Genomic DNA, 54,416 nt, shown 5'->3' on the forward strand with positions numbered 1-54,416 from the left:
GGCGCCAGGGCTGGTCTGGTGCACGGGGCGCTGGGGGAGCGTGACGGCGACGCCCGCCGCCCGCCACCGCTCCGCCAGTGCCGCCCCGCGCTCGGCGTACGCGCCGAGGGAGGTTCCGCCGTCGCCGGGGCACAGGGCGAGCGCCTCGGCCGCGTTGGGGGTGACGAGCCGGGCGCCGGGCACGGGCGCGTCGCCCTTGGGATGGGGGTCCCACACCAGCGGGGTCCGGTGGGCCACCGCTTCCAGGTGCGGGCGCAGCGCGTTCGCCGTGTGGCGGCCGTAGTCGGCGACCAGGACGGCGTGCGCGCCGGACAGCGCCTCGCGCACCGCGTCGTCGGGTTCGCCGGGCTCGCCGCCGCCCCGGTCGATGCGCACCACGGGCCGGCCGCCCGCCAGGATGCGGGTCTTGACCGGCAGGGTGCCCCTGAGGGGGATCTCCAGGAGCCGGACCCGGCCGTACAGGTCGTGGCGTACGGCCTCGCTGGCGTCGTCGTCGCCGAGCGCGGTCACCAGGACGACCTCCCGGCCGCCCCGGGCCGCGAGGGCGGCGGCCAGGCCGGCGCCGCCGGGGTGGCAGCGGTCGGCGGTGACGTCGACGACGGGGGCGGGCGCGTCGGGGGCGAGGCGGGTGGCGACGCCCTCGATGTCCTCGTCGAGCAGGACGTCCCCGACGACGGCGAGCGGCTTGGGTGCGGTCATGACGCCCTCCCGTGGGTGGTGACGGTGCGCCGGGCCACCGGTGTGGAGACGACCGCGTCGAACGCCTCGCACAGCAGGTGCACGGCGACAAGGTGGGTCTCCTGGACGGTCGCGGTGCTCCCGGCGTCGACGCACAGCGCCTCGTGGGCGGCCTCGGCCAGGGGATTCGGGCCGCGCCCGGTCAGGGCCCACACGCGCAGACCCGTCTGCCGGGCCGTGACGGCCGCCGCGATGAGGTTGGCGCTGCGGCCCGAGGTGGACAGCAGCACCAGGACGTCCCCGGGGCGGCCGTGGGCGGTGACCTGACGGGCGTAGACGTGGTCGAAGCCGTAGTCGTTGCCGATGGCGGTCACGCTGGAGGTCTCGGCGTGCAGGGAGATCGCCGAGTAGGCGCGCCGCTCCTGGCGGTAGCGGCCGACCAGTTCGGCGGTCAGGTGCTGGGCCTGGGCGGCGCTGCCGCCGTTGCCCGCGGCGAGCAGCCGGCCGCCGTCGGTGAGGACGGCGGCGAGCCGGACGCCCCAGTCCGCGAGCTGTTCCAGGCCCTGGTCGCGGAGCCGGCCGAGGGCCTCTTCCAGCGACCGGCAGTGCAGGCGCGCGGCATCGAGCGCGAGGTGAGCGGGGTGTTCGGTCATGCTGATCGGGTGGACCGCCTCGGCAGGACGGCGGCGGGACCCGCACCTCCCTTCGGACTTCGGCGGATCCTTCGTGTGTGGATGTCGGCGGATCCTTCGTGTGCCGGCTGTCGCGGAGCGTCGGCGAACCCATCGGACTTCCGGTACCGGCGAACCCATCGGACTTCCGGTACCGGCGGGCTCTTCGTGCTGCGGGCGCCGGCGACATCCGCGGCTCACGGAACCGGGGCCTTGGCCGGTCAGCCGGACCCCGTCGCCGCGGTTTCGGCGTCGAGGACCGCGCAGTACGCCGTCTCGGTGGCCGCCGCGACCTGGGTCCAGCCGTAGCGGCTGAGGACCCGGCGGCGGCCGGCCACGCCGCAGGCCTCGCGGGCGGCCGGGTCGGCGAGCAGTCCGGCGACGGCCCGGGCGAGGGCCTCGGGGTTGCCGGGCGGCACGAGCCGTCCGGTGCCCGGGTCGGCGACCGTGTCGAGCTGCCCGCCGACCGCGCTGGCCACCACGGGCACTCCGCAGGCCATGGCCTCCAGCGGCACGATGCCGAACGGCTCGTAGTCGGCGGGGCACACCACCACGTCGGCGGAGCGCAGCAGCGGCGGCACCTGGTCGCTGGGCACACCGCCGGTGAACCGCACCCGGTCGGCGACGCCCGCGTCCCGGGCGATGCCGCGCAGTCGCCGCACCTCCGGGTCGTCGTCGAGCCGCTCCCTCGGGGGGCCGCCGACCACGAGGAGCTCGGTGTCGGGCAGCCGGGCGAGCGCGGCCACGGCCACCGCTGCGCCCTTGCGGGGCACGAGCCGGCCGAGCTGGAGGATCCGGTGGCGGTACGGCCCCCGCGGCGCTGCCTGTCCCTTCGGGGTGAACAGGCCGGTGTCCACCCCGCACGGCACGATGAGGGCCTTGTGGGCGGGAATGCCCATCCGGGCCAGCTCCATGACCTCGTCCCGGCAGGTGGCGATGATGCGGTCGCAGCCGAGGCCGACCTCGATCTCGCACGGGATGCGCTCGGGCGGGCTGGTGTCGGCGAGCCGCTGGTGGCGCCGCTTGACCGTGCCGAGCGCGTGGTACGTGTGCAGCAGCGGCAGGCCGCGTTCCCGGGCGGCGCGCAGCGAGGCCAGGCCCGACATCCAGAAGTGCGAGTGCACCAGGTCCGGTGCGCGCCTGCGCCAGATACCCGCGAGGTAGTGCCCGAACTCGTCCATGTAGGGCAGCAGTTCGTCCTTGGGCAGCGGTTCGGGCGGCCCGGCGGGCACCAGGTGCACCTCGACGCCGTCGCGCAGCGGCACCCGGCCGGGCGGGTCGGGCGAGTCGCGCCGGGTGTAGACGGTGACGCGGTGGCCCCGGTCGGCGAGGGCGCCCGCGAGACAGGCGACGTGCACGTTCTGCCCGCCGGCGTCCACCCCGCCGAGTACGGCGAGGGGGCTGGCGTGCTCCGAGACCAGTGCGATGGACAGCACGCCCGGGTCGAGAGGGTCGCCGCCGCCGAGCGGGCCGGTGGGGAGGGGGCTGAGGGTGGGGGTCATGAGCACACCTCCGTGAACAGGCGCTCCCAGTCGGTCAGGAAGCGCTTGAGCCCGTACCGTTCGAGGGCCGCCTGCCGGGCGCGCCTGCCGGCCTCGGCCGCGGCCTCGGGTTCGTGCAGGTAGCGGCGGGCGGCGCGGGCCAGGACGTCGGGGCGGGTGGAGAGCACACCGGCGCCGGGCGGCACCGCCTCGACCGCCTCGGTGGTGGCGAGGGCCAGCACGGGCAGGCCCAGGTGCATCGCCTCCAGCAGGGACAGGCCGAGGGAGGTCCAGCGCACCGGGTGGAGGTACATGCGGCGCTCGGCCAGGGCCGTGTGCAGCTCCCGCTGCGGCAGGTCGGCGGTGCGGCACCGGTCCTCGGGAAGCCCGAGGTGCCCGGCCAGGCCCTCGGTGCCCATGCCGAACACGTCCAGCGGCACCGCCTCGGCCAGCCCGGGCAGCAGGTCCGTACCGGTGTACCGGCCGCGCCGGACCGGCTCGTTGACGACGACGGCGGCCCGGGCGAGGCGGCCGGTGTAGCGGTGCCCGGGGTCGACGACGCCGTGCTCGATCACCTCGGTGCGGGTGGTGCCGCAGTCCCAGAACAGCCGGTTGAAGTGGGTGACGTGCACGATCGTCACATCGTCGCGGTCGGCCAGCGGGTGGCGGGTGCCGGGGACGTCGCCGTCCGGGGCGTTGTGCTCCAGGTAGACGGCCGGGAGGTCCCTGCCGGGCCGCCGTCCGCCGAGCCATCGCCCGGCCAGCTCCAGCTCGTGCGGGCGCTGCAGCAGGACCAGGTCGAACGGCGTGTCGCGCAGTTCCTCCGGGGTGGCCTCGCGGACGGAGGCGGGCCAGGAGAACGTGCGGGCCCGCCCGAGGCCGTCGGGGTCGCGGCCCGGGGTGACGGGGACGACGTAGGTGTGCGGGCCCTGGACGAACGCCGTCGTCCATGAGCCGTGCACATGCCACAGCAGGATGTTCATACGGCAGCTCCTCGCTCCGTCTGCTCCCCCTGGTCCGCCCGGCTGTCCTCCAGCGCCGCGACGGCGGCGAGCACCTCGGCGTCGCCGATGCCGTCGAGGCAGGGGTGGCCCGGCAGCGGGCAGTGCCGGGCCCGGGTGTCCGCGCAGGCCGCGCGCTGGTCGCCGAGCAGGATGTGCGGCACGCCGTACGGCGCCCACCGCTCGGCGGGGACGACCGGCGCGAACAGGCTGACGACGGGTGTGCCGACCGCGGCGGCCAGGTGGGCGGGGCCGGTGTTGCCGGCCACGACCACGCTCGCCCGGGCCAGGACGCCCGCGAGCTGCGGCAGGTCGGTGGCGCCGCCCAGGTCCAGCGCGTGCCGGCCGGCGACGTCGGCGGTCCGCCGCTCCGCCCGGCCTCCGGTGACCACGACCCGGTAGCCCTCGGCGGACAGCGCGGCCACGGCGCGTGCCGCCCGCCCGGGGCTCCAGGCCCGGGCGGGCACGGCGGCGCCGGGGTGGACGACGACGTACGGTTCCGGTCCGGTCAGGTGGGTGGTGTCCGGCGGGGGCGTGACGCGCAGCCGGCCGTCGTCCCCGGGCGGCAGTGGAAAGCCCGAGGCCGCCGCCAGGTCCAGGGCGGCCTGGACCTCGTGGCGGTGGGGCAGGCGGCGGTGCCGCAGGTCCAGCAGCGCACCCGGGTAGTCCTCGCTGTCGGCGGCGATCCAGCCGACCCCGGCGAGCCTGAGCAGCAGGGCGACGGGCAGCGGGCTCTGGTGGTACGACACCAGCACCAGGGCCCGGTCGAAGCGCCCGGCCGTCAGGGTGTCCATCAGCTGCCGGGTCGCGGCCCGGGTGACCGGCGGGGGCTCGAGACCCACCCAGGGCGCGTCGTAGGTGAGGACCTCGTCCACGCCGGGCAGCAGCCGCCCCGCCGCCGCGCCCTGCGGTCCGCACAGCAGCGCGGTGTACGCCGAACCGGCCGCGACGGCCCGTACGGCGGGCCCGGCCAGCAGCACGTCGCCCGCGCTGTCCAGGCGGACCACGAGGGTGCGGGGCGGGCGGCGGCGGTTCATCGTGCCTCTTCCCGTACCGGGGCGAGGGAGTGCCTGAGGGCCGGGGGCAGCAGGAGGCGGACGGCGCCGAGCAGGTCGTAGGCGGTGGCGTCGGCCGCCGCGATCTCCTCCGGGCTGGTGAGCGAGGTGGGCACCAGGACGCCGCGGGCTCCGGCGGCGCGGGCGGCGTCCATGTCGGCGCCGATGTCGCCGACGACGACGGTGCGTTCGGGCGGCACCCCGAGCCGCCGGCAGGCGGCCAGGACGAGGCCGGGGGCGGGTTTGCGGCAGGCGCAGCCGTCCGCCGGCCCGTGCGGGCACACCGCCCAGACGGCGAACCGCCCGAGCAGGTCCTCGATGCGCCGTCGTACGGCCTCCACCTGACGGGATGTCAGCAGGCCGCGGGCGACGCCGGACTGGTTGGTCACGACCCCGGCGGGGATGCCCGCCGCCCGGACGGCGGCCACGGCCTCCCGGGCCGTCGGCATGAGAGCGACTTTCTCCGGGTCGCCGTTGTAGGGGACGTCGGTGACCAGGGTGCCGTCGCGGTCGAACAGCACGGCGGCCGGGAGCGTGCCCTCCGGGCCGCCGGGCGGCGAGGCGGGGGCGGGTTCGCCGAGCAGCCAGGGGCCGCTCAGCGGGGGTCTCGGGGTGGCGGGCCGGGTCATGACCGCAGCCGTTCCCTGACCACCGGGCGTGGCTCCGGCGGCCACTGCCCCGCCGCGGACGGGCGGTGCGGCGGCGTCGCCCGGTACCGCAGCCGCCCTCGCAGCCAGTGCCAGGTCGCCGCGGGCGGGATGAGGAGGCTGGTGAGGAGCATGGTGGCGATCTCGTCGCGGGTGCGCGGCCCGGGCACGATCCGCGCCAGGGCGAACTCGCTGGTGCCCGCCAGCCAGAGGGCGGCGCAGGCACCCGCCGCGCGGTGCCGGCCGGACAGGGCGCCGCCCAGGGCCGCCACCGCGGCCGCCGTCACCGCCAGGTGCCCGGGCAGGCGTCCTCGGGGGGCGCCCGCCCGCCGCCACCAGGCGCGGCCGTGCAGGCGGGTCATGAGCACGTCGTCGGCGTTGCCCGCCTGGAGCCGGAGGGAGATCCAGCGGTCGGCGGGCCGTACCGGATGCCGGGTGGTGCGGCGGCCCTCGGCCAGACTCCAGCCGGCGTCGAGCAGCCGCAGGGCGAGGTCGGCGTCCTCGCGGAAGGCCCGCCGGAAGCGTTCGTCGAAGCCGCCGACGGCTTCCAGCGCCGTGCGCCGCAAGGCCATGTCGGCGGTGATCCAGCGAGCCGTGGCGAGCCCGGCCGTGGTGCGTTCCCAGTCGGTGGGGCGGCGGTCGGCGGGCAGCGGCACCTCGATACGGGCGCCGACGGCGGCGGTCCAGCCGGTCGCCGCGGCGATGTCCAGGGCGAGGTCGTCGCCCCAGGTGGGGCCGGGGACGACGTCGTCGTCGAGGAAGACGATCCACGGCGCGTCCCCGGCCGCCCGCCATCCGGCGTTCCGCGCGGCCGCGGGCCCGCGTCCCCCGCCGGGGACGACCATGGTGCGGGTGCGCAGGGCGGGCGGGACGTCCGCCGCGAGCGTGCCGGCCGGGTCCGGCCGGTCGTCGACGAGGACGACGCGCTCCGGGCCCGGCCCGCTGGTCTCGGCCAGCGCGCGCAGGCAGGCGCCCAGACTGGGGCGGCCGAGCGTGGGGATCACCACCGCGTAGGTGCTCATACCGTCGCCCGCGCCCATCGCGCCGTGCCCGGTGATCCTGCGGTTCCCGCGGCCTGCGCCGTCGCCGTTCATCGCGTCGTCCTCCCTCATCGCGGGCCCCCCGCGTCGCCGGAGCGGAACAGGTCGCCGCGGCGGATCGCGTACGGGCCGATGGCCAGCAGGTCCACGGGCGAGGAGCCGAAGCACTCCAGGGCGTCGCGCGGGTCGTCCACCATGGGCCGGCCGGCCGTGTTGAGACTGGTGTTGACGACCACGGGCAGTCCGGTGAGCTTCTCGAACTCGCCCAGCATCCGGGCCACCAACGGCTCCTGCGCCGGGTCGACGGTCTGGATGCGGGCGGTGCCGTCCACGTGGACGACGGCGGGGATGCGGTCCTTCCACGCCTCGGCCACGTCGTGCACGAAGAGCATGTACGGACTGGGCAGCGGCCCGTCGAAGATCCCGGCGGCCCGGTCGGCGAGCACCATCGGCGCGACGGGCCGGAACTGTTCGCGGCCCTTGACGTCGTTGAGCCGCTCCAGGTTGCCCGCGTGCCCGGGGTGGGCGAGCAGCGAGCGGTGGCCGAGGGCACGGGGGCCGTACTCGGAGCGGCCCTGGAACCAGGCCACGATCGCGTTGTCCGCCAGGGCGCGGGCCACGGTCGCGGCGATGTCCGGGGGCCGCTCGAAGGGGACGGCGGCCGTCTTCAGCCAGGCGCCCAGCTCCGCGTCGGACCAGTCCCGGCCGAGGTCGGCCCCGGTCATGGGCTCGACCTGGTCGCCGCCGGTCGCGGACAGCAGCAGGGCGCCGCCCAGGGCCGTACCGGCGTCACCTGCCGCGGGCTGCACCCACACCCGTGCGAAGGGCCCCTCGCGGGCTATGCGCGTGTTGGCGACGCAGTTGAGGGCGACGCCTCCGGCCAGGGTGAGCACGCTGTCGTGGGTGCGGCCGTGCAGCCAGCGCGCCAGGTCCAGCAGTGTCTCCTCCAGCACGGCCTGCGCGCTCGCCGCCAGGTCGGCGTGGTCCTGGGTCCACGGCTCGTCCGGGCGGCGCGGCGGGCAGAACTCCCGCCAGGGCACGCCGGTGGCGTGGAAGCCGCCGTCGCCGGTCGGGTACACGTGGCGGCTCAGCCCGGCGCGCATGCGGGGCCGGCCGTGGGAGGCGAGCGCCATCACCTTGAACTCGTCACTGGAGCGCAGGAATCCGAGGTGCTCGGTGAGTTCCTCGTAGACCAGGCCGAGGGAGTGCGGCAGTTCCTGGGCGTGCAGCGCCTCCAGCCGGTCGCCGACGCGGCGGGCGGCCAGGTGGGAGGCGCTCTCGCCCCGGCCGTCCAGGACGAGGACCGAGGAGTTCCCCGCGTCCGGCGCGGCGAAGGCGCCGGAGGCGGCGTGGGCCATGTGGTGCGGCACGAACCGGACGATGCCGGGGTCCAGGCCGGGCAGCGCGGTCTTCAGGAACCCGGGTGCCTCGCGGGCGTAGGTCAGCCGCAGGTGGTCCCAGGGGTCGTCCAGGCCCAGGGCGTCGGCGGGCCGGGCGAGGGCCGGGTCGAAGGAGTAGGTGACCGCGTCGAGGTCCTGCGGGCGCAGTCCGGCCCGCCTCAGGCACCAGGCGGCGGCCTGCTCGGGCAGCTCCCAGGCGGAGAACGGCACGGGCCGCTTGCCGTGCTTGCGCCGGGAGAACCTCTCCTCCTCCGCGGCGGCGACGGTCCGCCCGTCGATCACCAGGGCGGCAGCGGGATCGTGGAAGAGGGCGTTGATTCCGAGGATGCGCATGGGGTGGCGGGCCTTTCGGGAATCGGGGCGCAGGCGCCCGGGCACGGCCGGCGACGCTCCGGCGGTCAGCGGTCGGTTTCCTCGCGGAACTCGCGGAACCAGGCGATCGTGCGGCGCAGGCCCTCCTCGGCGCCCACGCGCGGCTCCCAGCCGAGCTTGTCGCGGGCCAGCGTGATGTCCGGGCAGCGCACGGCCGGATCGTCCACCGGACGGTCGATGAACCGGATCTCCGAGTCGGAGCCGGCCAGGTCGATGACGAGGCGGGCCAGCTCCAGCATGGTGATCTCGGACGGGTTGCCGATGTTCACCGGGCCGCGCATGCCGTGCGCGGCCGCCGCGAGGATGCCGTGCACGGTGTCGTCGACGTAGCACAGGGACCGGGTCTGGTGTCCGTCGCCGGTGACGGTGAGGGGTTCGCCGTCCAGGGCCTGGCGGACGAAGGTGGGTACGGCCCGCCCGTCGTGGCCCCGCATGCGGGGGCCGTAGGTGTTGAACAGCCGCACGATGCAGGTGTCGGTGCCGTGGGTCTCGGCGTAGGCCGTGGTCAGCGCCTCGCCGAACCGCTTGGCCTCGTCGTAGACGCTGCGCGGGCCGACCGGGTTGACGTTGCCCCAGTAGCGCTCGTTCTGCGGGTTCTGCTGGGGGTCGCCGTACACCTCGGAGGTGGAGGCCAGGACGAAACGGGCGCCGCTGGTGCGGGCCAGCTCCAGGGCGTGGCCGGTGCCGACGCTGCCGGTCTGCAGGGTGTGCAGCGGCAGCCGCAGGTAGTCGGCGGGGGACGCCGGGGAGGCGAAGTGCAGGACCAGGTCGGGGGGCCGCTTGACGGATATCCCCTCGGTGACGTCGGCCTGCACCAGGGTGAAGCCGGGCCGGTCGAGCAGGGGCGTGATGTTCTCGGGCCGGCCGGAACTGAAGTCGTCCACGCAGGTGACGGCCGCGCCCGCGTCCAGCAGGGCGGCGCACAGATGGGAGCCGACGAAGCCCGCGCCGCCGGTGACGACGGCGTGTTCCCAGCTCCGGGTGAGGGCGGTGGTCATCTCGGTCTCTCCTCCGTCAGCGGCATGGGTGCCCGGCACGACGGTCGCGCCTCGGGCCGCCGAGGGTGGCCGGAGGCCGTCGAGCCCACGCTCAGCCTCCGCCTCCTGCGCGGCCGGGGCACGGTCGCGTACGGCAAACCGGTGAAACACGCAGCGTGACCGGACGGTTGCGCGGGACTGCCGCGCAGGTCACGGCACGATCGGCCTCCGCCGCGCTGTCCACCTCGAAGGGGCGCGGAGACCTGAGCGGCCGGCCGCGCACGGCCCTCGGCCGCCGGGCAGCCCCGGGTGGCGCCGTGTGTCAGGCGATGAGCGCGCGCCCCGGCTTGAGCAGCTCGACGAGCTGGGTCTGGTGCAGCTCGGCGACGGGCGCGAGCAGGTCGGGATGGCGCAGCAGCGCCGCCGCCCGCCGGTCGCTGTCGTCGGGCGCGAGCAGCCGCCGGAACCCGGCGGACGTGCCGGTGGCGTGACCGCCCTCGGCGACCGCGGCGACCGCGAGCGCGGCCAGGTCCGGGTCGGCGAGCAGGCAGGCCGCCCAGCTCGCGAGGACCTCGTCGACCCAGGTGCGCCAGGCGTGCGCGTCGGCGTCCGCGGTCACGGCCGGGTCGGCGCCGGTCACCCAGTCGAGCCGGGCGGAGCCGCCGGGGCCCGCCATGCCGAGCAGGGCGGCGTCCATCGCCGTCGGGTACCTGAGCCGGGCCGCGACCGTCACGGCCTGCCGCGCCTGCACCTCGCACAGGGCGCAGGCCAGCGCCCCGCCGGAGGCGGGGAAGGCGCGCGTTAGCCACTGGGCGGTCGCCGCGATGACCGGGGAGAGATCTGCTTGCACTGCCGGGCCGTCCGAGCTGCTGGGGAGGAGGTCTGCCCGAAAAAGGTAGCTGCCGCCTCCTGCCCGTAACCATGTGCCGGACCTCCTCGGGGACGTGGCTTCGGCCACACCTCGCGCCCGCCCGGCGGCTCACCGTGGCTTCAGCCCGCCCCGGCGGATCACCAGAAGCGGTGCGTGAGGGCGGGCTGGTGGAGGGCCTCCACGGCGTCGCGCAGCCGCAGGGCGACGCTGATGGTGGCGCGCAGGGCCGAGGGGCGGACGGACTGGGCGGTCTCGGTGGCCAGGACCAGCAGGCAGGCCGCGGCCTGTTCGACGACGGACACGGGCAGGGCGTAGTCGTGGTCGGCGGCCGTGCGGAACGCCTTCAGGGGGATCCCCGCTCCGTCGATGGTCCGCTGGGCGGCCCGTTCGAGGTGCTCCACGGCCTCCTCGCAGAGGGGCGCGGGCAGGGTGATGGTGCGCGGGAACGATGAACTGGTCATGCCCCGACTGGTCCCCCGCGTCCTGCGCGTTCGATCGGCGCGGGGCGGGTTTTCACCCGTACCGCGTTGCCTGCCGCCGGGGCCTGGCCGTGCGGTCCGCGGTCGTAGTGTGGTGGCCGTGCGTTCGATCACCAGACTGGACAGGACCGACACGACCGGAGCGGCCGCATGCGGGCAGGCCCGCCGATGACCGCCGAGCGGCCGGGGGCCGCCGCGGCCCGGCTCACCGGACTTGCCGTCACCGGTGAGCGGCCGCTGTCCGGATCGCTCGCCGAGGTGAGCGTCGACGGCGGCCGGGTGGTGATGGTCAAGCGGGGTGACGCTGCGGGGGCGGTCAGGGCCGAGGCGGCCGGACTGCGCTGGCTCGCCGAGGCGGGTGCCGTCCGCGTCCCGGCCGTGCGCGGCGAGGACGAGACCTGGCTGGTCACCGACCGGGTCGCGCAGGGGCGGGCGAGCCGTGGGGCCGCGCTCCGCTTCGGGCGGGACCTGGCCGCGCTGCACGCGTGCGGCGCGCCCGCGTTCGGGGCTCCGCCGCCGGGCGGCCCGGCCGACGCGTACATCGGGCTCGCGCCGATGCGCAACGTGCCGGGCGACGACTGGCCGCGCTGGTACGCCGAGCACCGCGTCCTGCCGTATCTGCGGCGCGCGGTCGACCAGGGCACCGTGCGGCCCGGCGAGGCGCCCGTCGTCGAGCGGCTGTGCGCGCGGCTGCCGGAGCTGGCGGGTCCCCCGGAACCGCCCGCCCGGCTGCACGGCGACCTGTGGAACGGCAATGTGCTGTGGGGCGCCGACGGGCGGGTGTGGCTGATCGACCCGGCCGCGCACGGCGGGCACCGGGAGACCGACCTGGCGATGCTCCGCCTGTTCGGCTGCCCCCACCTGGAGCAGATGCTGGAGGGCTACCAGGAGGCGGCCCCGCTCGCCCACGGCTGGGAGCGACGCGTCGGCGTGCACCAGCTGTTCCCGCTGCTGGTGCACGCCGTGCTGTTCGGCCGCGGCTACGCCGAACAGGCCCTGACGGTGGCCCGTGAGGCGCTCGGCCGCTGAGGTCTCACCGCGTGACGACGTGGTGCGCGTCGGGGACGCAGTGGGTCATGGTGAGTCCCTCGACGTCCCGGGGCGGGTTCTTGCCGAGGTTGGCCAGGCGCTCGCGGTCCTCGTCGGTGAGGTCCTGGTTCGCCAGCGGCTCGAGGTGGGCGACGTCCTGCGGGCCGATGCCGAGGCCGTCGCCGACGCGCAGCCCGAGGTCGTTCTCGACCAGCAGGAAATGCCACACCATGCGTTCCTGCACGGGCCGGTCGCACTGGGAGAGCTGGTCGACGAGGTTCTTCACCAGGTCGTCGCGCTCCCACTCCTCCATCAGCAGGTAGCGCTGGCCGGCCTGGACGTAGTCGTTGGTGCGGGGGATGCGCTTGCGGGTGAGCCGGCCGCGGATCTCCGGGCCCTGCTCGTCGTGCGCGGGGTGCTCGGCCTCGCGCAGCCCGCCCCGCAGGGACGGCTCGTAGGTGACGTCCGGGTTCTCGCCCCCGCCGTCCACGTGGTAGGCCATGGCGCCGTCGCGCTGGTTGGTGCGCACGTCGGCGTTCTTCGGCTGGTTGACGGGCAGCTGGAGGTAGTTGGGGCCGACCCGGTAGCGCTGGGTGTCGCTGTAGGAGAAGGTGCGGCCGACCAGCATCTTGTCGTCGGAGAAGTCCAGGCCGTCGACGAGGACGCCGGTGCCGAAGGAGATCTGCTCGTTCTCGGCGAAGAAGTTCTCCGGCATCCGGTTCAGTACCATCCGCCCGACCGGTTTCGGCGGGAACTCCTGCTCGGGCCAGGTCTTGGTGTCGTCCAGCGGGTCGAAGTCCAGCTCCGGGTGGTCGTGGTCGTCCATCAGCTGGACGAGCAGTTCCCACTCCGGGTGGTCGCCGCGCTCCACCGCCTCGTACAGGTCCTTGGTGGCGTGCCCGAGGGTGCGCGCCTGGACGTTGGCCGCGTCCTCGGCGGTCATGCTGCGCACGCCCTGCCGGGGCATCCAGTGGTACTTGACGAGTTTGGTGTCTCCGTCGGCGTTGACCCACTTGTAGGTGTTGACGCCGAAGCCCTGCATGTGGCGGTAGTCGGCGGGGATGCCGCGCGGGCTGAACAGGTTGACCAGCATGTGCATCGCCTCGGGCGTCTGCGACATGAAGTCGAAGATGCGCCTGGGCTGCTGCTCGAAGGTGACCGGGTCGGGCTTGAGGGCGTGGATGACGTCGGGGAACTTGATGGCGTCCCGGATGAAGAAGACACCCAGGTTGTTGCCGACGAGGTCCCAGTTTCCGTCCTCGGTGTAGAACTTCACCGCAAAGCCGCGCGGGTCGCGGGCGGCCTCGGAGGAGTCGCGTCCGCCGATGACGGTGGAGAACCGGACGGCCACGTCGGTGCGCTTGCCGGGTTCCTGGAACAGCTTGGCCCGGGTGTAGCGGCTGATCGGCTCCTCGCCCCAGGTGCCGTACGCCTCGAAGAAGCCGTACGCGGTGACGCCGCGGGCGTGCACGACCCGCTCGGGGATGCGTTCGCGGTCGAAGTGGCTGATCTTCTCGAGGAACTGGTAGTTCTCCAGCGTGGCGGGCCCGCGGGCGCCGATGGTGCGCTGGTTCTGGTTGTCGTGGACGGGGTGGCCCTGGCGGTCGGTGAGCACCTTTCGGCCGTCGTCCCGCTCGGGGCCGGTACCGGATACGTCCGTCATAGAGTGGCTTCCTTCGGCTCGTGGCCGGTGGCGCCCGGACACAGCGGCGGGCGGCCCCGGCCGGTGACGGCGGACGGCCCGGGTACCCGGGCGTGCGCCGGCCCTCACCCGCCTTCACGCCGATGTCCGGTCACAGCCGCCGGTCACGGCGCACGATCCAGAGCATGACGAGCACCAGCACGATCCACACCGCCGTGACGGCGGCCGGCCCCGCGAGGAGATGGCCGTAGGCGTAGGCGGGCAGGGCGGCGACGACGGCGAACCAGGCCAGCAGGCCGTACCGGCCCAGCGCATTGCGCCGGTCCCGGCGTGGGCGGCGCAGCAGGACCGCTCCGGCCCCCACGCCGTAGCACCCGGCCGTCAGCAGGGCGAGGGCCGCCGCCATGGACGACTGAGCACCGTCCCGACCCGCGGCCGGCTCTCCCGCCTCGGCGAGCTCCAGGGCGCCCAGCGCCACGAGGACGGCCCCGAGGAGGACGGCGGCCACGGCCCAGCCCCGCAGCCGGCGGGCCCGTGCGTGCCGCTGGGCCTCGGCCGGCGTCACCCCCGTCAGCCGCCTGCGCTCGGCCCGCTCCCGGGCACGCCGGGCGGCCCGCAGCCGCTCCCGGCGCAGCCGCACAGCGCGCTCGCGGTCCCGCTCCCTGGGCCCCCGCCGCGCTGCCGCCATCGCCCCGCTCCCCCCGTGCCGGTGCGGGAAGTCTCGCAGCGGGGCAGGGGCCGGTCGAGAGGTACGGCCGCTTCCGCACGGCCGCCCCCCGGTACCGGCGAGGCCGGGCCCTCAGCGGGCCAGGAACCAGTCGATGGCCTTGGTCAGTTCCGCGGGCTTCTCCACCGGCAGTTCGTGGCCGGCGTCCAGGATGCGGATCACCGCGTCCGGGTAGGCCTTGGCCATCCGCAGCATCTGGCGCACCGGGAGCTGGACGTCGTAGTAGCCGTGCACCATCAGCGTCGGCACGCGGATCTCGGCGACCCGGTCGAGGACGTCGAAGGCCCGCATGGCGGAGTACAGCGTCATGACCACCTCGCGGGGCGTGTTCGCCGAGGCGCGGATGTACGCGCGGACCTCCTCGCGCGGGAAGCCCGGGGCGAAGGCCCGCTGGATGTTGGCGGCGACGAACAGCTTGAACGGGACGAGGGTGGAGGCCGCCATGAGCAGGCCGCGGCCGCGGCTGTAGGTCATGCGGCCGATGGAGTTCACCAGCACCATGCGCTCGACCCGGCCGGGATGGGTGAGGGCGATGGTCTGGCAGATCATGCCGCCCATCGAGTGGCCGACGAGCACGCACCGGTCGACGCGGAGGTGGTCCAGGAGGGCGACGACGTCCTGCGCCAGCTCCTCGATGGTGCGGGCCCCCGCACCGGTGCTCTCCCCGTGCCCGCGCAGGTCGAGCCGGATCACCCGCCGCCGCGGACGGAAGTGCTCCATCTGGTGGTCCCAGCGGTGCCGGTCGGCCGTCCAGCCGTGCACGAGGACCAGGGGCACCTCTTCAGTGTCGCGGGGGCCCTCGTCGTCGTAGGTGAGTCTGGCTCCGTCGACATCGAGCTGCGGCATGGGGGCCTCCTGCGGGCGCGGTCCGGTTACTGACGCGTACGGTAACCGGCGGCCGGGGCGGTCGTCACCGCTGCTCGCCGCGAGAGGGGGTACCGGCACGGCGAAGGCCCGGGCACCGTGCTCGCACGGTGCCCGGGCCCGGAGGGCCGGCGCGTGTCAGCCGCCGTTCAGCCGCGAGCGCAGGAGTGCCTTGCCCAGCTCGGCGCCCTTGCGGCTGTCCGCCTGTGCCTTGCGGAACAGTTCCGCGACCTCGCTGTCCTTCTCACGCTCCGCGTCCTGGATGTACTGCTCCAGACGCAGCGCGTTGCTCAGGCACGACTCGACGTACCAGATGAGGTTGTAGTCCTTGTCCTTGGTACCGGTCACGCCGCCGGTCTCGGTCTCACTGGTCATGCGGGCCTCCTTTTCGCGGTACTCGCCGCGGGTGCCGGGGCCCGGGCCCGCGGCACCCGGGATGGGACCTCTTCAGCGCGGGCCGGGTACCCGCCCTGGCGCGGCACACACACGGCCGTCTCCCGGCCCGCGCCGTCCGGCGACGGACCGGCCCAGACAGGGCAACTCGCCCGCCGCGTGCGGAAATTCACCTGAGCGGGACAGAACCGGAGATCCGCTGCACGGAACCGGAGAGACGCCGGTCACTTTCCATAACGAAGTGCCGTAACACCGTGCGAGAGCGATCGATGACGGTGTGTACTGTGCTCCGAGCGCCTCGCCGAAGAGCCCTCGGACCGACCGCGCCCTGCCCGACCACGCCTGGACCGCCCCCAGGACCGACCACCCCTGGAACCGACTCGATGATCGAACTGCCGGACCTGGCCGTCGGCGGCCTCGCCGCCGGCACCCTGTCCGCGCTCGCCCTCGGCGGCGGGCTGCTGCGGTCCCGGCGCCAACTGGCCGCGCAGCGCAGGAAGACGGCCGCGCTGCGCGCCCGGCTGGACGGCACCTCACGGACGTTCGCGGCCGAGGTGGAGCATCTGGCGGAGCAGCGCCTGCCCGCCGCCGCCCGGCAGCTCACCCATCCGCACGTCCCGGTGCCCGGACCGCTGCACTCGCAGACCGCCGGCTCGCCGCTGGGTGCCGCGCTGGACCGGGTGCTGGACGGACTGCGCGCCGAACTGGCCGCGCAGCGCACCCGGATCGACGCCGCCGCGCAGGCCGGGATGCGCGGGGCCACCCGCGAGATCCAGGCCGCCCTGTACCGCCTGCAGGACGCGCTGCGCACCCTGCAGCAGCGCTACGACGACCCGGAACTGGCCCAGACCCTGTTCGAACTCGACCACGAGAACGAGCAGTCGCTGCGCCGGGCGCAGGTCGCCGCGGTGGTGTGCGGGGCGTGGGTGGGGCTGGCCCGCGAGGAGTCCCACGTGGTGGACGCGGTGACGGGGGGTCAGGCCCGGCTCGCGGGCTACGAGCGGGTGAAGGTCCACAACCATCTGGAGCCGGGCACGGCACTGGTGTCGCACGCCGTGGAACCGGTCGCGATCATCGTCGCCGAGCTGCTCGACAACGCGCTGCGGCACTCCCCGCCCGACACCGACGTCGTCGTCCACCTGGAGCAGGTCCACCACGGTGTCTGCGTCACCGTCGACGACGCGGGCCTCGGCATGACGCCGGACGAGCGGGCCCGCGCCCAGCGGATGGTGGCCGGGGACGAGCCGGTCCTGCTCACCGACCTCGGTGATCCGCCCCGGATGGGGCTGGCCGCGGTCGGCCAGCTGACCCGGCAGTTCGACCTGGCGGTGGACCTGTCCTCGCCGTCGCCGTACGGCGGTGTCCGGGCGGTGCTGCGGGTCGGCAGCCACCTGCTGACCCGGATCGACCCCGAGGAGCGGCCGCCCGCCGCAAGCGCCCCGCGCCCGGCCCCCAAGGCAGTCCCCGAGGAGCCGGCCCCCGCGGCCGGGCCCGCCGTGTCCCACGGCTACGGGACCGAACAGGACACCGCCCTCTCCCCGGCCTCCGGACACGACGGCGCCTCCTCCCCCGCCTCCGGGCACGACGCTCCCTCCCCCGCCTCCGGGCGCCCGGGCCCGCGCGACACCGGCGGTCTGCCGCAGCGCCGGCGCCGCGGCCGGGGCAGGGCCGGCGCGCCCGAGGGGGCCGCGCCCGTGCCTGCGGCGCGCAGCCCGGAGCAGGCCGCCGCCGCCCTCGGCGCCCTGCAGTCCGGTACCGCCGCCGCGCGGGCCGCGGCCGAGCCGAACGCCGGCGGCGTTCCGGCCGTACTGAAGGGCACCGGGCTCACCACGGGCGGGGCAGCCGCGCACGACGAGACCGGCCAGGACGACACCGACACGGGCCCGAGCGGCCACGAGGAAGGGGGAGCGGCCCGATGACCAGCCGCGATGGGGGCGACACGGCCTGGGTGCTGGAGCCGATTCTCCAGGTGCCGCACGTGGTGGCCGCCGTGCTGCTCACCCGGGACGGGCTCGTGAAGGGGTACACCGACGCGCTCGACCAGCCCTCGGCCGAGCGGGTGGCCGCCATCATCAGCACCGTGCAGGGCGCGTGCCGGACCGCCGCGGCGGCGTTCGCCGACCGGGGCCGGGCCGAGGTGCGGCAGGTCGTCATCGAGTCCGACCACGGGTACGTCCTGATCGTGCCGACGGACCACGGCACCTGCGTGGCCGCCCACGGAGACCCCCAGGTACGGCTGGACCTGCTGGCGCACCGGGTCCACTCGCAGGTCGCCCGGCTGGGCGAGAAGGCGATGGCCGCCGCGCCCCGGGGAGCCGACGGCGCCCCGGCCGTATGACCGGCCGCCCCGGTGGCCGTCCCCTGGTGCCCGCGTACCTGGCCACCGGCGGTGTGGCCCGCCCCGGCCGGCACCGCCTGGACCGGCTCTCGGTGCTCACCCGCGGCGGTGAGCCGCCGCCCGCCGAGCTGCCCGCCGCGCAGCTGGCCCTGCTGGACGCCCTGGACGGCGGGCCGCTGACGGTCGTGGAGGCGGCGGCGCTGCTGCGCCTGCCGGTCTCCGCGGTGCGGGTGCTGGCCGCCGGTCTCCTCGACCGGGACCTGGTGCTGGCCCGCCCGCCCATCCCGCCCGCCGAACGGTCCGACCCCGACCTGCTGAAGAGAGTCGCCGATGGCCTCCGCTCCCTCAAGCACCCTGAGCACCACACACGGCGTCCACCTGCCCGAGGCGGCCCGTGACCTGGTGAAGATCCTGGTGACCGGCCCGTTCGGGGTGGGCAAGACCACCCTGATCGGCTCCGTCTCCGAGATCCGGCCGCTGCACACCGAGGAACAGCTCACCGAGGCGTCCGCGCCGGTGGACGACCTGGCCGGGGTGCGGGAGAAGACCACCACGACCGTCGCCATCGACTTCGGGCGGATCAGCCTGCCGGGCGGGATCGTGCTGTACCTGTTCGGCACGCCCGGGCAGGAGCGGTTCCGGGCGCTGTGGGACGACGTCGCCTACGGGGCGCTCGGCGCGCTCGTGCTGGTCGACGCCCGCCGCATCGACGCCTCGTTCGACGTGCTGGGGATGGTGGAGGAGTCGGGGCTGCCGTACGCGGTCGCCTTCAACACCTTCCCGGACGCGCCCCGCCACCACACCGAGGAGCAGCTGCGTACCGCCCTGGACCTGGAGCCGGACACGCCGATGGTGACCTGCGACGCGCGGGAACACGGCTCCTGCGTGGACGCGCTGCTCGCGCTGGTCCAGCACCTGGCCGACCGTCCCGCCCGGGAGCGCCGGTGACCACCCACTCCCCCGCCGAGCAGGCCTTCTCCCTCACCACACCCGTCCGGCTGTGGGAGGACGGCTTCGCCGAGGACCCCTACCGCTACTACGCCGCGCTGCGCGCCCAGGGCCCGATCGGCTGGGCGGAGCTGGCGCCCGGGGTGCCGGCGTACGTCGTCACCGACCGGCGGGCCGCGCTGGACCTGCTGCACGACACCGAGACGTTCTCCCACGACCCCCGGCCGTGGCAGGCCACGGTCCCGGACGACTCGCCGGTGCTCGGCATGATGCGCTGGCGGCCCAACACGCTGTTCGCGGACGGCGCCGCCCACGTCCGCTACCGCACCAGTCTCCTCGACGCCTTCGACCTGGTCGAACCGCACGACCTGCGGGCGCGGGTGCAGCGGGCGGTGCGCCTGCTGGTGCGCCGGATCGGGCCGCGCGGCGAGGCCGACCTGGTGGGCGAGTTCGCCCGGCCGCTGATGGCGCTGGTGTTCAACAGCCTGTTCGGGCTGCCCGACGAGCAGAGCGACCGGCTGAACGCGGCCCTCGGCAAGCTGATCGAGAGCGGCCCGGAGGCCGCCGAGGGCGAGGCCGAGTTCGCCGGGTACGTGCTGGAGCTGATCGCGGCCAAGATCCGGCGGCGCGGCGACGACCTGCCCAGCTGGCTGCTGGACCACCCGGCCGGGCTGACCCCGGAGGAGGTCACCTGGCAGGTCTTCCTCACCCTCGGCGCGGGCCACGAGCCGACCGCGAACCTGGTGTCGAACGCGCTGTCCAGGATCCTCGGCAACCCGGTGTACTCCTCGACGCTGACCAGCGGCGCCCGCCCCGTGATGGACGCGGTGCTGGACGTGCTGCACCACGAGACACCGCTGGCCAACTACGGCATCCACTACGCCCGCCGGCCGGTCGCCTTCCACGGCGTGTGGATCCGGGCCGCGGTGCCGGTGGTCATCTCCTACGGGGCGCTGGCCCACACCGCCGAGCAGCGGTACGGCGCGTCCCGCCGCCCGGGGGACGCCTCGCACCTGTCCTGGTCGGCCGGGCCGCACGCCTGCCCGGTCAAGCAGCACACGCTGCTCATCGCCACCGAGGCGATCGAACAGCTCATCCAGTGGCTGCCCGACCTCGAACCCGTTGCGCGCCGTGAACGTCTCACCTGGCGACCCGGCCCGTTCCACCGCTCGCTCACGGCGCTGCCCGTGCGTTTCAGCCCTCGTACTCCCGACCAGCCAGGAGGCCCCTCGTGACCGCCACCGACCGCATAGCCCTCGACCCGCTGGGCGCCGACATCCCCGCGGAGACCGCCCGGCTGCGCGCCCTCGGCCCGATCGTGCCGGTGGAGTTACCCGGCGGCATCCCCGCCTGGGCGCCCACCCGGTACGACGTACTGAAGGAGCTCATCCTCGATCCCCGGGTCAGCAAGGATCCCCGTCAGCACTGGCGGCTGTGGCCCGAGATCGGCGAACACCCCTCCTGGACCTGGATCCTGGGCTGGGTGGGCGTCGTCAACATGCTCTCCAGCTACGGCCCCGACCACGCCCGGCTGCGCAAGCTGGTCGCGCCGAGCTTCACGCACCGGCGCACCGAGGCGATGCGGCCCCGTGTGCAGGCGCTCACCGCGGAGCTGCTCGACGCCCTGGAGGCGGCCGGTGACGAGGTGGCCGACCTGCGGGAGCGGTTCGCCCATCCGCTGCCGATGCGGATGATCTGCGAACTGTTCGGCGTGCCCGAGCAGTTGCGCCAGGACACCGGCCGGCTGATCGCGGCCATCATGGACACCTCCGACCCGGGCCCCGAGCACGCGGCGTCCGTGCAGCGGCAGATCGGCACGGTGCTGGGCGCGCTGATCGCGTACAAGCGGGAGCACCCCGGCGACGACATGACGACGGAGCTGATCCGGGTCCGGGACGAGGACGGCGACAAGCTCAGCGACGAGGAGCTGCTGTACACGCTGCTGCTGGTCATAGGGGCCGGTTTCGAGACCACCGTCAACCTGATCGGCAACGCGGTGGTCGCCCTGCTCCGGCACCCGGAGCAGCTGGCGCGGGTGCGGTCCGGGGAGATCTCCTGGGACGCCGTCGTCGACGAGACCCTGCGCGTGCACCCGTCGATCGCCTCGCTGCCGCTGCGGTTCGCGGTCACCGACCTGACCGTGGGCGAGGTGACCCTTTCCGCGGGCGACGCCATCCTCACGACGTTCGCCGCCGCGGGGCTCGACCCGGCGCACTACGGGCCGGACGCGGACGCCTTCGACGCGACCCGGTCCGCCGACGACCATCTGGCCTTCGGCATCGGGGTGCACCGCTGCGTCGGCGCGCCGCTGGCCCGCGTGGAGGCACTGACGGCACTGCCCGCGCTGTTCGACCGGTTCCCCGCACTGCGCCTGGCCACCGCCGCGGAGGAACTGCGGCAGGTGCCGTCGTTCATCGCCTTCGGCTGGCAGGAGATCCCGGTCCGGCTGCGCGGCTGAGCGGGAGAATCCGGTACGGGTCCTGGAAGAGACGGGGTCCTGGCGTGCTGCTGAGCGGCCGCCCGGGCCGACCGGTCCCCCGTTCCGGTCGCGCCCTGGCGGCAGGTCGAACCTAGGGGCACGCGGCAGGCTTTGTGAATCGTGTCGGTGCCCGCTGCCCGGGCCGCAGCACTCAACCGTGCACAGGTGCGTCCGAAGAGTTCGCTTTCGCCCCGCGCACGGGAGCCCCGGGGATGGCCGGCAGATCGAGGTCACCCACCGCCAGGTGGGCGAGCACCACCTCGTACAGGTCGGTGCCGGCGGCGAGCAGCCGGCGTTCGAGGACGGGTTCGGCGCTGCGGACGTGTTCGCGCACGGTCTGGGCGTGCACGCCCAGGGCCTGTGCGGCGCGCTCGGCGTTGCCGCCGGCGGCGATCCAGGTGCGCAGCGTGCGGCGCAGGTTGCGGGCGTCGGTGTCGAGCCGGCCCAGCAGGTCCCGCGCCCAGATGCGCAGGCCGGTGCCGGCCAGCAGGTCGCCGAGCCGGGGTTCCGGGGACGCGGCGTCCGCGCCGGGGGGCCCGTCGGGCAGGGCGACCTGGGTGTTGAGCGCCAGGTGGACGAGCGCGCGGACGGTGAGGTCGGTGAAGTCCGTGCCGAGCAGGGCCTCGACGCGTTCCATGCGGGCCCGGACGGTGTTGCGGCTGACGCCGAGCACCTTGGCCGTGCTGACGGCGGTGAACTCCAGGCCGAGCCGGGTGGTGGCGAGCAGCTCGGCTCGGGTGTGGTGCGGCAGCGGGTCGAGCGGGCTGAGCGTGCGGGCCGTCCAGCGGCGCAGCGCCCGCGGGTCCATCAGCCGCTCGGGGTGGGTGCGTTCGGCGTACACCGCCGTCTTGTCCGGCCGGAAGTGGGCGACGGCGAGGGCGCTGACGGCCTGTCCGTAGGCGGTGGCGGTGTGGGCCAGGCTCTGCCGGGTGCTGCCGCCGAGGAAGACGCCGGGGTGCCGGCCGACCAGCTCGCGCAGCGCGGTACCCGTGGTGGAGCGGAGCCCGACGACGATCACGTGCCCGGCCATCGCGGGGCAGCGCACCACCAGGGCGTTCTCGCCCATGACGGCCAGGCACTCCTCGGCGAGCCGGTCCCGCTCCTCGGGGCTGCTGTCGACGACGTAGACGCACGCCGTGTCGGTGTCGAGCAGGCCCGGCCACAGCCCGGCGGCGACGCGCCGGGCGGCGATGGTGTCCTCGACCATCAGCAGTTGCAGGATCGCCAGGCGCAGATCGGCGGTGGCGCGCCGCAGCCGCTGTTCCGCCTCGGCCGACTCGTGGGCCGCAAGGAGCAGTTCGAGCACCTGGGCGGTGTGCGTGACGATGTCGGAGCTGCGCCGGTCGAAGGGGGCGGCACGGGAGACGGCCAGCACGCAGGGTCCCGCCGGGTGCCCGACCCGGACCAGGCGCAGGTGGCGGCCCTGGTCCTGCCAGGCGGCGGAGGCGATCCGGCGCCGGGCGAGGTCCGCCAGGAGGCCCTCCTCCAGCGGCAGCCGGGTGCCGGCGAGGAGGGAGCCGCGGGCGTCCAGCAGGGCCGCGGCCGCGTGCAGGGTGCCGGCGAGCCAGGAGACGACCCTGCCGATGTCCCGCCCGGCCGGGCGCAGATGGTCCAGCAGCTCCTCGGCCCAGGCCGGGTGTGTCCCGCCGGGCCCCGTCCCGTCCTTCCCGCCCTCTCCTGCGGCCACCTGGGTGCTCTCCTCGTGCTCGCTCGTGCCTCCCCCGGTTCGTCGGTCGGGGACGTTACCTCACCGCCGCAGCGGATCGTCCGGGGTGGTGTCCCGCCCGGGGCCGGGCCGGGCCTGTGCGCCCGGCGGGCGGGTGCGGGCTTAAGCTCGGCGGATGGCGAAGTACTTCGACGTGCACCCCGACAACCCCCAGCCCCGCACCATCTCCCAGGTCGCCGACAGCATCCGCTCGGGCGCGCTGGTCGCGTACCCCACGGACTCCTGCTACGCACTGGGCTGCCGGATCGGCAACCGGGACGGCATCGACCGGATCCGCACGATCCGCAAGCTGGACGACCGGCACCACTTCACGCTGGTGTGCCAGGACTTCGCGCAGCTGGGCCAGTTCGTCCGCATCGACAACGACGTGTTCCGCGTCATCAAGGCGTCGACCCCGGGCAGCTACACGTTCATCCTGCCCGCGACGAAGGAGGTGCCGCGGGTCCTGCAGCACCCGAAGAAGAAGACCGTCGGCGTGCGCATCCCCGACCACGTCGTCACCCAGGCCCTGCTCGCCGAGCTCGGCGAGCCCCTGCTGTCCAGCACGCTGCTGCTGCCCGGCGAGGACGAGCCGATGACGCAGGGCTGGGAGATCAAGGACCGGCTCGACCACGTCGTGGACGCGGTGGTCGACTCCGGGGAGTGCGGCACCGAACCGACGACCGTCATCGACTTCTCGGGCGGGGAGGCGGAGGTCGTACGCCGGGGAGCGGGGGACGTCTCGCGGTTCGAGTAGCGGCCGCACGGCCGACGGTTCGCGCGCCGGGGGCGCCCGGAGCGCCTCCGGCCGGGCGTGTCAGGATGACCATGATCCAGCCCGGCCGGGGTGCGGACCCCGGCCGACGCCCGCGCGAGGGAGGCAGCCCAGCCATGACCGCCGTACAGGGAACCGCTGTCGAGATCCCCACCGAGGACGGCACCGCCGACGCGTATCTGGCGCACCCCGCCGACGGGACGCCCCGGCCCGCGGTGCTGTTCTACATGGACGCCTTCGGTCTGCGCCCGCGGCTGCGCGCGATGGCCGACCGGCTGGCCGGGGAGGGCTACACGGTGCTGGTGCCCAACGTGTTCTACCGGCACGGGCGTGCCCCGGTGGTCGAACTGCCCGAGTTCATCGATCCGCAGGCGCGTCCGGAGATCTTCGAGCGGCTCGGTCCGGTCCTGCGGTCGCTGACGCCCGAGTCGGCGATGCGGGACGCCGGCGCGTACCTGCGGTGGCTGGCGCAGTCCCCGGTGGCGGCGGACGGGCCGGTCGCGCTGACCGGCTACTGCATGGGCGCCGGCCTGGCCCTGCGGACCGCCGGCACCTATCCGGACCGGGTGGCCGCGATCGCCGGCTTCCACGGCGGCCGGCTGGCGACCGATGCGCCGGACAGCCCGCACCTGGTGGCCGGCCGGGTCACCGCAGAGGTGTACTTCGGCCACGCCGACCAGGACCACGCGCTGCCCCCGGAGCAGATCGAGCGCCTGGAGCAGGCCCTGACGGCGGCCGGCGTCCGCCACCGCTGCGAGGTGTACACCGGGGCGCACCACGGTTTCACGCAGGCCGACACGGCCGCGTACGACAAGGACGCCGAGGAGCGGCACTGGGCGGCGCTGCTCGACCTGCTGCACCGCGTCTTCTGACCCCTGCCGCGTACGGCGTCCGGCCGGTGAAGCGGTCTGCCGGCCGGACCGCACGCCGTACCGGCCCGGCTCCGGCCCGGCAGTGGATCATTGCTACGGTGCACCGGTGTCCGACTCCTCACGCGATACCGCCGAAGGCGCCGGCTGGGGCACCGCGGAACCCGGCACGTACCGGCAGTCGATGCCGTCCCGGGCCGAGAAGATCTCCTGGCTGAACCCCCGGATCCTGTGGGCCGCCCGCAACGGCGTCCTGGCCTGCTGGTTCGGCGATCCCACCGGCCGCACCCGCGCCCGCTGGGTGGCCCGGCAGGAGGCCGCCGGCGCCCCCGCCGACAAGGTGATCCGGCGCGCCGACCCGGACCGGTTCTCCTTCCTGGTCATCGGCGACACCGGCGAGGGCGACGACCCCCAGTACGCCGTCGTGCCGGGCCTGCTGACGGTGGGCCAGGACACCGCCTTCGCCGTGCTGGCCAGCGACGTGATCTACCCGGTGGGCAGCGCCGACGACTACGGCCCCAAGTTCTTCCGCCCGTACCGGGACTACCGGGCGCCCATCTACGCGATACCCGGCAACCACGACTGGTACGAGGACCTCGGCGGTTTCATGCGGGTCTTCTGCGACGACGCCCCGCCCCTGCCGCCCGAGCCGAGACCGCGCCCGCTGACCCGGGCCTGGCTGCGGTCCCGGCTGTGGCACCGGCCACGCCCGGACGACGGCGCGCACCTGGCCGAGGCCCGCAAGCTGCGCTCGGCGCCCGGCCAGCAGGCCGTCCAGCCCGGCCCGTACTGGGCGATCGACGCCGGGCCGGTGCGGATCGTCGGCATCGACACGGGTCTGCTGGGCACGGTCGACGCCGAGCAGGGCGCCTGGCTGCGCGAGGTCTCCCAGGGGCCCCGCCCCAAAATCCTCGTCACGGGCTCACCGCTGTACGTGGACGGCCGGCACGAGCCCTGCGCGATCGAAGGGGGCGGCACCGTCGACGACATCGTCCGCGACCCCGCCCACCACTACGTGGCGGCGATCGGCGGCGACATCCACAACTACCAGCGCTACCCGGTGCGGCTGGACGACGGCCGGATGCTGCAGTACGTGGTGGCGGGCGGCGGCGGGGCGTTCATGCACGCCACCCACACCATCCCCCGGGTGTCGGTCGCGGGTGTCACCGAAGCGGACTTCCGCTGCTATCCGCTGCGCGGCGACTCCCTGGCCTTCTACAGCGGGCTCTACGGCCGCCGGCTGCGGCTGCGCCGCTTCTTCACGCTCACCGAGGCCGAGGCCACGGCCGTGATCGCCGAACGGCTCGGCATCCCGCCCACCCGCGCCCCGGGCGCACCGGTCCGCGTCACCCGGCGCGTCCGCCTGGTCGCCGGACTGCTCGGCACCGCGCGCCGCCCCGACCGGGCCAGGCGCTTCCGGCTGCCCGTCCGCAAGATCTACACCCAGCTGTTCTCCCCGGGGTCGGCGACGTACAGCCCACCGTTCTTCAAGTGCTTCCTGCGCCTGGACGTCTCCCCGGACGCCGTCCGGCTGCGCTGCTTCGCGGCCACCGGCAACCGCGCTCAGGAGATCGACCCGCCGGTCGAGGACGAGGTGATCATTCCCCTGCGCTGACCGACGGCCGACGGCGGGAACAGCGCCGGCCGCGATCGGGTTGGCACCGGCATACGCCATTGAACCTTCAAGGAGATGGGTCCATGCCGCCGACCTCACGCCCGCTGGCGAAGCTGGGTTTCCTCACCATCGGCCTGTTCGACGAGGCGGATCCGCGCCGGGGCCACGAGTCCACGCTGGAGCTCATCGAGCTGGGCGAGCGGCTCGGGTTCGACAGCGCGTGGGTGCGTCACCGGCATCTGCAGTACGGCATCTCCTCCCCCGTCGCCGTGCTCGCGGCGGCCTCGCAGCGCACCCGCCGCATCGAGCTCGGCACCGCGGTCATCCCGCTCGGCTGGGAGAACCCGCTGCGGCTGGCCGAGGACCTGGCGACCGTCGACCTGCTGTCCGGCGGGCGTCTCAACCCGGGCGTCAGTGTGGGCCCGCCCCTGCACTACGAGCAGGTCAAGGGCGCGCTGTACCCGGACACGGCCGAGGCGGAGGACTTCGGGTACGGGCGGGTGGAGCGGCTGCTGGACTTCGTGCGCGGCAAGCCGGTGACGGACTTCAGCGGGGCCGAGGGCTTCGAGGTCTTCTCCGACCGGGTGCAGCCGCACTCCCCCGGACTGGACCGCCGCCTGTGGTACGGCGGCGGCAGCCTGCGCTCGGCGCGGTGGGCCGGTGAGCACGGCATGAACTTCCTGACCAGCAGCGTGGTCAAGGCCGAGGACCCCGGCGGCACGGCGGACTTCGCTGAGATCCAGCTCTCCCACATCCGCGCCTTCCGCGCCCACCACCCCGACGGCGAGGCCGCCCGCGTCTCCCAGGGCCTGGTCGTCATCCCCACCGACTCGGCCACGCCCGGGCAGCGCGCGCGGTACGAGCAGTACGCCGCCGCGCGCACGCCCCGTACCGCGTCACCGCAGGGCCCGGCGCGGCTGGTGTTCGCGCCCGACCTGGTGGGCACCTCGGAGCAGATCGCCGAACGGCTCCACGCGCACGCCGCGTTCCGGGAGGTGGACGAGGTGGCGTTCGCGCTGCCTTTCACCTTCGCGCCCGAGGACTACGTACAGATCCTCACCGACATGGCCACCAGGCTCGGGCCCGCGCTCGGGTGGCGGCCCGCCGCCTGAAGGTCACCAGTGGCCGGGCGCGCTGCCGGTGATCGCCTCCGAGGGCCTGCCGTCCACCCCGACCGGGATGTCCCCGGCGAGCATCACCCGGTGCATGATCCGGGGATGGCCGAGGTGGGCGGTGTCGCCCGGGGCGAGGTGGATGGTGGCCCGGTTGTCCCAGAAGGCCACGCTGCCCGGCTCCCAGCGGAACCGGACCGTGTACTCGGGACGGACCGCCTGCTCCAGCAGCATGTCCAGGATCGCGCGGGACTCGGGCCGGGACAGGCCGTCGATCTGCTCGACGTAGTAGCCGTTGACGTACAGGATCCGCTCGCCCGTCTCCGGGTGGACCCGTACCAGCGGGTGCAGCGTGGCGACCTGGTGGTCCAGCAGGTGGCGGACGTAGGCGTCGTCGCCGGGCCGGGGCTGGTAGCCGACGCCCAGCCGGTGCTCGGCGCGCAGCCCGTCGGCGAACCGCCGTACGGGGGCGGACAGTCCGGCGTACGCGGCGGCCAGATTGGACCACTGGGTGTCACCGCCGTAGGGCGGGACGGTCTCGGCGCGCAGGATCGTCGCGGCCGGCGGATCGATCCGGGCGCCGTGGTCGCAGTGCCAGCCGCGCAGCAGGGTGGGGCGGCGGCGCCGCAGCCACTCGTCGTGCTCCATGCCGAACCGGCCGCCCAGCTCCAGCCGGTCGGCGGTGGTCTCGATCTCCGGCACGTCGGGGGGCGAGGCCTTGCCGCGCCGCGGCAGCACCACCGGTGCACCGAAGCGGCGCGCGAACGCCACGTGGGCGGCGTGGTCGAGGCGCTGCCCGCGGAAGAACACCACCTTCCAGCGCAGCACCGCCGCCCGGATCGCGGCGATCACCGTGTCGTCGAGGTCACCGGCCAGGTCGACGCCGGTGATCTCGGCTCCGATGTGCCCGGCGACCGGTCGCACCTCCACTCCGGCCTCCCTTGCCGCCTGCTCCGCCGTCCGACCGTCCGTCGTCATACGTACTCCGCTGCTCGTGGTGGGGTCCTTCCCGGAAGAGCGTGGCAGCGATCCAGGCCCCGAGCGACAGGGCCTCGGTGACCTAACTCGTTAAAGTCCGGGCGTTCCCTCGTCTTGACATGCTCGTAACGCGTTCCCATCATCGGGGCATCACTCTTACTAACACGAGTTAGGCCCGCCGATGACCGACGCGCACCTCACCCGCCGTGCCGTGCTGCGGTACGGCGCCTACGGCGCAGGCGCCGCCGCCCTGGCCGGCACCGCCGCGAGCTGGGACCGGCTCACCGGAGCCGACATCCCCGGCCGCGACGACGGCTCCCTCGTCGTCGCCACCCTCGGCCCCGCCTACGGGCCGGCGGCCATCCGCACGCTCACCGAGGGCTTCAGCAAGCTGCACCCGGACATCAAGCTCCGGATCAACGCCGTCCAAGCCGTCGACTGGTCCGACTTCTTCGCCAAGATCCTCACCCAGGTCGCCGCGGGCACCGCCCCCGACCTCGTCTACGTGGCCACCGAGGGCGTCCAGTTGTTCGCGCAGCGGCTCGGCGTGGCCCTGGACCGGTGGGTGAAGCGGGACGCGGCCGAGCTGAAGGAGTACTTCGCCGACGTCCACCCCTCGCTGGTGGAGTCGATGATGTACGAGGGCAGCCTCTACCAGCTGCCGGTGGAGTTCAACGCGGCCGACATCTACCTCAACACCCAGGTGCTGCGACGGGCGGGCGCCGGCTTCCCGCCGCCGGACTGGACCCGCGACGACTTCACCGCGCTGCTGCGGGAGATGAAGAAGTCGAGCGGCTCGCAGTTCACGCCGTACTTCTGGACCAACCGGCTGTGGGGCGGGGTGGTGCCCTGGCTGTTCGCGAACGACACCAACCTGCTCGCCGAGTCCAAGGCACCCGGCGGCGCCTGGCTGTGGAACGGCTTCTACCCGGCCGAGCAGCGGCGCGGACGCGGCGGGGGCTTCCGGTGGACCACCCCGCAGGCCACCCACGACCGGGTGGAGGAGGCGTACGACTACCTCGCCGGGCTGATCCAGGAGGGCCTGTGCACCCGCCCCGAGGGCGGCAACGGGCAGAACCTCATCGGCGTGTTCTCCACCGGCCGGGTCGGGGTGACGCCCGCGGGCGGCTTCTGGGCGGGCGGCCTGCACCTGGCGGGCATGCGGCCCGACGGTTTCGACGTGCAGTACTTCCCGCGCTGGCGCACCCAGCGCATGCAGTACGGCGCGGCCGGCTACGCCCTGCTGCGCACGTCCAGGAAGCAGGAGGAGGCCTGGGAGTTCATCAAGTACGCGGCCCGCAGGGACACCCTCATGCGGCTGTTCGAAACCAACCAGACGACCCCGGCCCGCCGTTCGATGCTGACGGCCGACCGCTACCGCACGACCGGCCCGGCGCACTGGCGGGTCTTCTACGACACCCTCGACCGGTTCCCCGACACCGGGCCGATCCCCGCGCCGCCGCAGGTCGCCGAGGTGGAGCAGGTCCTGCTCAAGCACACCGGCACCGCCCTGTCCGCGCCGCGCGCGGTGCGTCCCGCGCTGCGCCGGATGCAGGCCGACCTGGAGAAGGCCATGGAGCGTGAGGTATGACGAACATCCAGATCCCGGCCGCCCCGGCGAAGACGCGCCCCGCGGCGCCGCGCGCCGCCCTCCCCCCGGGCACCTCCGCCCGCGACCGCGGCTCCCGGCTGCTGGCCACGCTGTTCCTGGCGCCGACCATCGTCGGCATCGTCGTCTTCACGGTCCTGCCGATCGCCGGGTCGGTGGTGCTGAGCCTGTTCCACTGGAACGTGATCGACTCCCCGCGCTTCGCGGGCGCCGCCAACTACCGGGAGATGTTCGGCGACTCCACCGTCCTGGTGTCGTTCCGCAACACGCTGGTGTTCATGGTCCTCGCGGTCGCGCTGCAGCTGACCGTCGCGCTGGTGCTGGCCCTCACCCTGAACGGCCGGATGCCCGGGTGGCTGCGCTCGGTGTTCCGCTCGGCGTTCTTCTTCCCGCTGGTGCTGTCCGCCGCCTCGATCTCGGTGGTGATGAAGTACCTGTTCAACCAGGACTTCGGGGTCGTCAACTGGCTGCTCGGCTTCGTCGGCGTCGCGCCGGTGCCGTGGCTGACGTCGGAGCACGCGGCGATGGCGACGGTCGTCCTGGTCTACGTGTGGCAGCAGTTCGGCTTCTCGTTCCTGCTGTTCGTCGGCGGCCTGAACAACATCCCCAAGGAGATCCACGAAGCCTCCGCCCTGGACGGCGCCACGGGACTGCGCAAGCACCTGCACGTGACGCTGCCCCTGCTGTCGCCGACCCTGCTGGTGGCGTCGGTGGTCGGCATCATCAACGCCCTGCAGGTCTTCGAGCAGCCGTACGTGCTGACCGACGGCGGGCCCGGCGACTCCACCCGCACCGTCGTGATGGTGATCTACGAGACCGCCTTCGAGCAGCTCCGCTTCGGTGAGGCGTCAGCGGTGGGGGTGCTGCTGTTCGTCCTCATCATGGCGGTGACCGCCCTTCAGTTCCGGCTCAGCCGGCGTTTCGTCCACTACCAGTGAGCCGGGTGAGTCCCATGAGCCAAGCAACCCTGTCCTTCAGCCGTGTGCGGTACGGGCTCGCGCCCTGGGCGCGCATCGCCGGGCTGACCGTGTGCGCCCTGCTGACGCTCGGCCCGGTGCTGTGGACCGTGTCCACCTCGCTGCGCACCCCCGCCGACGCCTTCAGCCTGCCGCCGCAGCTCATCCCCGCGCACCCGTCGGCGGAGGCCTACCGCGGGGTGTTCGACCAGCTCGACGTGTGGCTGCTCGCCCTGAACTCCACCCTGGTCACCGCGCTGATCGCCGTCGGCCAGATGGTCACGGCGGGCCTGGCCGGATACGCCTTCGCGCGCCTGGAGTTCCGCTTCAAGAAGCCGCTGTTCGCGCTGGTCCTGGCGACCATGATGGTGCCGTTGCAGGTCACCATCGTGCCGGTGTTCCTGGTGCTGAAGTCGATGAGCCTGACCGACACCCTGCTCGGGCTGATCGTCCCGGCGTTCCCCACCGCCTTCGGCACGTTCCTGATGCGCCAGTACTTCCTGGGCATGCCCAAGGACCTCGGCGAGGCGGCCATGCTGGACGGCGCCGGGCCGTGGCGCACCTTCCGGTCGGTGTACGCGCCGCTGGCCACGCCCGGGCTGGCGATCGTCGGCGTGCTCGCCTTCAACTACCACTGGAACGAGTTCTTCCGGCCGCTGATCCTGGAGACCTCCGCCCAGAACTACACGTTGCCGCTGGGCATGGTCTCCCTCCAGGGCAACCTCGGCACCGGCTCCGTCTCGGTCGTGCTCGCCGGTGTCGTGCTGTCCATGATCCCCGCCGTCGCCGTGTTCGTCGTCGGCCAGCGCCCTCTGCGCGAGGGCATCACCTCCGCAGGAGTCAACCGTTGAGCCTCGCCGCTCCCCCGCACCACCCCGACGCCCCGCGCTTCCGGGTCCGCCCGCCCGCCAACTGGATCAACGACCCCAACGGCCCGTTCCGCTGGCGCGGCCGCTACCACCTCTTCTACCAGCACAACCCGGACGCGCCGGTGCACGCCAACGTCCACTGGGGCCACGTCTCCAGCCCCGACCTGGCGCACTGGGAACACCATCCGATCGCGCTCGCCCCGAGCCCGGGCGGCCCGGACGAGGCGGGCTGCTGGTCGGGGTGCGTCGTCGACGACGGCGGGGTGCCCACCGCCGTGTACACGGGCGTCGACCGTCACCACACCGGCTGCGGCACGATCTGCCTGGCCCGGGCGGCGGACCCGCGGGACCCGGCGCTGGCCGAGTGGCGACCGCTGCCCACGCCGGTGGTGACCGGCCCGCCCCCGGGGCTGGACGTGGTGATGTTCCGCGACCCGTTCGTCTTCCGGCACGGCGGGCGGCGCTGGGCACTGGTCGGGGCCGGGCACGCCGACGGCACCCCGTCGGTCCTGCTGTACGACTGCGACGACCTGGGCGACTGGCGCTTCGCCGGTGTGCTCCTGGACGGCACCGACCCGGTCGCCGCCGAGGTGTTCGGCCCCGGCGCGACCGGCTGGGAGTGCCCGCAGCTGTACGCCACGCCGAGCGGCGCGTGGGTGCTGGTGGTGTCGCTGTGGGACGGCTCGCCGATCAGCACCGGGTACCTGACGGGCCGTCTGCGCGGGGACACCGAGCTGCGCTTCGACACCCGTACCGGCGGCCGGCTCGACCACGGCCGTGACTTCTACGCACCCGCCGTGCTGCAGGAGCCGCACCGCGCCCTGATGTGGGGCTGGTCGTGGGAGGCCCGGACGCAGCAGGAGGCGGAGCGCGCCGGGTGGGCCGGGGTGCTGACCGCGCCCCGCGTCGTCGACGTCCACCCGGACGGCGCCCTCCGCGTCACCCCCGCCCCGGAACTCGGCCTGCTGCGCGCCCCCGAGCCGTTCGTCACCGCCCCGGGCCGCGGCACGCTCCCGCCGGCGTACGACCTGTCGGTCACGGCCCGCGCGGAGACGACCGTGACGCTGCTGCGCTCGGCCGGCGGCGCCGAGCTCACCGTCCGGCTCGACCCGGGCGAGGGCACCGTGACCTTCGACCGCGCCGGCTGGCCCCGCGCGCAGGGCGGGGACGCGGCGCCGATCGTGGTGCGCGTGCCGGGCGGGCCGGAGCTGGCCTTGCGCGTCCTCGTGGACGGCTCGCTGTACGAGCTGTTCGCGGGCGACCGGGCGATGATCACCGAGCGGGTCTACCAGCGTCCCGGCGACGTCCGGGAGCTGGCCGTGCCGGACCCGGGCGCGGCCGTCACGGGATGGGCGCTGGTCCCACCGACGCGCGGTTGATCACCGGGCAGGCGATGCGCCGGGTGGTGGCGGGCGGCGTGCGTCCGGTGGCGATGGCGTCCAGCAGCAGCCGGGCGGCGGTCTCGCCCATCGCCCGGTGCGGCAGCGCGACCGTCGTCAGGGGCGGGGTGAGGTGGGCGGCCATGTGCTCCTGATCGTCGTAGCCCACCACCGACAGGTCCCCGGGGACGGCGATCCCGAGCCGGGTCGCGGCGTGCAGGGCGCCCGCCGCGACCCGGTCGTTGTAGCAGAACAGGCCGGTGGGGCGCCGTTCGGCGGGCACTCCGTCGAGCAGCCGGGTGGCGCCCTCGTAGCCGCTGGAGATCTCCCCGCCGGTGCGCACCACCCAGTCCGGGGGCACGGTGACGCCCTCGGCGCGCAGCGCGTCGCGGAAGCCGCGCAGCCGCTCGCCGTAGGCGATGTCGTCCTGGCCGCCGACCAGGGCGAGGCGGCGGTGTCCCCGCTCCAGCAGCAGCCGGGCCGCCGTACGGCCCCCGGCGCGTTCGGCGGGGATGACGCAGGGCAGTGAGCCGTCCTCGGGCAGGCAGTTGGCCAGCACGGAGTGGGTACGGTGCAGGCCCTCGGGGACGCGGACGCGGCGCAGGGACATCGCCGCGTAGATGATGCCGTCGACCCTGCGGTCGAGGAGTTCGGCGACCGCCGCGTCCTCCTTGGCCGGGTCGCCGCCGCAGTCCACGGTGAGCACCAGGTGCTCACCGGCCCAGGCGGTCTCCATGGCGCCGCGCAGCAGCCGGCCCGCGAACGGCGAGGAGGCGATCTCGTCGGTGACCAGTCCGATCACCGCCGTACGGCGGCGGCGCAGGCCGCGGGCGACGGGGTCGGGGCGGTAGCCGAGCTGGGCGGCGGCCTGCCGGATGCGTTCCTGGGTGGCGGGCGAGAGGTTGCCCTCGGCGCGCCCGTTGAACACGAAGGAGACGGCGGTGTGCGACACGCCGGCGAGGCGGGCCACGTCCCGCGAGGTGGGACGTGCCGGTCCCGTCGGCCGTTTCTCCTCCGCGCCGCTCATGCCGTCCGCCGCCCTCATCCCCCACCGGTCCGGGTTGATCTTTCCTCACCCTATCCGGGCCGCCGGACCGCCGGCATGCTCGTGCGCCGGTCAGAACAGCGGGGTTAGGGACTGCTCGCACCAGATGGTCTTGCCGCGGGCGGTCTGCCGGCTGCCCCAGCGCTGGGTGAGCTGGGCGACCAGCAGCAGGCCCCGGCCGCCCTCGTCGAAGGCGTGCGCCCGGCGCAGGTGCGGGGAGGTGGAACTGCCGTCCGACACCTCGCAGATGAGCGTCCGGTCGCGGATCAGGCGCAGCGTGATGGGCGGGGCGCCGTACCGGATGGCGTTGGTGACCAGTTCGCTGACGACGAGTTCGGTGACGAACGCGGCGTCGTCCAGGCCCCACGCGGCCAGCTGCTCGGTGGCGGCCTGCCGGGTGGCGGCCACGCGGGCGGGGTCCGGCTCGACGTCCCAGGTGGCGACCTGGTCCGTGCCCAGCGCCCGGGTGCGGGCCAGCAGCAGCGCCACGTCGTCGCTGGGCTCCTCCGGCATCACGGCCTTCAGGACCGTGTCGCACAGGGCGTCGAGCGAGTCGGCGGGCACGGACAGGGCGCGGCACAGTTCGCCGGTGGCGTGGTCGACGTCCCGGTCGCGGTCCTCGACGAGGCCGTCGGTGTAGAGGGCGACGACGGAGCCCTCGGGCAGCTCGAGCTCCGTCGCCTCGAAGGGCAGCCCGCCGACGCCGAGCGGCGGCCCGGCCGTGAGGGGGACGAGCCGGGTGGTGCCGTCGGGCAGCACGAGGGCGGGCGGGGGGTGTCCGGCGGCGGCCGTGGTCAGGCGGCGCGTGACGGGGTCGTAGACGGCGTACAGGCAGGTCGCGCCGAGTTCGGCGACGTCGTCGGCCTCGTCGCCGGTGGCGAGGTGGGTGACCAGATCGTCGAGGTGGGTGAGGAGTTCGTCGGGCGGCAGGTCCACGTCGGCGAGGGTGCGCACGGCCGTGCAGAGCCGGCCCATGGTGGCCGAGGAGGGGATGCCGTGGCCGACGACGTCGCCGACGACCAGGGCGACCCGGCTGCCGGACAGCGGGATGACGTCGAACCAGTCGCCGCCGATGCCGGCCGCCGAGCCGGTGGGCAGGTAGCGGTGGGCGACCTCCACGGCGGCCTGGCCGGGCAGGCCCCGGGGCAGCAGGCTGTGCTGCAGGGCCAGCGCGGTGGTGCGCTCGCGGGCGAAACGGCGGGCGTTGTCGATGCAGACGGCGGCGCGGCTGGCGAGTTCCTCGGCGAAGACCGCGTCGTCGGCGCCGTAGTCGTCCGGCTGCGCGATGCGTACGGCCACGGCTACGCCCAGGGTGATGCCGCGGGCGCGCAGCGGTACCGCCATCATCGAGTGCACGCCCCGGCGGTGGGCACGGCCCTGGGGGGCGCGCGCGTCGCGTTCCGCGACCCACCGCGTGAACGACGGTTCGCCGGCCTGGCCGAGGACGACCCGGCCCTCCCGTATCGCCCGGGCGGGCGCGGAGTACGGCGGGTAGACGTCCCGCTCCCCCAGGTGCACGGCCGCTTCCGGGGTGCCCTCGGTGACGGAGCCGTGGGCGACCCGGCGCAGCGCCACCTCGGCGCCGGGCATCACCGGCGGTTCCTCCGCGCCGAGGACCCAGTCGAGCAGGTCGATGCTGGCGAAGTCGGCGAACCGGGGCACCACGATCTCGATGAGTTCCTCGGCGGTGCGCACCAGGTCCAGGGTGGTGCCGATACTGGCCGCCGCCTCGTTCAGCAGGGCCAGCCGCTGCCGGGCCCAGTACTGCTCGGTGCTGTCGAACGCGGCCAGGGCGGTGCCGACCAGCTCGCCGGAGGTGTCGTGCACCGGCCACATCTCGGTGGTCCAGGCGTGCTCCCGGTTGAGCGCCGGGGCGCCCCCGTAGCTCTCGTAGCGGATGGGCCGGTCCGTCTCGACGACGTGGCGCAGGTGCCAGGTGAAGCCCAGGGTGTGCTCGGCCGCCCACACCGTCTCCGGGAAGTGGCGGCCGAGCAGGACCTCCTCGGACACGCCCATGACCCGGCAGGCCTCCGCGTTGAGCCGCAGGTAGCGCTGGCGGGTGTCGAAGACGGACATCGACATCGACGCCTGCTGGAAGGCCTGGCCGGCCAGGCTGGTCTCCGGCTCCCCGGGCGGCCGCGCGGTGATCACGTATCCGCCCGGTGTGCCGTCCGCTGCCGTCACGGGGCAGGCGCTCACCAGCAGCGCCACCGGAGAACCGTCGCGGTGCCGCACGCGTACGACGCCCGTGAGCGACGGCGTCGCCGCGGGCGGCACGTCCTCGGCGAGCAGGTCCCGCACGGCCCGCCCCACGGCCTCCTCGGCCGGGTATCCGGTCAGCCGCCGGGCTCCCTCGCTCCACCCCGTCACAAAGCCGCGGGCGTCGATGACCACCGCGGCGGAGGCGTGCTCCATAGCGTCCAGGATGATCCGATGACGTCCTTGCTTCAACCGCGCGGAACCCGCCGGCCGGGACGGCCCGCCGGGGAACGGGATCCCCCGAGGTCAGGCGGTCCGGTGGGCGCGGAGGGCGGCCAGGGCCCGGTCGGCGTGGGCGTTCATCCGCAGCTCGCTGCGGACGACGTCGAGGACGGTGCCGTCCTGCGCGAGGACGAACGTGGTGCGCCTGGTCGGCGCCAGGGAGAAGCCCCGCAGGACGCCGAACCGCTCGCGGACCGTGCCGTCGGCGTCGGACAGCAGCGGCATGCCCAGGCCGTGCCGTGCGGTGAACTCCTGCTGCCGCTCGGCGGGGTCCCCGCTGATGCCCACCGGCCGGGCGCCGACGGCGGCGAACTCGGCGGCCAGGTCACGGAAGTGGCAGGCCTGCGCGGTGCAGCCCGGGGTGAGGGCGGCGGGGTAGAAGAACAGCACGACCGGCCCCTCGGCGAGCAGCTCGGACAGCCGGCGCACGGTGCCGGTCTCGTCCGGCAGGGCGAAGTCCTCGACCGTGTCCCCGGCCTCGATCCGCCCGCTCACGACCGGCCCTGCCCGTCCCGTACGACGTCGTGCCGGGCGTCGCGTGCGACGCCGCGCGCCCACAGCACGAGCGGCACCTGCAGCGGCAGCCGTCCGAGCGCCAGGGCCTTCAGCGGGGCGGGGCGGTCCCGCCAGTCGGCGGCCATCTGGACGTTGGCGGGGAACACAGCGGCGAAGAACGCCGCGGTGGCCAGCGCGGCGGCCCTGCGGGTGCGGGGCCGGGCCAGGCCCGCGGCCAGCGCGAGCTCGGCCGCGCCGCTCGCGTAGGTCCAGCTCCGGGCCGTGCCGGGCAGGCAGCGCGGAACGATGGCGTCGAACGGGCGCGGCACGGCGAAGTGGGCGACGCCCGCGGTGGCCAGTAGGCCGGCGAGCAGCAGGGGCGAGCGTGCGGACCGGGACACGGTTCCTCCTCTGATGACCTGCCGCGTGATCCTACTGGGCGGTAGGCAGGGGGGTACCGGGGGGTGTCGTGTCCGGCGGCGCCAGGGCCCGTCGTCCGGATCGGGGCGTGGGGAAACCGGCCGCACGTCGCCTGCGCCTGTGAGGGAGCCGGCCCTGGGGTCTGTCGTTGGGATCACTCCGGCGTCGCGGGAGCACTCCTGCTGCGCGGGCTGCGCGAGCCCGTCCCACCGGGGCCGCCGGCTTCCGATCCGGTGGACGCCCGCGCTCCGGGAGGAAGGTGAGCGAGCCGGCCGGTCCGTGCCCGGCGGGCCCCCGGCCCGCGGTGGGGGGCCCGGCCCGCGGTGGGGGGCCCGGCCCGTGGTGGGGGCCCGGCCCGCGGTGGGGCGTCGTCGTCCACGGCGTGCGCGAGCAGCTCCGGCCACGGCGTGCGGGTGCGCGTGGGAGAGGGGCCGAGCCGGGGCAGTTCCTCCGGCGACCGGTGGCCAGAGCCGGCTGCATGCCGCGGCGGGCTCCGGAGCCGGTGACCCGGCCGGTGGCCTCCGGCCCGCCTCGGTGAGCCGGATGCGCTGGCGGCGGGGACGCGGGCGACGCCGGCCGGTCACGTGCAGCAGCCACGCGTGCGAGGCCCCCTCGTCAGCCGGCGGCCGGCCCCTCCAGCCCGCAGCGGCCCGGGTCGGTGGCCTGTCGAGGATCTGCTACAGCAGGGCGGCCGCGGCTGGGGCGGGCGGCGCGCGCCAGGACCGTCAGGCGTGGTACCGGTTGGGAGGCCGGCCAGGGGGGTAACGCGGGTTAGCGCCGCTCGCTCTCGATCGCTCCGGGTCACGCGGGAAGCCGGGGACCGAAGGGCGAGGGCGCCCCGCCCTCCCGTGGAGCGCCCCCCACACCTGAGGGCCGTGCGCGACACCGTCGTACGCCTGGCGGCGCCCGCCGGGCGGGTGGCGCCGATCAGGGGAAAGGCGTGTGCAACGCGCGTGAGGACGCCTGGGGCCGTCCACACCTCACCCGTGGACCTGCCGCTGATCCCTCCCATGCTCGCCACACCCGGCACCCTGCCGCCCGCCTCGCAGGACACGCGCTGGGCGTACGAGACCAAGCAGGACGGCCAGCGCGTGGTGGTCTACCTGCCCGGCGACGGCAGCGCGCTGCTGCGCGCCCGGTCCGGGCGGGACATTACGGCCGCCTACCCCGAGCTGCTGCCGCTCGGCACCGCCCTGGGCACCACGGCCGCCGTCCTGGACGGCGAAATCCTCGCGCTGGACGAACAGGGCCGGGCGAGCTTCCAGTTGCTGCAGTCCCGGATGGGGCTCGCCCACGCGCCCGGCAGGGCGGCCCGGCGCGCGGCAACGGTCCCCGTCCACCTCGTGCTGTTCGACCTGATGCACCTCGGCCGGCGCTCCCTGCTCCGCCTGCCCTACACCGGGCGCCGCACCGCCCTGGAGGATCTCGGACTGGAGGGCCCGTCCTGGTCCACCCCGGCCGCGCTCGTCGGGCACGGCGCCGAGGCCCTGCGCGCCACCCGGGAGCACGGCCTGGAGGGCCTGGTGTGCAAGCGGCTGGACTCGGTGTACGAGCCGGGCGTGCGCTCCCGGGCGTGGATCAAGATCCGCAACATGCGCACCGAGGACGTGCTGATCGGCGGCTGGCTGCCCGGCAGGGGACGCCTGACCGGCCTGCCGGGCGCGGTCCTGGTCGGCCAACGGGCCGCAGGGCGGCTGCGGTACGTCGGCGGGGTCGGCACCGGCTGGAGCGAGACCGAGCGCACCGAACTGGCCGCGCTGCTGCGGGCGGCGGCGACCGACGTGTGCCCCTTCGACCCGGTCCCGTCGGCGCCGGGCGCGCACTGGGTGACGCCCTCGCTGGTCGGCGAGGTCCGCTACAGCACCCGCACCCGGGAGGGGATGCTGCGCCAGCCCTCCTGGGTGCGGCTGCGGCCCGACCTCGCGCCGGAGGAGGCCGCGGCCGACCTCCCGGACGACCTCGGCTGAACCGGCGGCCACCGCCGAGTGCCTGTCACCACGGAGACGACACCACCGCCCTCTTGGCATGGACGCGTCCAATCGGGATGCTGAACTCCCCTGTTCCCCCCAGCCGTTGGGCTGCGCCCGGACCCAGAGGAGGACGCAGTGCCGTCCCCGACACCCCGAACCCACCGCAGACGATGGCTCACCGGCCTGGCCGGTGCCGCCGCCCTGGTCATCGCCTTCCCCGCCACCGCGTTCGCCGCCCCGCCCCCGGCCCTGCCCGCCGACGCCGACGCGCTGGAGCGGACCTACCAACCCGCTTACGACTACGACACCGACGGCTGCTACCCCACGCCCGCCATCGGAACGGACGGCACCGTCAACGGCGGCCTGAAGCCGACCGGCGCCCTCAACGGCGGCTGCCGCGACGCCTTCGACCTCGACCACACCAACAGCTACGCGCGGGCCACGTGCAACAACGGCTGGTGCGCCGTCATGTACGCCCTGTACTTCGAGAAGGACCAGGCCCTCCCGGGCAGCAGCCTCGGCGGGCACCGGCACGACTGGGAGCACGTGGTGGTGTGGGTGCGCGACGACACCGTCCAGTACGTCTCGACGTCCCAGCACGGCTCGTTCGCCGTGCACGCGCGCTCCGCGGTCCGCTTCGACGGCACGCACCCGAAGGTCGTCTACCACAAGGACGGCATCGGCACGCACTGCTTCCGCCTGGCGGGCGCGCGCGACGAGCCGCCGGAGAACCACAAGGGCACCTGGCAGTACCCGCCGTTGGTGGGCTGGAACGGCTATCCGCCCGGACTGCGCGACAAGCTCGGCGCGTACGACTTCGGCAGCGCCCACTTCGGCCTGAAGGACGGGAGTTTCGCCTCCCACCTGGCGGCGGCCAAGCCGTCCGGCATCCCCTTCGACCCGAACGCGTGAGTCGCGCGGGCTCCCGCCGCGGGACGCAGGCTGCTCGAACCCCTGCGCGGCCAACGGCGGTGCGTCTCACGGCTCACCGCACGTGTGGCGAGGCGGGATTCGGGGTGGCCGTTCCCGGCCGCGACAGGTGGGCGACGAGGAGGAGCAGGACGCCACAGGCGGCGACCAGGAGCCAGCCCGGGCGGGACGCGTGTGCGAACCCCGTCGGGCCGGTGGCCGTGACCAGGCCGCCGGCGAGGGCCACGCCGAGGGCGGAGCCGAGTTGCCGTGCGGTGGAGGTGACCGCCCCGGCCACGCCGGCCCGGGCGGGTGGCAGGCCGTTGACGGCGGTGTTGGTGATCGGGGCGTTGGCGAAGCCGAACCCGATGCCGATGAGCGCGTAGGCGGCCAGCAGCAGGACCACGCTCGTGTGCGGGGTGAGGCGGACCAGGCACAGCCCGCCGGCCATGAGGAAACCGCCGGCGAGGAGCAGCGGCAGCCGCGGGCCCGCGCGGCCGACCATGCGCCCGGACCAGGGCGCGCAGACGGTCGCCCCCACGGCCAGCGGAAGGGTGGCCACGCCGACGGCCAGCGGCGTCCATTGCCGGGTGTGCTGCAGGTAGAGGGTGTTCAGCAACAGGGCCGCGTTCAGGGCGACGAAGACCGCCACCGCACCGACGACGGCACCGCTGAAGACCGGGCTCGCGAAGAGCCGCAGGTCCATCAGCGGCTCCCGCCGGCGGGACTCCACCCACACGAATGCGCCGGTCGCCACGGCGGCAGCCGCGTACCCCGCCGACGCCGCGGGCGACGTCCAGCCGATGCGCGGCCCTTCGATCAGGACGCCGACCACGAGGGCGAGGACCACGGTCAGCAGCGCCTGGCCGGGCAGGTCGAGCCGCCGGGCCCGCGGTGCCCGGGACTCCGGCACGAACACCGCGCTGAGCAGCAAAGCGGCAGCGATGACGGGTGTGTTGACCCAGAACAGCGCCCGCCAGTCGAGCCCTGCGAGCAGCGCGCCGCCCGTGAGGGGGCCGGCGGCCATGCTCAGTCCGAACACGGACGCCCAGATGCCGATCGCCTGAGCCCGCTCCTTAGGGTCGGGCATCGCGTTCACCACGATCGCGAGCGCCACGGGGCTGAGCATCGAGGCGCCGATGCCCTGCAGCGCGCGGGCCGCGATGAGTACGCCCGCCGACGGGGCGAGCGCGCAGACCAGGGATGCCGCGCCGAACGTGGCCAGCCCGCACTGGAACACCCGGCGGCGTCCGAAGCGGTCCGCCAGCGCGCCGGAGGAGATCAGCAGACTGGCGAGGACCAGGGTGTAGGCGTCCACGATCCATTCGAGACGGCGCGTGTCGGCCCCCAGGCCGCGCCCGATGGCCGGCAGGCCCACATTGACGATGGTGGTGTCCAGGCCCACCAGGAACATGCTCAGGCAGCAGACGGCCACGACCGTCCAGCGTCTGCGCGCGCTCAGCGCGGGTCGGGCAGGGAGTGTCGTCGCGGTCACGGTCTACCTCTGAGGTCGGGGAACAGTGCCCGGCAAGACTCAGCCCGGGCACCGTCCGAAGCCCAGGAATTTTGCGGACACTGCAAAACCGAGCCCGTGAACACGCAATCCAGGGACGCGGAGCTGGAACAGATCCTCGACGGCATCGGGCCACGGCTGCGCCGGCCAGCGGCGACCCCCGGGAGCACCTGCGGCCCCTGCACAAGGGGCGCGGGAGCGTCACGAGGGCTACGCGTGGCTCCACGTCCTCGCCGGCCGGCTGCGCCCGGCCCTCGGAGCGCAGGACCTCACGCTGCGGCCCGGCGAAGTGGCCGAGTTCGACACCGCCGAGCCCCACTGGTTCGGCCCGGCGGACGACAACGCCGTGGAGATCCTGCACCTGTTCGGTCCACGGGGAGACCAGGCCGTCGTCCGCACCGGGCCGACCTAGGTCTGCGGCCGGGGCCCGTTCCCGTCGCGAGGCCGATCCGCTGCGGCGGCCGTCCCGCCTAACGTCCCCCTCATGGACAGGCACGACACGAACGGAACGCTCGAAGAGGCACTGGAACGGCTGCACTCCTCCGGACCGGAGCGGCTCGGCCGGCTCACCAACCACGCGCCCATGGTCGTCGAGGCGCTCGCCGCGCGGGGTCAGGCCGGGGCGGTGCACCGCTGGCTGGACCGGTACCGGCACAAGCTGGAGGACTTCCCGTCCCCCGTGGCGCCCGTGACGGACGCCGACTGGCCGCAGGCGCTGGGCGATCCGCGCCGGGCGGCGGACTGGATCGCCTACTTCACCCGGGCGCTGTCCGACCGCCCGTGGCGCGAGGTCCTGGCCACCTGGTGGCCGCGTCTGCTGCCCGGGATGTACGGCGGCTCCACCCATCCGGTCATCCGGGTCGGCCACGCCGTACGCGCCCTGGAGCGGGAGGAGAACGAGCCCCGGCTGACCGAACTCGCGCACGGGCTGGGCTACTGGGCGGCCCGGCACCGCCCCGTGTCCGGCATCGCCCCGCTGCCCGGCGCGCCGAGCGCGGCGGCCTCCCTGGACGCCGTCGTGCCGCTGCCCGACCCGCGGGGCGGATTCCCCGACCGGCTGGCCGCCCTGCGGCACCTGCCCCGCTGGGCGGACGAGGTGACCGACCCGGGCACGGCCCGGGAACGCCTCGCCGAGCTGGTCCGGGCCGCGACCCACCGCTACGCGTCCCACGGCCACGGCGAGCCGACCATGCTGGTGCACGCGGCCACCGCCCCCAACGCCGTGCTGCGCACGCTGGACTCCCTGCCCCGCGCGCTGTGGGTGCCGAGCCTGCACGCGGCGTGGACGGCCACCGCGGCGGTCACCGCGATGTACGCCCCCGCCGCACCGGTCGCCTACGCCCCGCCCGCCCGCCTGACGGCCGGCGAGGTGCTGGAGCGGGCCCTGGCACACGGCGACGAGCACGTCATCAAGTTCACCGACACCGCCCTCGACGCCGGCGACGAGCGGGCCCTGGCCGCGGCCCAGCGCGCGGTGGAGCTGAGCGAACCGCTCGGCTGAGCGGCGTCCCCCACTGCGCGGACATGCGGGGCGCTCGGCCTCGCCGCGCCGGCCCCGCACCCCGACGGCGACCACGTCCTCGTACCCGCCGTGGATCGAGGGCCACTTGGGGTGCGGGGCCGGCACGGCCGAAGGAGAAGCCCCCTGAGGAACGCGTCACGAACGGCCCGACGGCGGCCTTGCGGGGGCCGGTTCGGCACGGGGCCCCTTGCGGAGGGTCTATCGTGTCGGCATGTCCGTCCCCGAACTGATCCGCATCGTCTCCCGCGACTCGCCGATGGCGCTTGCCCAAGTGGAGCGCGTCCGGGCCGAGTTGGCCGCCCTCCACCCCGGTGTGCGCACCGAGGTCGTTCCCGTGAAGACCACCGGGGACAAGTGGCTGGGCGACCTGTCGAAGGTCGAGGGCAAGGGCGCGTTCACCAAGGAGGTGGACGCCGCGCTGCTCGCCGGCGAGGCCGATCTCGCGGTGCACTGCGTCAAGGACGTGCCCGCCGACCGTCCGCTCCCGGCCGGTACGGTGTTCGCCGCGTTCCTGAAGCGGGACGACATCCGCGACGCCCTCGTCCACCCGGGCGGGCTCACCCTCGACGAACTGCCCGAGGGCACCCGCATCGGCACCTCCTCGGTGCGCCGGGTCGCGCAACTGGCCGCCACCCATCCGCACCTGGAGTGCGTGCCGTTCCGCGGCAACGCCAACCGGCGCCTGGAGAAGCTCGCCGCCGGTGAGGCGGACGCGCTGCTGCTCGCCGTCTCCGGCCTGGAGCGCATCGGCCGCCGGGACGTGATCAGCGAGGTGCTCTCCCCCGAGGCGATGATGCCGCCCATCGGCGCGGGCATCCTCGCCCTGCAGTGCCGCGAGGACGACACCGACCTCATCGACGCCGTCAGCGACCTCGGCGACCCCGACACCCACCGGGAGGCCACCGCGGAACGCATGTTCCTGCACGTGCTGCAGGGGCACTGCAACAGCCCGATCGCCGGGTACGCGCGCGTGGACCGCGGCGGCGAACTGTCCCTGCGGGCCTGTGTGTTCACCCCGGACGGCAAGACCCGCCTGAACGCCCACGAGTGGGCGGGCCGGCTGGACCCGGCCACGCTCGGCACCTCGGTCGCCGTGGCGCTGCTGCGGCAGGGCGCCCGCGAGATCATCGACGGCATCCCCCACTGACCGCCCCCGGCGCGCATCTCGCGGAGTCAGGCGGTGCCTTCCTCCGCCTGGTCCCGCAGAAAGACGCTCACCTGCTGGGCGAGGCTCTCCCGCGCCGCCCCCGGCTGCGCCCCGGCGGTGCCCTCCTGGACCCCGATGCCGCCCGCCCACAGCCGCCGGCCGGTCCACTCCTCCTCGACCCGCAGCTGCACCTGGACGTCCACGTGGCTCAGGGACGCCTCCGGGCCCGCGGCGTACAGCACGGCGGTGACCCGCCGCAGCGGGTAGACGTCGAAGCCCTCGATGAACTGCGAGTTGCGCCAGTCCAGGAAGGCGCTCTCCCCGTCGGGGCCGATCCGCACGTCGACCTGGCCGTCCTCGAGGTGGATGCCGTAGTGGCGGCTGCCGCGGTTCTCGACCGTCACGCGGAGGCTGAAGTACGTCAGGCCCTCTGCCGCGTCGTCACGTCCCCGCGGCGGCTCGGCGAGTTCCAGACGGTGGACGCGGACCCGCAGACCGGCATGCTCGTCGTACTCCTGCCAGTCCCCGACCACGTTCGGCTCGTACACAGTGCACCTCTCGACCTCTGGAAGCTGCTTCCTATCTGTGTGCTCAGGGCACTGTCAAATGAGCGGAATGCGCTGTGGCCAGGTAGTTCACCCCTTTTGATCGCTGATCAAGCCGTGCGCAGCGAGAACTCGCCGACACGCGCTGAAAGCGCTTGCTGCGGCGTGCGGTACATCACGTCGCAGCACCAAGATCAACGGGCCAGCCGGCCCAGCAGCGCGGAGGCCGCGGTGATGCCGAGCGCGGCGGCCACGAGCAGGACCAGAAAGTCGGCCGTCAGGTGGTGGGGGGTGCCCAGGAGGAGGCCGCGCAGGGCGTCCACCTCGTAGCTGAGCGGGTTGGCCTCGCTGACCGCCTGGAGCCAGCCGGGCATGACCGACACCGGGTACAGGGCGTTGGAGCCGAAGAACAGCGGCATCGTGATCGCCTGCCCGATGCCCATCAGCCGGTCGCGGCTGAGGACGATGCCGGCGATGGTCATCGACAGGCACGAGAAGAAGGCCGAACCGAGGACCACGATCACGGCGACGCCGAGCAGCTTGAGCGGGTTCCAGGTCAGCGCCACGCCCAGCAGGGCGGCGATGACGAGGACGACGGCGGCCTGGACGAGCGACTTCACCCCGGCGGCGAACGCCTTGCCGGTGATCAGCGCCGACCGCGGGGTCGGGGTGACCAGCAGTTTGCTGAGGACGCCGGCGTCGCGCTCCCAGATGATCATGATGCCGTAGAAGATGGCGATGAACATCGCGGACTGGGCGATGATGCCGGGTGCCAGGTAGTCCACGTAGGGGATGCCGCCGGTGGGGATCGCCCGGATGCGGGTGAAGGTCTGACCGAAGATCAGCAGCCAGAGGGCGGGCTGGACGGCACGGGTGTACAGCTCGGTGCGGTCGTGGCGCAGCTTCTGCAGTTCGACGGCGCACATCGCGCCGACGCGGGCGGGCAGCAGCCGCCAGCCGGCGCGGGCCTGGGGCGGCCGTACCAGCAGGCCGATGTCGTCACCCGAGACGGCGTGCGGTGCGGCGGGTGCTTCGGACATCGCGGAAATCTCCTGTCTCGTCGTCGAGGCCGCTGCCGGCCACGTCGCGGAAGACGTCCTCCAGGGTCGGCAGCGGGCCGCCGCCCCGGCGTTCGGCGAGGCCCTTCCTGAGCTCCGCCGGGGTGCCGAGGGCCCGGATCCGGCCCCGGTGCATCAGGGCGACCCGGTCGCAGTACCGGTCGGCCTCGTCCATGTAGTGCGTGGTGACCAGCACGGTCATGCCGGTGACGGCCCGGACGGCGTCGATGTGCTCCCACACCCCCGTGCGGGCGATCGGGTCCAGGCCGATCGTGGGTTCGTCGAGGATCAGCAGCCGGGGCGCGCTGACCAGCGCCTGGGCGAGTTCGAGCCGGCGGACCATGCCGCCGGAGTACGTGCCCGCCGGCCGGTCGGCGGCGTCCGCCAGGCCGACCGCGGCCAGGGCCTGGCCGACGCGCGCGGCGCGCTCCCGGCGGGGCACGTCGAAGACCCGGGCGAACAGGGCGACGTTCTCGCGGCCGGTGAGGGAGGCGTCGGCGGACAGCTGCTGCGGGACGTACCCGAGCAGACGCCGTACGGCCATGCGGTCCCGGGCGGCGTCGTGGCCGAAGACGCGGACCGTGCCGGCCGGTACCGGCAGCAGCGTGGTGATGCAGCGGATGGCGGTGGTCTTGCCGGCGCCGTTGGGGCCGAGCAGCCCGAAGACCTCGCCCTGGTGGACGGTGAGGTCGAGCCCGTCGACGGCCCTGGCCGCGCCGAAGCAGTGGACGAGCCCGGTGCAGGCGACGGCGTGGTCGGGGGCGGTGTCCCGCGTCATGGTTCCTCGGCCTCCTCGTGCAGGGTGTCGGCGAGCTTGCGCAGGGCGGGCAGGGCCGCGTACAGCGCCTGCCGGTCCGCCGCGTCGAGCCGGGCCACCTGGCGCCGTACGAGGGCGGCACGGCGGGCGCGCCACTCCGCCAGCCGTGTCCCAGCCGCCGGAGTGGGCAGCAGACGGGCGGCCCTGCGGTCGGCCGGGTTCGTCTCCCGGACCAGGTATCCGGCCCGGGCCAGCTGGTTGACCAGCGTCGACACCGAGTTGCCCGCCAGGCGCAGCTCCCGGGCGGCCCGCGAGACGCCGATGCCGGGTCGCGCCACGACCAGCCGCAGCAGCTCCACCTCGGCCCCGCGCAGCGGCGGGTCGGGCATCTCGTGGCGCAGACGCCGGCGGATCAGCCGCTGCACCGCGACGAGCGCGTCGGCCAGCTCCTCCGGCTCCTCCGGCTTCCCCGGCTCCTCCGGGATGTTCTCCGGCTCCATGCGGCCGAGGTTATCTCTGTAACAGAGCTAACAGGCCCAACGGCCGGTCAAGAGAACATCTGGGAATCACCCGGGTACGATTGACGTGGATATAAGCCGATTTGTTTCGGTACCTAGGTGCCCGGGAAAGGGCACCACAGTGCTTCGGACAGGAGGCACGTCCGTGGGAACCGGCCCGTTTCCGGCCCCGGCGTCGTCCGCCAGGTCCGAGCCCGGCGTTTCCCACGGTGTCTTGTCCACTCGGCACCTGCTCAGGGAGGTGCGCATCATGCGTATCGCCGGCAGCACCAAACCGCACCCCCACCCGCACGACGACGCCCCGGACACCGCCGAGGCGTTCGAACGACTCGTACGGCTGCCCGAAGGGCCCGAGCGCAAGGCGCTGCGGGACGAACTGGTCGAGGCCTGGCTTCCGATGGCCGAGCGGATCGCCGTCCGCTTCCGGGGGCGCGGGGAGGCCCTCGAGGACCTGTACCAGGTGGCGGCCCTGGGCCTGGTCAAGGCCGTCGACCACTACGACCCGGCGCGCGGCAACGCCTTCGAGGCGTACGCCGTGCCGACGGTCACCGGCGAGATCAAGCGCCACTTCCGTGACCACATGTGGACGCTGCACGTCCCCCGCCGGGTCCAGGACCTGCGCAACCGGGTGCGGCAGGCGGCCAAGGAGCTGTCGCAGACCACGCCGGGCCGTCCTCCGACGGTCGCCGAGATCGCCGAGCACGCGCATCTGAGCGAGACCGAGGTGCGGACCGGCATGGAGGCGCTGGAGTGCTTCTCCGCGCTGTCGCTGGAGGCGGAGATGCCCGGGACGGACGGCTACGCCCTCGGCGACGCGATCGGCGGGCCGGACCCGGCCTTCGACACCGTCGTCAACCGGGTGGCCGTCAAGCCCTGCCTGGAGGCACTCCCGGAGCGCGAGCGGGTCATCCTCTACCTGCGGTTCTTCCGGGGTATGACGCAAAGCCGCATCGCCGAACAGCTCGGCATCTCGCAGATGCACGTCTCCCGGCTGCTCAGCAGCTGCTTCGCCCATCTGCGTGAGGAGCTGATGGCGGAGGTTCGCTGAGGCCGGCCCGGTGGGTTCCGGGTCCGGCGACCGGCGCCGCCGGGCGGTTCACCGCTCCGGCGGCGCGCCGGGGATCTGTGTGGGGCCGAACCGGTCGAGAGCGTCTTCCAGTTCCGCCCGGATCTCCGGGGCCATGGCGCCGGTGCGGCCCCAGATCAGGATCATCTCCGCGACGTTGCGCAGTTTGACGTTCGTGTGCTGGGAGATCTGCCTCAGCACCGCCCACCCCTCGTCCGGGGAGACCCGGCCGAGGGCGACGATCATGCCGATCGCCTGGTCCACGACGGCGTGGGAGACGACCGCCTCCTTCAGCTGCTGGACCTCTTCCTGAAGTTGGAGGATCCGTTCCGAGCCGCCGTCCGTGGGCATGGTGACCTCCGGGTCCGGTGCGCCGTGGTCCGACCCATCCATCGTCCTCGCGCGTGCCGTCCGCTGCCACCGGGCCGGGCGGCGGACGCGCGGGAGCGCCACCGTTTCGGCGGCGCCGCGGGGGTACTCGGCAGGCGCCCCGGGCGGTTCCGGTCGGACACTGGTGTCATCCCTCCGGTGGGCCGCCGGCCGACGAGATCAGGACGCGACACCATGGAAGACGACATGCCCTCCCCCGCAGCCGCCAAGATGTCCACGCACTCCGTGTTCGGAGCGCCCTGCTGGGTGACGCTGACCAGCCGGGACGTGCAGGCGACCGAGGAGTTCTACGGGGCCGTGCTGGGCTGGCAGTGGCGCCCGGCGCGGCTCGGCGACCGGTTCCGGATCGCGCTGGCGGACGGCTCGCCGGTGGCCGGGATCGCCGCGGTGGCGACGATGTACCAGATGGCGGTGGCGTGGACGCCGTACTTCGCCGTGCCCAGCGCGGACGAGGCGGCGGCGCGGGTGCAGGAGCGCATGGGCACGGTCGCGGTCGGGCCGATCTCCCTGCCGCCCGGCCGCGCGGCCCTGCTGGCCGACCGGGACGGGGCGACCTTCGGCATCTGGGAGGGCGAGCTCTTCACCGACTGGGAGACCTGGCGGCACGCGCAGCCGGTCTTCATCACACTGCACACCCGTGACGCGTTCGACGCCGCGATCTTCTACGGCGAGGTCCTCGACTGGGCGTCGGAGCGTCCCGGCTGCTGCGAGGTGCAGTACGAGGGCGGTGAGGTGGTGCTGCGCAGCCGCGGGGACGTGGTCGCCAGGATCGAGTCGGGCGCGCTGGAGGCGGCCCCCGATCCCACGATCCGGCCGCACTGGCAGGTCCACTTCACCGTGCCGGACGTCTCCGCGTGCGCCCGGGCCGCGGAACTGCACGGCGGCAGCGTGTTGTCCAAGGGCAGCGACGAGGCGGTCCTGCGCGACCCGGACGGCGCCCAGTTCACGGTGACGGCCCGCCGCCGCGGCTGACCCGGCCCGGGCTCGGGCTCGGCGCCCGGCCTGAGGGCCGGCCGCGACCGTGGTGGCCCAGCAGCGGCCGAGCGGGCTGTGAGGCGCGTGCGGCCCGTGGCACTGCCCTGCCCCGACTACGGCCGCCCCGGGTCAGACACGTCGGACCGCCTCGGCGCGTGTCCGTCACCCCACCACGCGCCCCTGGGCGGCGCGGGCCGCCGCATCGGAGGTTCCCGACCCGCCCGCCCGCGCCTCTGCCTGCCCTGCCCCGAGGGCGACCGCCCCCGGGCCTGACACGTCGAGGCGGACTCGGTGACCGGAGGCTGCGTCCGTGGCGGCCCGACGGCCGCCGACCGGACGGCGAGCCCCAGGCTCCCAAGGCTCGGCGCCCGGTGTCGAGGGCGACCGCCCCCGGGACCTGGCAGGGCGCCGCGGCCCAGGGAGTCCGGGCCCGCTCAGCGGGGCGTGCGGCTCGGGCGGCACAGCAGGACCAGGCTGCGTGGCTCCACGGTCAGGCGGGTGCCCGCCTTGTGTTCCGCCTCGTCGGGGGTGGCCTCCGGGTCGGCGGTGTCGATCAGGGCGGTCCAGCGCTCGCCGTAGGTGCGGTCCGGCAGACGGAACTCCACGGGCTCCCAGTGGCTGTTGAGGAGCAGGAGGAAGGAGTCGTCCACCACGCGCCGCCCGCGCGGGTCGGGTTCGGCGATGGCGTCCCCGTTGAGGAAGACGCCGACGCAGTGGGCGTCGCCCCGCTGCCAGTCGTCGTCGCCCATCTCCTGGGCGTCGGGCGCCAGCCACACCAGGTCGGGCAGCGGCTGGTCGGCGTTGCGCACCGTCTCGCCGCGGAAGAAGCGGCGCCGGCGCAGCACCGGGTGGGCCCGGCGCAGCTGGATGACGTACCGGGTGAAGTCCAGCAGGGCGCGCTGCTCGTCGGTGAGCCGCCAGTCGATCCAGGAGATCTCGTTGTCCTGGCAGTAGGCGTTGTTGTTGCCGCGCTGGGTGCGGCCCAGTTCGTCGCCGTGGCAGAGCATCGGGATGCCCTGGGACAGCATCAAGGTGGCGAGGAAGTTGCGCTGCTGGCGGGCGCGCAGCTCCAGGACGGCCGGATCGCGGGTGTCGCCCTCGGCGCCGCAGTTCCAGGAGCGGTTGGCCGACTCGCCGTCCCGGTTGTCCTCGCCGTTGGCCTCGTTGTGCTTGTCGTTGTAGGAGACCAGGTCGCGCAGGGTGAAACCGTCGTGCGCCGTCACGAAGTTGACGCTGGCGCGGGGGCGGCGACGGCTGGGCTGGTACAGGTCCGAGGAGCCGGTGAGCCGGGAGGCGAACTCGCCGAGGGTGTGGTCCTCGCCGCGCCAGAAGTCCCGTACGGCGTCCCGGTACAGGCCGTTCCACTCCGACCACAGCGGCGGGAAGTTGCCCACCTGGTAGCCGCCCTCGCCCACGTCCCAGGGTTCGGCGATCAGCTTGACGCGGCTGATCACCGGGTCCTGCTGGATGAGGTCGAAGAACGCCGACAGCCGGTCCACCTCGTGGAACTGCCGCGCCAGGGTGGCCGCCAGGTCGAAGCGGAAGCCGTCGACGTGCATCTCGGTGACCCAGTACCGCAGCGAGTCCATGATCAGCTGCAGTACGTAGGGGTGGCGCATCAGCAGGCTGTTGCCGGTGCCGGTGGTGTCGTAGTAGTGCTCCCAGTCGCCGTCCACCAGGCGGTAGTACGAGGAGTTGTCGATGCCGCGGAAGGACAGCGTGGGTCCCATGTGGTTGCCCTCGGCGGTGTGGTTGTAGACCACGTCGAGGATCACTTCCAGTCCCGCCTCGTGCAGGGTCTTCACCATCTGCTTGAACTCGGCGACCTGCTGGCCGCGACTGCCGTGGGCGGCGTAGCCGTTGTGGGGCGCGAAGAAGCCGATCGTGTTGTAGCCCCAGTAGTTCGACAGGCCGCGGTCCTGCAGCACCCCGTCCTGGACGAACTGGTGCACCGGCATGAGCTCCACGGCGGTGACGCCCAGCCTGGTCAGGTGCTCGACGACCGCGGGGTGGGCGAGCCCGGCGTAGGTGCCGCGCAGTTCCTCGGGGACGTCGGGGTGGGTGCGGGTCAGGCCCTTGACGTGGGCCTCGTAGATCACCGTGTCGGCGTACGGCCGGCCGGGGCGGCGGTCGTCGCCCCAGTCGAAGGCCGGGTCGGTGACCACGCCGAGCATCGTGTGCCCGGCGCTGTCGGCCGGGTCGGGGCCGTCCGGGTTCCGCTCGTACAGGGACGGGTGGTTGTCGATCTGCCCGTCCACCGCCCGGGCGTACGGGTCGAGCAGCAGCTTGGCCGGGTTGCAGCGGTGGCCCAGCGACGGCGCCCAGGGGCCGTGCACCCGGTAGCCGTAACGCTGGCCGGGGCCCACGCCGGACAGGTAGCCGTGCCACACGAAGCCGTCGACCTCGGTCAGCGGCACCAGGGTGTGGCTGCCGTCGTCGTCCACCAGGACGAGCTCGACGCGTTCGGCGACCTCGCTGAAGAGCGCGAAGTTGGTGCCGTGGCCGTCGTGGGCCGCACCCAGCGGGTAGGGGTGCCCGCTCCACGCGGACACCCCTGCCCGGGTCTCGTACCGCCGGGTCACCGGGCCTCCTCCAGGACCTCGTCCGGCGTCCCGGCCGCGCCCGCCAGCTGGGCGACCGCCACCTCGCGGGGCACCTCCAGGCCCTCGCTGAGCTGCGGAGCCGGTGCGGTGGGCACCAGCGGGACGCGTTCGCCCGCACGGGCGCGCTGCGAGAACCAGATGACCTTGCTGCCGGTCTCGGTGGCGCAGCAGCCCCAGCCGTCGCTCATCGCGGCCAGGTGCTCCAGGCAGGCGCGCAGTTCCTGGTCGGGGCGCAGGGCGCGGTCGTTGTCGCCGATGGCGGTGATGAGGTGCTGGCCGTTCCACCACATCTCGATGGAGGTGTTCTTGTCGGTGGCGTGCTCGTCGATGGCGTGCAGCAGCATCTCGGCGCCGCCGCAGACGGGCTGGACCAGGTTGTCCAGGTCCCAGTACCTCAGGTGAGCGGCCAGAATGCGGCTGACCTGTCCCACCCGTTCCGGGCTGACTTCCACATCGAGGTGGTAGTAGCAGGGCACTGCGGTCTTCATCGGTTGGCTCCTCACCGCGAGGCTCCCGCTCCTTCTCGCTCCGCACTCCTGCGGAAACGAGCCCCGAACACGGAACGTGAGCACTGATCGCTTCTGAGTCACCCTCAGCCTGAGGGTGCTAGTCCGTTCGTGCAACACGAGCGCACACCTGAGACATGCGAGCACACATAGGAGCGCATGGTGGTTGAAGATCCAACAAGACGGTGCGTCATCGCGCGTGCACCATGTGTGAAGAACTCACCCCCGAAAGGTGGACGGCGCCATGCTGCTCCCCGCCAAAGCCGAAGTCGCCCGGCAGCTGCGGCGTTACCGGGCCTGGGAACGCGTCATGCTCGCGGCGCCGGCCGACCACACGGTGCGGGCCACCTTCGAGGACTCGGGTTACACCCTGTGCGTGCTGATGGGGAAGCGGTGCGCGCGGGAGGCGGCCGACGCCGCCGAGCGGTACCTGCGGACGAACGTCGTCACCTATCTGCGGGACTCCCGGCCCGCGTTGCGGGAGTCCCCGGTGCTCCAGGAGCCCCTCCCCCGTCTGCAGGAGCGTCCGCGGGAGTCCCCTCCGCGGGAGCAGAAGGAGCGGCCCCGCCGGGCCGGAGCGGTCCGGCGCACTCCGCCCACGGCGGAGCGACGTTTTCCGGCGGGAAGGTGACGGCCTTCCCGCCTTGGTTCGGTCCCCTGGCCGGGCACCCGCCCGGCAGCGAGCACGGCGGAGGTGAAGACCCATGAAGACGACCCGGGCGGTCGGCCGGATCCCGGTACGGGACGTACGGCCGGCCGTGGAGTGCGGCCGACGGCCGGCCAAAGCGGTCGTGGGAGAGACGTTCGAGGTCACCGCCACCGTGTTCCGTGAGGGGCACGACGCGGTGGCCGCCAACGTCGTACTGAAGGACCCCGAGGGCCGCCCCGGGCCGTGGACACCGATGCGGGAGCTGGCCCCCGGCACGGACCGCTGGGGTGCCGAGGTCAGCGCGGACACCGTGGGCCACTGGACGTACCGGGTGGAGGCGTGGGGCGACCCGGTGACCACCTGGCGCCGGACCGCCGGCATCAAGGTTCCGGCCGGCATCGACCAGGGGCTGGTCCTGGAGGAGGGCGCCGCGCTGTACGAGCGGGCCGCCGCCGGGATCCCGAAGGAGCAGGGGCGCGGCGTGGTGCTGGCCGCGGCGGCGGCCCTGCGCGACGAGTCCCTGTCCCCGGCACAGCGCCTGGCGGCGGCGACGGCACCGGAGGTGGACCGGGTGCTGGCCCGCCATCCGCTGCGGGAGTTCGTCACCAGCAGTGATCCGATGCCGTTGCTGGTGGAGCGGGAGCGGGCGCTGTACGGGTCGTGGTACGAGTTCTTCCCGCGCTCGGAGGGCACCGAGGAGGAACCGCACGGCACGTTCCGTACCGCCGCGCGGCGGCTGCCGGCGATCGCGGCGATGGGCTTCGACGTGGTCTACCTGCCGCCGATCCACCCCATCGGCACCACCTTCCGCAAGGGGAAGAACAACACCCTCACCCCCGGCCCCGACGACGTCGGCGTGCCCTGGGCGATCGGCTCCCCCGAGGGCGG

At 74.3% G+C, this 54,416-nt stretch carries 51 protein-coding genes and 2 pseudogenes; 24 read left to right on the top strand and 29 right to left on the bottom strand.

Going from position 1 to position 54,416, the window contains the following annotated elements; translation table 11 throughout:
- The 11 genes and pseudogenes from AB0K80_RS32385 to AB0K80_RS32435 all read right to left on the bottom strand — a co-directional run.
- A pseudogene (locus tag AB0K80_RS32385) lies at positions 1-699 on the bottom strand (D-beta-D-heptose 1-phosphate adenosyltransferase); the annotation flags it as partial.
- The gene (locus AB0K80_RS32390) at positions 696-1,331 is read right to left on the bottom strand and encodes an SIS domain-containing protein (protein ID WP_365675865.1); all 636 of its coding nucleotides are present in this window, start codon (positions 1,329-1,331) and stop codon (positions 696-698) included. The gene AB0K80_RS32390 and the pseudogene AB0K80_RS32385, both read right to left, overlap by 4 nt.
- 239 nt (positions 1,332-1,570) lie before the next feature.
- Positions 1,571-2,851, bottom strand: a complete 1,281-nt coding sequence (locus tag AB0K80_RS32395; RefSeq protein WP_365675867.1) for a glycosyltransferase — start codon at positions 2,849-2,851, stop codon at positions 1,571-1,573.
- Positions 2,848-3,813, bottom strand: a complete 966-nt coding sequence (locus AB0K80_RS32400) for a glycosyltransferase (protein WP_365675869.1) — start codon at positions 3,811-3,813, stop codon at positions 2,848-2,850. Before AB0K80_RS32400 ends, AB0K80_RS32395 begins: the two co-directional genes overlap by 4 nt.
- Positions 3,810-4,868 (bottom strand): glycosyltransferase family 9 protein, encoded by a 1,059-nt coding sequence (locus AB0K80_RS32405; protein ID WP_365675871.1) that lies wholly within the window; start codon positions 4,866-4,868, stop codon positions 3,810-3,812. The genes AB0K80_RS32400 and AB0K80_RS32405 overlap by 4 nt, the downstream gene beginning before the upstream one ends.
- Positions 4,865-5,515 (bottom strand): HAD-IIIA family hydrolase, encoded by a 651-nt coding sequence (locus tag AB0K80_RS32410; RefSeq protein WP_365675872.1) that lies wholly within the window; start codon positions 5,513-5,515, stop codon positions 4,865-4,867. The genes AB0K80_RS32405 and AB0K80_RS32410 overlap by 4 nt, the downstream gene beginning before the upstream one ends.
- Positions 5,512-6,555 carry a glycosyltransferase gene (locus AB0K80_RS32415; RefSeq protein ID WP_365675958.1) on the bottom strand — a complete coding sequence of 348 codons (1,044 nt, stop codon included), beginning with the start codon at positions 6,553-6,555 and terminating at the stop codon, positions 5,512-5,514. The genes AB0K80_RS32410 and AB0K80_RS32415 overlap by 4 nt, the downstream gene beginning before the upstream one ends.
- 86 nt (positions 6,556-6,641) lie before the next feature.
- Positions 6,642-8,306, bottom strand: coding sequence for a carbamoyltransferase C-terminal domain-containing protein (locus tag AB0K80_RS32420; RefSeq protein ID WP_365675874.1), 1,665 nt, complete (start codon positions 8,304-8,306; stop codon positions 6,642-6,644).
- 65 nt (positions 8,307-8,371) lie between these two features.
- A complete protein-coding gene (locus AB0K80_RS32425) occupies positions 8,372-9,343 on the bottom strand; it encodes an NAD-dependent epimerase/dehydratase family protein (RefSeq protein ID WP_365675876.1) in 972 nt (323 codons plus the stop codon).
- A 301-nt stretch (positions 9,344-9,644) separates the two neighbouring features.
- Positions 9,645-10,172 carry a hypothetical protein gene (locus tag AB0K80_RS32430; RefSeq protein ID WP_365675878.1) on the bottom strand — a complete coding sequence of 176 codons (528 nt, stop codon included), beginning with the start codon at positions 10,170-10,172 and terminating at the stop codon, positions 9,645-9,647.
- Positions 10,173-10,330: 158 nt separating this feature from the next.
- On the bottom strand, positions 10,331-10,654 hold the full coding sequence (locus tag AB0K80_RS32435; RefSeq protein ID WP_365675880.1) for a hypothetical protein: 324 nt from the start codon (positions 10,652-10,654) through the stop codon (positions 10,331-10,333).
- Positions 10,655-10,822: 168 nt separating this feature from the next.
- Between AB0K80_RS32435 and AB0K80_RS32440 the strand changes: the two genes are divergently transcribed.
- The gene (locus AB0K80_RS32440; protein WP_365675881.1) at positions 10,823-11,701 is read left to right on the top strand and encodes a fructosamine kinase family protein; all 879 of its coding nucleotides are present in this window, start codon (positions 10,823-10,825) and stop codon (positions 11,699-11,701) included.
- Between the two features lie 4 nt (positions 11,702-11,705).
- Here the strand turns inward: AB0K80_RS32440 and AB0K80_RS32445 are convergent, their stop codons facing one another.
- The 4 genes from AB0K80_RS32445 to AB0K80_RS32460 form a co-directional block, all read right to left on the bottom strand.
- On the bottom strand, positions 11,706-13,364 hold the full coding sequence (locus AB0K80_RS32445) for a catalase (protein ID WP_365675883.1): 1,659 nt from the start codon (positions 13,362-13,364) through the stop codon (positions 11,706-11,708).
- 130 nt (positions 13,365-13,494) lie between these two features.
- The gene (locus tag AB0K80_RS32450) at positions 13,495-14,031 is read right to left on the bottom strand and encodes a hypothetical protein (protein ID WP_365675885.1); all 537 of its coding nucleotides are present in this window, start codon (positions 14,029-14,031) and stop codon (positions 13,495-13,497) included.
- Between the two features lie 111 nt (positions 14,032-14,142).
- Positions 14,143-14,916, bottom strand: coding sequence for an alpha/beta fold hydrolase (locus AB0K80_RS32455; protein WP_365675887.1), 774 nt, complete (start codon positions 14,914-14,916; stop codon positions 14,143-14,145).
- Positions 14,917-15,072: 156 nt separating this feature from the next.
- Positions 15,073-15,309 carry a hypothetical protein gene (locus tag AB0K80_RS32460; protein ID WP_365675889.1) on the bottom strand — a complete coding sequence of 79 codons (237 nt, stop codon included), beginning with the start codon at positions 15,307-15,309 and terminating at the stop codon, positions 15,073-15,075.
- A 401-nt stretch (positions 15,310-15,710) separates the two neighbouring features.
- Here AB0K80_RS32460 and AB0K80_RS32465 point away from each other — a divergent pair, with 401 nt between their 5' ends.
- From AB0K80_RS32465 to AB0K80_RS32490, 6 genes are read left to right on the top strand one after another with little or no spacing between them, the layout of a single operon-like run.
- Positions 15,711-17,246: an ATP-binding protein gene (locus AB0K80_RS32465; protein ID WP_365675891.1), complete on the top strand. Its 1,536-nt coding sequence runs from the start codon at positions 15,711-15,713 to the stop codon at positions 17,244-17,246.
- Positions 17,243-17,665, top strand: coding sequence for a roadblock/LC7 domain-containing protein (locus tag AB0K80_RS32470; RefSeq protein ID WP_365675892.1), 423 nt, complete (start codon positions 17,243-17,245; stop codon positions 17,663-17,665). Before AB0K80_RS32465 ends, AB0K80_RS32470 begins: the two co-directional genes overlap by 4 nt.
- The gene (locus AB0K80_RS32475) at positions 17,662-18,063 is read left to right on the top strand and encodes a DUF742 domain-containing protein (protein ID WP_365675894.1); all 402 of its coding nucleotides are present in this window, start codon (positions 17,662-17,664) and stop codon (positions 18,061-18,063) included. The genes AB0K80_RS32470 and AB0K80_RS32475 overlap by 4 nt, the downstream gene beginning before the upstream one ends.
- Positions 17,996-18,613 carry an ATP/GTP-binding protein gene (locus tag AB0K80_RS32480; protein ID WP_365675896.1) on the top strand — a complete coding sequence of 206 codons (618 nt, stop codon included), beginning with the start codon at positions 17,996-17,998 and terminating at the stop codon, positions 18,611-18,613. The genes AB0K80_RS32475 and AB0K80_RS32480 overlap by 68 nt, the downstream gene beginning before the upstream one ends.
- On the top strand, positions 18,610-19,848 hold the full coding sequence (locus AB0K80_RS32485) for a cytochrome P450 (RefSeq protein ID WP_365675898.1): 1,239 nt from the start codon (positions 18,610-18,612) through the stop codon (positions 19,846-19,848). Before AB0K80_RS32480 ends, AB0K80_RS32485 begins: the two co-directional genes overlap by 4 nt.
- Positions 19,845-21,071 (top strand): cytochrome P450, encoded by a 1,227-nt coding sequence (locus AB0K80_RS32490; RefSeq protein WP_365675900.1) that lies wholly within the window; start codon positions 19,845-19,847, stop codon positions 21,069-21,071. Before AB0K80_RS32485 ends, AB0K80_RS32490 begins: the two co-directional genes overlap by 4 nt.
- 172 nt (positions 21,072-21,243) lie before the next feature.
- Here AB0K80_RS32490 and AB0K80_RS32495 read toward each other — a convergent pair whose 3' ends face one another.
- On the bottom strand, positions 21,244-22,779 hold the full coding sequence (locus AB0K80_RS32495; protein WP_365675901.1) for a helix-turn-helix domain-containing protein: 1,536 nt from the start codon (positions 22,777-22,779) through the stop codon (positions 21,244-21,246).
- A gap of 154 nt (positions 22,780-22,933) precedes the next feature.
- Between AB0K80_RS32495 and AB0K80_RS32500 the strand changes: the two genes are divergently transcribed.
- The 4 genes from AB0K80_RS32500 (at position 22,934) to AB0K80_RS32515 (ending at position 27,168) form a co-directional block, all read left to right on the top strand.
- The gene (locus AB0K80_RS32500) at positions 22,934-23,554 is read left to right on the top strand and encodes an L-threonylcarbamoyladenylate synthase (protein ID WP_365675903.1); all 621 of its coding nucleotides are present in this window, start codon (positions 22,934-22,936) and stop codon (positions 23,552-23,554) included.
- Positions 23,555-23,688: 134 nt separating this feature from the next.
- On the top strand, positions 23,689-24,444 hold the full coding sequence (locus AB0K80_RS32505; protein ID WP_365675905.1) for a dienelactone hydrolase family protein: 756 nt from the start codon (positions 23,689-23,691) through the stop codon (positions 24,442-24,444).
- Between the two features lie 106 nt (positions 24,445-24,550).
- A complete protein-coding gene (locus AB0K80_RS32510) occupies positions 24,551-26,056 on the top strand; it encodes a metallophosphoesterase (RefSeq protein WP_365675907.1) in 1,506 nt (501 codons plus the stop codon).
- Positions 26,057-26,139: 83 nt separating this feature from the next.
- On the top strand, positions 26,140-27,168 hold the full coding sequence (locus tag AB0K80_RS32515; RefSeq protein WP_365675909.1) for an LLM class flavin-dependent oxidoreductase: 1,029 nt from the start codon (positions 26,140-26,142) through the stop codon (positions 27,166-27,168).
- A gap of 3 nt (positions 27,169-27,171) precedes the next feature.
- Here the strand turns inward: AB0K80_RS32515 and AB0K80_RS32520 are convergent, their stop codons facing one another.
- Positions 27,172-28,146: a TauD/TfdA family dioxygenase gene (locus AB0K80_RS32520; RefSeq protein ID WP_365675911.1), complete on the bottom strand. Its 975-nt coding sequence runs from the start codon at positions 28,144-28,146 to the stop codon at positions 27,172-27,174.
- A 181-nt stretch (positions 28,147-28,327) separates the two neighbouring features.
- On the opposite strand from AB0K80_RS32520, the gene AB0K80_RS32525 reads away from it, so the two are divergent.
- Genes AB0K80_RS32525 through AB0K80_RS32540 form a run of 4 tightly spaced genes read left to right on the top strand, consistent with a single transcriptional unit; the run spans position 28,328 to position 32,959 of the window.
- Positions 28,328-29,737 (top strand): extracellular solute-binding protein, encoded by a 1,410-nt coding sequence (locus AB0K80_RS32525; RefSeq protein WP_365675913.1) that lies wholly within the window; start codon positions 28,328-28,330, stop codon positions 29,735-29,737.
- A complete protein-coding gene (locus tag AB0K80_RS32530; RefSeq protein WP_365675915.1) occupies positions 29,734-30,693 on the top strand; it encodes a sugar ABC transporter permease in 960 nt (319 codons plus the stop codon). Before AB0K80_RS32525 ends, AB0K80_RS32530 begins: the two co-directional genes overlap by 4 nt.
- A gap of 14 nt (positions 30,694-30,707) precedes the next feature.
- Positions 30,708-31,562: a carbohydrate ABC transporter permease gene (locus tag AB0K80_RS32535; RefSeq protein WP_365675917.1), complete on the top strand. Its 855-nt coding sequence runs from the start codon at positions 30,708-30,710 to the stop codon at positions 31,560-31,562.
- The gene (locus AB0K80_RS32540) at positions 31,559-32,959 is read left to right on the top strand and encodes a glycoside hydrolase family 32 protein (RefSeq protein WP_365675919.1); all 1,401 of its coding nucleotides are present in this window, start codon (positions 31,559-31,561) and stop codon (positions 32,957-32,959) included. The genes AB0K80_RS32535 and AB0K80_RS32540 overlap by 4 nt, the downstream gene beginning before the upstream one ends.
- Here the strand turns inward: AB0K80_RS32540 and AB0K80_RS32545 are convergent.
- The 4 genes from AB0K80_RS32545 to AB0K80_RS32560 form a co-directional block, all read right to left on the bottom strand.
- Positions 32,922-33,986: a LacI family DNA-binding transcriptional regulator gene (locus AB0K80_RS32545; protein ID WP_365675921.1), complete on the bottom strand. Its 1,065-nt coding sequence runs from the start codon at positions 33,984-33,986 to the stop codon at positions 32,922-32,924. The genes AB0K80_RS32540 and AB0K80_RS32545 overlap by 38 nt on opposite strands.
- A 90-nt stretch (positions 33,987-34,076) precedes the next feature.
- Positions 34,077-36,419, bottom strand: a complete 2,343-nt coding sequence (locus AB0K80_RS32550) for a SpoIIE family protein phosphatase (RefSeq protein WP_365675923.1) — start codon at positions 36,417-36,419, stop codon at positions 34,077-34,079.
- A gap of 90 nt (positions 36,420-36,509) precedes the next feature.
- Positions 36,510-36,980: a peroxiredoxin gene (locus AB0K80_RS32555; RefSeq protein WP_365675925.1), complete on the bottom strand. Its 471-nt coding sequence runs from the start codon at positions 36,978-36,980 to the stop codon at positions 36,510-36,512.
- Positions 36,977-37,381: a hypothetical protein gene (locus tag AB0K80_RS32560; protein ID WP_365675927.1), complete on the bottom strand. Its 405-nt coding sequence runs from the start codon at positions 37,379-37,381 to the stop codon at positions 36,977-36,979. The genes AB0K80_RS32555 and AB0K80_RS32560 overlap by 4 nt, the downstream gene beginning before the upstream one ends.
- Positions 37,382-38,386: 1,005 nt before the next feature.
- Between AB0K80_RS32560 and AB0K80_RS32565 the strand changes: the two genes are divergently transcribed.
- Together AB0K80_RS32565 and AB0K80_RS32570 are read left to right on the top strand one after the other, a co-directional pair.
- Positions 38,387-39,367 carry an ATP-dependent DNA ligase gene (locus tag AB0K80_RS32565; protein WP_365675929.1) on the top strand — a complete coding sequence of 327 codons (981 nt, stop codon included), beginning with the start codon at positions 38,387-38,389 and terminating at the stop codon, positions 39,365-39,367.
- A gap of 138 nt (positions 39,368-39,505) precedes the next feature.
- Entirely contained in the window at positions 39,506-40,282 is a 777-nt protein-coding gene (locus AB0K80_RS32570; protein WP_365675931.1) for an NPP1 family protein, read from the top strand.
- A 73-nt stretch (positions 40,283-40,355) separates the two neighbouring features.
- On the opposite strand, the gene AB0K80_RS32575 is transcribed toward AB0K80_RS32570, so the two are convergent.
- Positions 40,356-41,774 (bottom strand): MFS transporter, encoded by a 1,419-nt coding sequence (locus AB0K80_RS32575; RefSeq protein ID WP_365675933.1) that lies wholly within the window; start codon positions 41,772-41,774, stop codon positions 40,356-40,358.
- Positions 41,775-41,929: 155 nt separating this feature from the next.
- Between AB0K80_RS32575 and AB0K80_RS32580 the strand changes: the two are divergent.
- The 3 genes and pseudogenes from AB0K80_RS32580 to hemC all read left to right on the top strand — a co-directional run.
- Positions 41,930-42,204, top strand: a pseudogene (locus AB0K80_RS32580) (cupin domain-containing protein); the annotation flags it as partial.
- Positions 42,205-42,276: 72 nt separating this feature from the next.
- Complete coding sequence (locus AB0K80_RS32585) at positions 42,277-43,293, top strand: questin oxidase family protein (RefSeq protein WP_365675935.1); 1,017 nt, start codon at positions 42,277-42,279, stop codon at positions 43,291-43,293.
- Positions 43,294-43,525: 232 nt separating this feature from the next.
- The gene (hemC, locus tag AB0K80_RS32590; protein ID WP_365675937.1) at positions 43,526-44,461 is read left to right on the top strand and encodes a hydroxymethylbilane synthase; all 936 of its coding nucleotides are present in this window, start codon (positions 43,526-43,528) and stop codon (positions 44,459-44,461) included.
- Positions 44,462-44,487: 26 nt separating this feature from the next.
- Here the strand turns inward: hemC and AB0K80_RS32595 are convergent, their stop codons facing one another.
- From AB0K80_RS32595 to AB0K80_RS32610, 4 genes are all read right to left on the bottom strand, one after another.
- Complete coding sequence (locus AB0K80_RS32595) at positions 44,488-45,009, bottom strand: hypothetical protein (RefSeq protein WP_365675939.1); 522 nt, start codon at positions 45,007-45,009, stop codon at positions 44,488-44,490.
- Between the two features lie 191 nt (positions 45,010-45,200).
- A complete protein-coding gene (locus AB0K80_RS32600) occupies positions 45,201-46,046 on the bottom strand; it encodes an ABC transporter permease (protein WP_365675941.1) in 846 nt (281 codons plus the stop codon).
- The gene (locus AB0K80_RS32605) at positions 46,006-46,842 is read right to left on the bottom strand and encodes an ATP-binding cassette domain-containing protein (protein ID WP_365675943.1); all 837 of its coding nucleotides are present in this window, start codon (positions 46,840-46,842) and stop codon (positions 46,006-46,008) included. The genes AB0K80_RS32600 and AB0K80_RS32605 overlap by 41 nt, the downstream gene beginning before the upstream one ends.
- Complete coding sequence (locus AB0K80_RS32610) at positions 46,839-47,321, bottom strand: MarR family winged helix-turn-helix transcriptional regulator (protein WP_365675944.1); 483 nt, start codon at positions 47,319-47,321, stop codon at positions 46,839-46,841. The genes AB0K80_RS32605 and AB0K80_RS32610 overlap by 4 nt, the downstream gene beginning before the upstream one ends.
- Before the next feature lie 268 nt (positions 47,322-47,589).
- Here AB0K80_RS32610 and AB0K80_RS32615 point away from each other — a divergent pair, with 268 nt between their 5' ends.
- Positions 47,590-48,387 carry an RNA polymerase sigma factor SigF gene (locus tag AB0K80_RS32615; RefSeq protein WP_365675946.1) on the top strand — a complete coding sequence of 266 codons (798 nt, stop codon included), beginning with the start codon at positions 47,590-47,592 and terminating at the stop codon, positions 48,385-48,387.
- Between the two features lie 48 nt (positions 48,388-48,435).
- Here AB0K80_RS32615 and AB0K80_RS32620 read toward each other — a convergent pair whose 3' ends face one another.
- Positions 48,436-48,756 (bottom strand): ANTAR domain-containing protein, encoded by a 321-nt coding sequence (locus tag AB0K80_RS32620; RefSeq protein ID WP_365675948.1) that lies wholly within the window; start codon positions 48,754-48,756, stop codon positions 48,436-48,438.
- Positions 48,757-48,969: 213 nt separating this feature from the next.
- Here AB0K80_RS32620 and AB0K80_RS32625 point away from each other — a divergent pair, with 213 nt between their 5' ends.
- Positions 48,970-49,767, top strand: coding sequence for a VOC family protein (locus AB0K80_RS32625; protein ID WP_365675949.1), 798 nt, complete (start codon positions 48,970-48,972; stop codon positions 49,765-49,767).
- Between the two features lie 437 nt (positions 49,768-50,204).
- Here the strand turns inward: AB0K80_RS32625 and glgX are convergent, their stop codons facing one another.
- Both glgX and AB0K80_RS32635 read right to left on the bottom strand, forming a co-directional pair.
- On the bottom strand, positions 50,205-52,352 hold the full coding sequence (gene glgX, locus AB0K80_RS32630; RefSeq protein WP_365675951.1) for a glycogen debranching protein GlgX: 2,148 nt from the start codon (positions 52,350-52,352) through the stop codon (positions 50,205-50,207).
- Complete coding sequence (locus tag AB0K80_RS32635; RefSeq protein WP_365675953.1) at positions 52,349-52,861, bottom strand: pep a2; 513 nt, start codon at positions 52,859-52,861, stop codon at positions 52,349-52,351. The genes glgX and AB0K80_RS32635 overlap by 4 nt, the downstream gene beginning before the upstream one ends.
- 262 nt (positions 52,862-53,123) lie before the next feature.
- On the opposite strand from AB0K80_RS32635, the gene AB0K80_RS32640 reads away from it, so the two are divergent.
- Positions 53,124-53,510 carry a DUF5133 domain-containing protein gene (locus AB0K80_RS32640; protein WP_365675955.1) on the top strand — a complete coding sequence of 129 codons (387 nt, stop codon included), beginning with the start codon at positions 53,124-53,126 and terminating at the stop codon, positions 53,508-53,510.
- A 73-nt stretch (positions 53,511-53,583) separates the two neighbouring features.
- A partial coding sequence (locus tag AB0K80_RS32645) for a maltotransferase domain-containing protein (RefSeq protein WP_365675957.1) occupies positions 53,584-54,416 on the top strand: 833 nt, incomplete at its 3' end.

It is taken from the genome of Streptomyces sp. NPDC052682, assembly GCF_040678435.1.
Classification (GTDB): Bacteria; Actinomycetota; Actinomycetes; order Streptomycetales; family Streptomycetaceae; genus Streptomyces.

Coding starts and splice junctions, on each gene's coding strand:
- AB0K80_RS32615 (WP_365675946.1), top strand. CDS start 47,590: ATGCGTATCGCCGGCAGCACCAAACCGCACCCCCACCCGCACGACGAC.
- AB0K80_RS32395 (WP_365675867.1), bottom strand. CDS start 2,851: ATGACCCCCACCCTCAGCCCCCTCCCCACCGGCCCGCTCGGCGGCGGC.
- AB0K80_RS32475 (WP_365675894.1), top strand. CDS start 17,662: ATGACCGGCCGCCCCGGTGGCCGTCCCCTGGTGCCCGCGTACCTGGCC.
- AB0K80_RS32635 (WP_365675953.1), bottom strand. CDS start 52,861: ATGAAGACCGCAGTGCCCTGCTACTACCACCTCGATGTGGAAGTCAGC.
- AB0K80_RS32450 (WP_365675885.1), bottom strand. CDS start 14,031: ATGGCGGCAGCGCGGCGGGGGCCCAGGGAGCGGGACCGCGAGCGCGCT.
- AB0K80_RS32610 (WP_365675944.1), bottom strand. CDS start 47,321: ATGGAGCCGGAGAACATCCCGGAGGAGCCGGGGAAGCCGGAGGAGCCG.
- AB0K80_RS32445 (WP_365675883.1), bottom strand. CDS start 13,364: ATGACGGACGTATCCGGTACCGGCCCCGAGCGGGACGACGGCCGAAAG.
- AB0K80_RS32625 (WP_365675949.1), top strand. CDS start 48,970: ATGGAAGACGACATGCCCTCCCCCGCAGCCGCCAAGATGTCCACGCAC.
- AB0K80_RS32435 (WP_365675880.1), bottom strand. CDS start 10,654: ATGACCAGTTCATCGTTCCCGCGCACCATCACCCTGCCCGCGCCCCTC.
- AB0K80_RS32500 (WP_365675903.1), top strand. CDS start 22,934: ATGGCGAAGTACTTCGACGTGCACCCCGACAACCCCCAGCCCCGCACC.
- AB0K80_RS32550 (WP_365675923.1), bottom strand. CDS start 36,419: ATGGAGCACGCCTCCGCCGCGGTGGTCATCGACGCCCGCGGCTTTGTG.
- AB0K80_RS32400 (WP_365675869.1), bottom strand. CDS start 3,813: ATGAACATCCTGCTGTGGCATGTGCACGGCTCATGGACGACGGCGTTC.
- AB0K80_RS32585 (WP_365675935.1), top strand. CDS start 42,277: ATGGACAGGCACGACACGAACGGAACGCTCGAAGAGGCACTGGAACGG.
- AB0K80_RS32440 (WP_365675881.1), top strand. CDS start 10,823: ATGCGGGCAGGCCCGCCGATGACCGCCGAGCGGCCGGGGGCCGCCGCG.
- AB0K80_RS32470 (WP_365675892.1), top strand. CDS start 17,243: ATGACCAGCCGCGATGGGGGCGACACGGCCTGGGTGCTGGAGCCGATT.
- AB0K80_RS32405 (WP_365675871.1), bottom strand. CDS start 4,868: ATGAACCGCCGCCGCCCGCCCCGCACCCTCGTGGTCCGCCTGGACAGC.
- AB0K80_RS32410 (WP_365675872.1), bottom strand. CDS start 5,515: ATGACCCGGCCCGCCACCCCGAGACCCCCGCTGAGCGGCCCCTGGCTG.
- AB0K80_RS32460 (WP_365675889.1), bottom strand. CDS start 15,309: ATGACCAGTGAGACCGAGACCGGCGGCGTGACCGGTACCAAGGACAAG.
- AB0K80_RS32515 (WP_365675909.1), top strand. CDS start 26,140: ATGCCGCCGACCTCACGCCCGCTGGCGAAGCTGGGTTTCCTCACCATC.
- AB0K80_RS32415 (WP_365675958.1), bottom strand. CDS start 6,555: ATGAGCACCTACGCGGTGGTGATCCCCACGCTCGGCCGCCCCAGTCTG.
- AB0K80_RS32465 (WP_365675891.1), top strand. CDS start 15,711: ATGATCGAACTGCCGGACCTGGCCGTCGGCGGCCTCGCCGCCGGCACC.
- AB0K80_RS32480 (WP_365675896.1), top strand. CDS start 17,996: ATGGCCTCCGCTCCCTCAAGCACCCTGAGCACCACACACGGCGTCCAC.
- AB0K80_RS32455 (WP_365675887.1), bottom strand. CDS start 14,916: ATGCCGCAGCTCGATGTCGACGGAGCCAGACTCACCTACGACGACGAG.
- AB0K80_RS32545 (WP_365675921.1), bottom strand. CDS start 33,986: ATGAGCGGCGCGGAGGAGAAACGGCCGACGGGACCGGCACGTCCCACC.
- AB0K80_RS32535 (WP_365675917.1), top strand. CDS start 30,708: ATGAGCCAAGCAACCCTGTCCTTCAGCCGTGTGCGGTACGGGCTCGCG.
- AB0K80_RS32530 (WP_365675915.1), top strand. CDS start 29,734: ATGACGAACATCCAGATCCCGGCCGCCCCGGCGAAGACGCGCCCCGCG.
- AB0K80_RS32505 (WP_365675905.1), top strand. CDS start 23,689: ATGACCGCCGTACAGGGAACCGCTGTCGAGATCCCCACCGAGGACGGC.
- hemC (WP_365675937.1), top strand. CDS start 43,526: ATGTCCGTCCCCGAACTGATCCGCATCGTCTCCCGCGACTCGCCGATG.
- AB0K80_RS32390 (WP_365675865.1), bottom strand. CDS start 1,331: ATGACCGAACACCCCGCTCACCTCGCGCTCGATGCCGCGCGCCTGCAC.
- AB0K80_RS32420 (WP_365675874.1), bottom strand. CDS start 8,306: ATGCGCATCCTCGGAATCAACGCCCTCTTCCACGATCCCGCTGCCGCC.
- AB0K80_RS32605 (WP_365675943.1), bottom strand. CDS start 46,842: ATGACGCGGGACACCGCCCCCGACCACGCCGTCGCCTGCACCGGGCTC.
- AB0K80_RS32520 (WP_365675911.1), bottom strand. CDS start 28,146: ATGACGACGGACGGTCGGACGGCGGAGCAGGCGGCAAGGGAGGCCGGA.
- AB0K80_RS32640 (WP_365675955.1), top strand. CDS start 53,124: ATGCTGCTCCCCGCCAAAGCCGAAGTCGCCCGGCAGCTGCGGCGTTAC.
- AB0K80_RS32425 (WP_365675876.1), bottom strand. CDS start 9,343: ATGACCACCGCCCTCACCCGGAGCTGGGAACACGCCGTCGTCACCGGC.
- AB0K80_RS32525 (WP_365675913.1), top strand. CDS start 28,328: ATGACCGACGCGCACCTCACCCGCCGTGCCGTGCTGCGGTACGGCGCC.
- AB0K80_RS32620 (WP_365675948.1), bottom strand. CDS start 48,756: ATGCCCACGGACGGCGGCTCGGAACGGATCCTCCAACTTCAGGAAGAG.
- AB0K80_RS32600 (WP_365675941.1), bottom strand. CDS start 46,046: ATGTCCGAAGCACCCGCCGCACCGCACGCCGTCTCGGGTGACGACATC.